The sequence below is a fragment of the Rhodococcus sp. TAF43 genome, from assembly GCF_052113525.1.
Lineage (GTDB): Bacteria > Actinomycetota > Actinomycetes > Mycobacteriales > Mycobacteriaceae > Prescottella.
In genome coordinates this window covers 1-55,463 of the sequence record NZ_JBFRDL010000031.1, presented here as the reverse complement: position 1 = coordinate 55,463, position 55,463 = coordinate 1, and the positions used below count along the sequence as shown (strand labels likewise).

The following is a 55,463-nucleotide window of genomic DNA, read 5'->3' as shown; positions in this document are numbered from 1 at the left end:
GCCGCGAGTAGGGCGTCGTCGGCGAGGACCCGCTCTATCCGGTCGTCGGCGACCACGCGCCCGTCGTCCAGTACGACGGCCCGCCCGCACAGCTGCGCCGCGTAGGGCAGGTCGTGCGTGACGAGCAGCAGCGTGGTGTCCAGCCCGCCCAGGACCTCGGCGAGCTCGCGTCGGGCCACGGGATCGAGGTTGCTCGACGGCTCGTCGAGCACCAGGACCTCCGGCCGGCACGCCAGCACCGTGGCGAGGGCGACCCGGCGGCGCTGCCCGGCGGAGAGGTGCCCGGCGCTGCGCTGCGCGTGCTCGGTCATCCCCACCTGTTCGAGGGCGTCGGCCACCCGGTGTTCGAGGTCGCTGCCGCGGACCCCGAAGTTGGCGGGGCCGAACGCGACGTCCTCGGCGACGGTGGGCATGAACAGTTGGTCGTCGGGATCCTGGAAGACGACACCCACCCGGCGTCGGATCTCGCGGACGGTATCGCGGCCCAGTTCGAGCCCGCCGATCCGCACGCTGCCGGCCGTGGGGGTGAGGACGCCGTTGAGCTGGAGCATCAGGGTGGTCTTGCCGGCGCCGTTCGGTCCCAGCACCGCGACCCGTTCGCCCTCGGTGACCGTGAGATCGATGCCGTCCAGCGCGCGGCGCCGGTCCGGATACTCGAAGGTGAGCTGCCGGACGTCTATCGCTGTCGGAGCAGCCATCTCACACCATCCATGCAGTCGTCGCGATCGCCACCGCGCATACGGTCGGCGCCAGGCCGACACACCAGTCCACCCGGCCGGCGGGCGCGCTCGACAGCGGCACCGTGCCGGTGAAACCCCGGGACGCCATCGCCAGGTGCACGCGTTCTCCTCGCTCGTAGGCGCGCAGGAAGACTCCGCCGACGCCACGGGCGGTGGCTCCCACCTGATGTAGCGTGCGGGGGTCGTCACCGCGGGCGATCCGCGCGGTCCGCATCCGATCGATCTCCCCGGCAAGGATATTGACGTAGCGCAGCATCAGCGTCACGACCGTGACGACGATGCCGGGCACGTGCAGCCGGGACAGCCCGGCCGGCAGTGCGCGGACGGGGGTCGTGGCCGCCAGCGTCAGCGACACCAGCACGCCGAGGGTGCCCTTGACCAGAATGTTCCACGCCGCGAGAAGCCCCGGGACCGACAGAGACAGCCCGACGACGGTGATCCGGTCACCGGACTCGGCGAACGGCAGGAGCACCGCGAGGACGACGAACGGCAGTTCGATGAGCATCCGGGGTGCCAGCCAACGCAATCCGATGCCCGCGATACACCAGACCACCACGAGGATCGCGAGGTACAGCGCGAACGCCCACACCGCCTCGGCTGGTGTGGCGACGATCGCGAACACCCCGACGAACGCGGCGAGAATCTTCACCTCGGCGGGCAGTCGGTGTACCGGGGATGCGCCCTCGAGATAGAGCGGGTGGGTGTGCGAACCCGACACGTCACGGCCCCCGGCGGCGGGCGAGGACGCGGAACAGCAATCCGGCCGCCACGAACACGGCCACCACCCCGAGTATCCCGGCCACGCCGGTGAGCGCGGAGTTGCCGCGGATCGAGTAGTCGGCCAGCAGCGACGAGGACAGGTGGTGATCGGTGGCGTTCTGCGCGATGCAGTCGCCCACCAACTGCTCGGCGCCATCGGTCTCGACCACCTCGCACCCGCGCTGCGTGGTGGCGTCCAGGCCGTCGGGGCTGGAACTCGCGAAGTACGAGAGCACGCCCGCGATCAGCAGTGCTGCGACCGCGAAGCCGACCAGGAACCACGAGCGGGTGCGCACGGTCCTGGTCATGTCGTCACCGCCGCCCGCACCGGCCGCGCGCGCAGCAGGTACACCAGGTCCGGGCGGGCGCGGGCGACCGCAACGACCGTGAACGCGGTGATGATGCCCTCGCCCACCCCGATCAGTGCGTGGGTGCCGAACATGTACGCGGCGACGGTGTGCAGCGACGTCACGGCGGCGCCGCCGATCGCGTACTCGACCACGAACATCGATGCTGCGAGAACCGTTGCACACCAGGCCGAGACGAACGCGAGGATGCCGATCCCGGCATCGCCGCGTCGAACCAGCAAGGGCCGCAACGCGACGGCCACGGCGTACCCGACCGCCGTCCCGACGAGCGCCATGTTCGTGATGTTCGCGCCGAGTGCGGTGAGACCGCCGTCGGCGAACAGGAGCGCCTGCACGGTCAGCACGATCGTGATGCACAGCGCGCCGGTGTACGGCCCCACCAGGATCGCCGCGAGACCGCCCCCCAGCAGGTGGCCGCTGACTCCTGGCAGGATCGGGAAATTGATCATCTGCACCGCGAAGATGAATGCCGCGACCAGTCCCGCCATCGGGGCGGTCCGCTCGTCCAATTCGGTTCGCGCGCGCCAGATCGCGATGCCGACACCCACCGCCGCGACAGCCCAGAACAGGGCCGACGTGGGAGCGTCGAGGATGCCGTCGCTCATGTGCATTGCGGAGTATTCGATGACCACGGTGCCCTCCTGGGGCCGGGGATCGGTACCCGCAGTCTATCGAGTCATCTGAACAGTTGAACAGGCTTTCCGGAATCGTCCGGTTCCGGTGTCTGCCAACGATCTATCGGGGACGCAGGAGGACGTATGCGCATCCCAACGTTGTCGCGGTCAGGACCAGGATTCTGAGGGACTCGGCCACTCTCACTCCGATGGCAAGGGCGAGGACGGTCGGGCCGATCGTGAAGAGGACCGCGCAGAGAATCAGCGGGATCCGCCTGGAGGGGCGGGCGGGCCGTCGAGTATCGGTTTCGTCGGACCGCGAATCGATCAGGTCGAGTTGCGGGTCGAGATGGTCGAGACTGTTCATTGGGGCTCTCGCACTACTTCGTCGTGTTCGATGGGATCGTGCTGGTTGGAAGGGGTTTTCTCGCGCTGCGCCGGATTCGATGCTAATGGAATTCGGGTGGCCCACCGACCCGCTTTCGTATTCGTTGACGACAGTGAATTCAACGAAAATGGTCTGTTCTTCTCAGGACTCGACGCGGCCGAGTCCATTGGGGTCTTTCGGCACTGGTACGCCTTGGCCGCTCGTGGCAGCGCCGGCGAAATCGGCCCGCAGATGGAGAGAATTGTCACTCCCGGCTCAGCGTGCAATTCGTGGGTCAGTCGATTTCCCGTAGGCCTGAATCGTCCAGTTCGAGCCGGCGCGTGATACCGATGTCGTCGAGGAACTGCCGATCGTGGCTGACGACGATCAGCGCCCCGCGGAACCCGTTGATCGCCTGCACCAGGTGGGCAAGGCTCGGCAGGTCCAGATTGTTGGTGGGTTCGTCGAGGATCAGCAACCGCGGCGGGGGATCGGCCGCGAGGAGCATCGCGAGCGCGGCGCGCAACCGCTCGCCGCCCGACAGCGTCGCGACCGCCGCGTCGGATTCGGCTCCCCGGAACAGGAATCGCGCCAGACTGCCGCGGACCTGTTCGGCCGACGCGTGTGGGGCGGCGACGGCAACATTCGCGGCCACCGACTTCTCGTCGTCGAAGATGTCGAGACGCTGGGGGAGTAGCGCGAACGGAACCTTCGTGCCGCTCCGCGCGATCTCCTGCAGCGCCGTGGTCTTGCCGATCCCGTTCGGTCCGGTCAACGCGATCCGCTCGGGACCGGTGACGGTGAGGTCGACTGACTGACCGGAACGCAGGCGCGTGCCGGTCAGCTCGATCACCTGCTGTCCCGGAAACACCTCGGTGTCGGGCAGATCGACGCGGATCTCGCGATCGTCCCGCACCCGGTCCTGCGCATCGGCGAGAACCCGTTTGGCGTCGTCGAGCTTCTCGATGTGATTGCCGCGCAGCTTGCCGGCCGACTCCTGCGCTGCGCGCTTGCGCAGGCCCATCACGATCTTCGGTTCCCTCTTGTTCTCGGACATCTTCTTGCCGTACCGCGCTCGACGGTCGAGCTTGATCTGCGCCTCGACGAGCTCGCGTCCCTGCTTCCGGACGTCGCTGCGGGCGTCGCGCAGTGCAGCGCGGGCGGCTTCCTGCTCGGCCTCGACGGCCGCCTGGTAGTCGCTGAAGTTGCCGCCGAACAAGCGAATTCGACCGTCCCGCAGTTCGGCGATCGAGTCCATCGTCTCGAGCAGGCCGCGGTCGTGGCTGACGGTCAGCACGGTGCCGGGGAACTGGAGGACCGCGGCGGTGAGGAGGTCGCGGCTGTCGGCGTCGAGGTTGTTGGTGGGCTCGTCCAGCAGCAGGACGTCCGGTTGGAGCAGTAGTTGCGCGGTGAGCCCGAGCAGTGTGGTCTCGCCGCCGGACAACTCGCCCACCGTGCGGTCGAGATCGCCGACGCCGGTGACGATGCGCTGCAGTCCGAGGCGGTGCAGCGTCGACACGGCGCGTTCCTCGATGTCCCACGAGTCGCCGACCGTGGCGAAATCGGATTCGGTGCCCGCCCCGGATTCGATGCGCGACAGCGCCTGTCGAATGTCGGCGATGCCGAGCACGACGTCCACCCGAACAGTCGGGTCGAGTGTCAGGTCCTGCGCCAGATACGCGACGGTGCCGTGCGCGGTGACGGAACCACGGTCCGGTCGCAACCGTCCGCCGATCAGTTTCAGGAGCGTCGACTTGCCGGAACCGTTGAGACCGACGAGGCCGGTTCGGCCCGAGCCGAACACGGCGTCGAGTCCGTCGAGGCCGGGGGTGCCGTCGGGCCACGAGAACGTGAGGTCGGACAGGGCGACGGACGAGGAAGGATGTGCCATGAATACTCCGAGAGGTTGCGTGCGGTGCGCAGGCGCGTGCCGCAGCACACGCCGCGCTCTGGCGCGGGGTCACCTCTACAGGAGCAAGGGCTCTCTCCGATCGAACGGGAACATCGACGTCGAACACGTTATGGGCGGTTCAACGCCCGCGCAACCCATTTATTCCGCTCGCGGGGAGCGGAAGGGTTCCGCAGACCGGTGACCACGACGATCATGGAACTCGTGTGCGGGTACTCGACCCCTGCGACCCCCAGGAACCCGGGAGACATCGATGACGGTCACCGACGAATACCTCGAGAACAACAGGCGCTACGCCGAGACCTTCTCCGGCCCGCTGCCGCTGCCGCCGAGCAGGCACGTCGCGGTGGTCGCCTGCATGGACGCGCGACTGGACGTGTACCGGATCCTCGGGCTCGGTGACGGCGAGGCGCACGTGATCCGCAATGCGGGCGGCGTCGTCACCGACGACGAGATCCGCTCGCTCGCGATCAGTCAGCGACTGCTCGGGACGCGGGAGATCATCCTGATCCACCACACCGACTGCGGCATGCTCACCTTCACCGACGACGCGTTCAAACGCGCCATTCAGGACGAGACCGGCATCAAGCCGAACTGGTCGGCCGAGGCGTTCCCGGACGTGGAGGAAGACGTCCGGCAGTCGTTGCGCCGCGTCGCGAGCAGCCCGTTCGTCACGCTCACCGAGTCGTTGCGCGGCTTCGTGTTCGACGTCGCCACCGGTCGGCTCACCGAGGTCGGGGACTGGCGCTAGCGGGAGCCGACCTGGAACAAACCAGCGGTCCGCCCCGGCCAGGGAGGTCGGGAGTCTCTACGCGTGCAGACTCCTTCCATGACAGTCGATTTCGACTTTTCCTGGTCGCAGTTCCTCTGGATGGTATTCATCTTCGTGGGTGTGCCCACCATGTTCGGTGCGAGCATCATCCGGTCCGCTTGGCGGTCGGAGCGGGCCGGCTTGGCGTACTCCCCGGGCAGAGGGGATCTGGTCGGAATGCAGACCGGCGGTAGCAGGCTGGGGCTGTGGGCGACCGGCCTGATGGCGTTTGCGCTGGGGTTCCTGTCGTGTGCGGGCTGGTTGAGTTGGTCCGCCGACTACCGAGGAGAGTTTCGTGGCCCCGGACTGCCCGCACCGAATCAGTTCCCCACCTGGCAAGTGGTTGCCTGCGGAGTGACGGTGGTGCTGCTGTGTCTCGTCTCGGCACACCTGTCCCGCTGGACGATGGCCGGCGGCCTGACCGCCGCGGCGGGCACGGCGGCCGGGTTCACGACCGCGTTCAGTGCGGTCGCCAGTACTGATGTCACCGGCCAGTCAGGAGTTGGCGTCGTGCTCTCGGAACTCGGATGGGGCATCGCTCTGGGCGTGCTGATGCTCGTCCGGGGAGCCTGGCTGACCGGCCGGCACAGCAGGCGGGCCGGTAGCCCCCAGCCCTAGCGGCTGCCCGGGCTCGACGAGACGTCACGAGCCCCACCCCGATCGCCTCGCCATGTTCAACGATCAGACCGCGTCACTTGCCACCGGGCGTCATACCGGATGGCTCCAATAGTGTTGTTCTGTTCGGCGATCGTCATACAGGGCACCATTCGGGCCTGCGATCGGTGGCGGTTGAAGCCCATACGATCCACGGAATCCGGTCTGAGCACACCGAAGATAGAAGATAGGTGCAGGTGCGCGATACCCTGCGTGGGTGGCCGACAACGCTAGCCTTCGCATCATGCGCCTGCGAGCTCTGATCGAGCACTCACGCACTGGAGACAGTGAACGGGCAGCAGCAGAACGAATGCTCGAGCGAGTTCTGAACAAGTCACGCACCCAGTGCGGCTACGGTGACCGTACATACGGTGCGCGCCACGATCGGGTGGGTCGGCATGCCAGTCTGTCGCGAATCGCAGACATGATCCGCGAAGACATTGCGCTTGCGCGAGTGACGTTCCCGGCGGCGGCTGCACCAGAACAGGTCGCCGTCATTGATCCAATCGGCGATGCCCCTCGGGGGATCAGCTTCACTGTGGAGACGCCGCATGATGCCAATATCGACATCACGATTCGTGGCGTCCCCCGGGATTGGGGATGGGACGGCGAAGGTGGTGTCGAGACCGTCAGCGCTGCGCTACGAGCCCTCGCCGGCGAGCTTGCGGAAATCATGAACGGCTACAACCGCAACGGGTCAGACATAGAGAAGCGGTTCTTCGGCCGTGTTCGAGTGGGCGGTGAGACGCTGGAGTGGTAACCACGTGTCTGATCGGTTGGCGCGCAACTGCGCCCGCGCGTTGTCGACCCGTCCGCGGTGATCACTTCCGCTGGCCGGCCAGGTGCGTTCGGGTCCTCGGGGAAGTCGGACGAGCAGGAATCCGGTGAGTCAGTCGATCGGCTGTCAGTTTCAGAAGTGGACTGCGCTGTCACCTGGCGTTTTACCGTCGTGTGCTGTCGACTTCTGACATTTGCGTGCCGGAAGTGTCGTGCACTGTTCGGCGATGGTCCGGCATGTGGGTGTTGATGTAGCCGTAGAGGGTGGCGCGACTGAAGCCGAGGGCTTTGGCGATGTGACCCGAGTCGACCGGCTGACCTGTTGGGGTGTTGCCGATGCCGATGCCGATGCCGATGTGGGCCGGGCGCAGGCTGTTTCTGGACGGATGTCCGTTATGTTCTTTCCCGGGTGGCTGTCGGACGGTGGCTGCCGCGTGCCCGGCACGGGGTGCGGACCACTCTGGAAGGGAACATCCTCTTATGGCCATCGTTGATCGGCTACGCCCACGTGGGCGACTGTCTCGTAGCGCGGCGGCACTTGCCGTCGGCGGGTTCGCTGTTGCCGCCGTCCTGACCACCGCGGTTGCCGGCCCGGCCGGCGCGGACACCGTCACCGACTCCATCGAGGTCGGCGTGAATCCGGTCGGGGTGGCGATCAGCGGCACCCGCGCCTACGTCACCAACCAGAGCGACGGCACGGTGTCGGTGATCGACACCGCCGCGACCCCGCCCGCGGTCATCGACATCATCGACGTCGGCGCGAATCCGGTCGGGGTGGCGATCAGCGGCACCCGCGCCTACATCACCAACCAGAGCGACGGCACGGTGTCGGTGATCGACACCGCCGCGACCCCGCCCGCGGTCGCCGACATCATCGAGGTCGGCGCGTCGCCGTCCGGGGTGGCGATCAGCGGCACCCGCGCCTACGTCACCAGCTGGGGTGCCGGCACCGTGTCGGTGATCGACACCGCCGCGACCCCGCCCGCGGTCGCCGACATCATCGAGGTCGGCGCGTCGCCGTCCGGGGTGGCGATCAGCGGCACCCGCGCCTACGTCACCAACTGGGGCGACGGCACCGTGACGGTGATCGACACCGCCGCGATCCCGCCCGCCGTCATCGGCGCACCCATCAAGGTCGGTGCCAATCCGTACGGGGTGGCGGTCAGCGGCACGCGCGCCTACGTCGCCAACCAGGGCAGTGGGACGGTGTCGGTGATCGACACCGCGGCGAGCCCGCCCGCCGTCATCGGCGCACCCATCAGGGTCGGCGCCAATCCGTACGGGGTGGCGGTCAACGGCAACCGCGCCTACGTCACTGACCGGAGCAGTGGGACGGTGTCGGTGATCGACACCGCCACGAGCCCGCCCGCCGTCACCGACACCATCGACGTCGGCACGAATCCGTCCGGGGTGGCGGTCGGCGGCAACCGCGCCTACGTCACCAACCAGGGCAGTGGCACGGTGTCCGTCATCGCGATCGACGAGTCCCCCACCCTCACCGGAACCCCGGCCACGGGAATCATCGGCCAGCCCTACAGCCACACCTTCACCGTCACCGGGCARCCCGCCCCCACCGTGAGCGTCCTCGCCGGCACTCTGCCCGACGGACTGACACTGTCGCAGGGCGGGGTGCTCTCCGGAACCCCCACCACCAGTGGACGATTCGAATTGACTCTCACCGCCACCAACGGCATCGGCGATGCTGCCGTGTTGCCGATCGTTCTCGACATCACCGACACCACCCCGCCCGCGGCCGGTTCGTTCGGTTCGTTCGGCAGTGTCGGTTCCTCGAGCTGGACATTCTGATCCGCCAGCACCATCACCGCTCACGTCCTGTGGCCGCCCACCTGACCGGGGGTGGGCGGCCACAGGCCTTCACGCCGACAGCACAGTGGGACGGCCCCCTGTCGTTGGCACTGCACGGGACGGTATTCGACCGGCGTCGCACGACCGACATCAGCGCTAGCGGGAGAACCGCTCGTAGCTTCCGTGCATCAGCGTTCGAAGATGCTGCCGCCCCGCTGATCCAGGTAGCTGGGCTCGTCGGTGTCGTCGCGGCACGACGACGGCCGTGGGGCGGCTTCGGGTCCCTGCGACCTGATCCATCTGTTCAAGCCGGCCACCTGTGGATCATCGGTGACCTCGGCGAGCGCCTGTCGCATCCGTGGTTGCAGGTCGGCGACCGCGCCCGCGAAGGTGCTGCGGATCAGCTCGGCGAGGCGATCGGCGCCGAGGTGCATCGTCTCGGGGGCGAGTTCGATTGCGGTGAGCCGATTTCCGGCATCGACCTCGATGGCCACCCCGTCCCGGCCGGCCCGGCCGCGGAGCCGCTCCACCACGTCTTGTGCGCGGCGCACCTTCGCGCCGAACTCCTCGAATCCACTGTCGATCATCGCGTCACGGATTGGTGATGTCGGCGGGCATCGATCCCCCGTCGCGGGTCCCGCCGGGAAAACACGGCGACGAGGCGGCGATCGTCAGAATGCCCTGACCGTTGTCGGTGACCGTGAACCCGTAACCGTCCGGTGTCCGGGCCCGGACACGCCGTTCGGGTCCGTCGCCGGCGTTCGCGAGGGGATTCCACCCCTGCTGCTGCCACGCCGCACGGAAGACGTCCAGATAGCGTCCGGTCTCGGACTCCGGAACCCCGATCACCCAGTAGGTGACGCTGAACGTCAGATCGGCATCGGGCCCGGCGGCCGCCTCGTCACACGGAACGCTGCCGCCGCCGGTGAACTTCGCGTGCGCGGCGAAGGGATTCTGCAGCGAGAACGAGATCTGTCGGGGCAGGGCCTCGAGGGTCCCGGAAAGATGGTCCTCGATCGCGGCTCGGGCCTCGCGCTCGGTCAGTGGTGAACTCATGGTGACCCTCTCCTGGGTGGTTGGCGGCGCGACAACGGCATCCCCGGGGTCGCTGGAGCAGGCCGCGAGGGTCGTCACGACAGCTGCCGCCACGACGGCAGCGCCGATCCTGATCCGCAGTGTCACCCGACCTCGTCTCCCTTCCCGGCGACGATCTGCCCCATCTTGCTCAACGCGGGGTTGTCGCGGTCCCAGTAGGTGCTGTGCAGGTCCAGATCGATCCCGAGCGCCCACCACGGGCCCTTCGAATCCTCGTCGGCGGTGAAGACACGAGCACCGAAATCGTTGTCGATCGGTTGCGTGAAATGCACCTGGTCGGGCGTGAACCGGATGGGATCGTGGGCATTGGTCGTCGCGAAGACGTGGTCACCGGTCGCGCTCGGATCGACGCCGGTGAGCGACAGCTCGCTCGCCTCGAAGACCCCGATCCCCGGGCTCGCGACGAGCAGGAGCTGATCGGCGTCCAGTGTGTGACCGTCGCTGGCCGCGTGCCCGATCACCGTCGTGCCGTAGCTGTGTCCGATCACGGTGTTGGACGACGCGGTGGCACCTTCGTGCGTGGCACGCAGCCCGTCCTGGAATCGGTCGAGCGGTTCCGCCGCGGCGTCCGCGTACCCCTCGAAGGGCGACTCGGTGAGTGCGTTCTGCGGCGCGTCGTATCCGTACCAGCTGATCACCGAGTGTTGCTTCGTGTAGTCGGCGGCCAGCGCGGCGTCGTACATCGCGCGCGACCGCTCGACACCGTTCGGCAGATCGCCCAGATTGGCGCCGGTTCCCGGGACGAACGTGGCCACGCTGTCGGCGGTGTCCGGGTTGTTGATCGCGACGGCGGCATGGCCGCGGTCGTCGATGAGCGCGAGGTAACGCGGCGGCTCGGTATCGGCGTCGACCTGTCCGGCGACAGTCTCGAGGCCGGACAGTTTCGAGCGGGCGTCGTCGACGGCCTGGTTCCACTGGTCCTCGTCGGGATACGCGTCGTGGGCGCTCAGGATCCGTTCGAGGTCCCGCTGTGCGGCCGCCTGCATCCCCCCGAGGTTCTGGCGATTGAAATGATCGCGATCGATGTGGGGGATGCCGTCCCGGTTGCCGATGAACCGGTCGTGATCGTAGAGCGCATCCTTCTCCGCCGGCGACAGCTGCTGCCAAAGATCCTGCAGCCGAGATGGATCCGTCGGAAGCGGGGACGCACCCGAGATGATGTCGGTCACGGCGCCGCCGATCGGCCCACCCTCCGGTGACCGGCGCAGCTGGGCGAGCCCGGCGACCGCGTCGCCGATCGCGGACGTGGCCTCGCCGTCCAGCGTGTCCACCTGTGTCAGCAGCTCGCGGATGCGGGAGCGGAACCACTGAGCGGCGTCGTCGAGCGCACTCTGCGCGATGCCGACCGCGACGGCATCCGCTCCGTACAGCGTCGGCGCGGTGACCGTCCCGTCGTCGGTCACGGCCATCCCGGCCGCCGGAGCCTCCCGATCGACGATGTCGAGGAGGCTCGCCTTCGTGTCCTCGAGCCGGAGCCCGAAATCGGCGAACGGACCCGCCAGATCCGCGACGGCCGTCTCGATGTGGGTGCCGACCATCCGTTCGGACAGGGCGCGCAGCGCTGCGGCGGTGGCGGCGTCGCCCTTCCAGTGGGACTCGGCCTCGTGGACCGAACGGTCGACGGCCGTCAGCGCGTCGACGAAGGTCATGTTGGCCCGCCCGAGCGCGTCCGCGAACGCAACCATGGATTCCGGGCGGGCCGACCGGACCTGGCTGATCAGCATCAGCGGCCCGCTTCGTAGCGGGTGAGCTGCTCACGGAAGGCGTGCTCGGCGGCTTCGTAACCGGTCGCGTCGACGTCGGCGGCTTCGGCCATGGAGTGGATGCTCTCGCCGAGACCGTGGTAGGCATCGAGAACTGCGGCCTGGGCGTCGCGTGCGACGGCCTCGATCCGGAAGCCCGGCATCTCGGTAGTTGCGGGCACACTGATCTCGCCGATGTCGGCGGAGATGTCGCGCAGGGACTTCGCCAGTCCCCGCAGCGCATCGACGTCGACCTGTAAAGGCTCGCTCATAATCCCCCCGGTTACGAATCAAGCGACACACTAACATCGACGAATCCGGCTCCGAGGGCCGCGAGAGCGCGCCTCGACTAGATCTTCGGCCCCTCCGATCTGAGGTCGTCGACCTTGCGCATCGCCTCGCGCAGCTCGGCGAGCCACTCCTCGCTGTGCTGGCCCGCGAGTTTCACGGTCCAGGCGAGCGCGTCGGAGCGGGAGCGCGCGACCCCCGCGTCGACGAGAGTGTCGAGGACCCTGCGTTCGGGCTGTCGCAGTCGTGTCATCACCGGAACGGCCAGGTGCGTGAACAGGATTCGTTGATCACCGATCGTGACACCCCACGCAACCTTTCGTCCGTAGCGGGCCTCCGCCTCGTCGGCGATCTGCATGCGTTCGGGTCGGGTGGATTCGCGGAACCGGGCGACCCGGCCCTCCGCCGTGGCCGCCGGATTCTCCGCACCCTCGGTTTCCTCGGGTGGTGGCAGTTCGCCGGTCACGACGATCTCCTCCCGGTCCACCTCGACGGTGGCGGGTCCGACGAACCAGTCGTCCGGGAGCCGTCCGGCAAACCAGTCGACGGCGTCCGAGGCGTCCGGGGCGTCGGCCTGCTGCCAGCCGCCGGGCCTTCCGAATCTGCGGCCACCGGGTCCGTATCCGCCGTGGCCGTGTGCTCTTCTCATGATCGTCCTCCTCGGGTCGATCCACTTGCTGCACTGATTACATGATTACTCCGTTCACGGCCGTGCGCCACCGTCCACGAGGTCGGTTTCTGGGGCATCATCAGGGCATGTCCGTATTGCCCTTGCGATTGCCGTTGCGCCCCCGAACGTCACTGACCGCGCTGGCGGCGGTGTCCGCCCTCGTGCTGGCGGGATGCGGTGGCGGCGATGCGCCGTCGCCGGAGCAGCAGTTCGCCGACGCGCTCGCGGGCGGCAACGTCCAGGCGGCCGCGGACCTCACGAGCGATCCCGCCGCCGCGTCCGCCGCGATCACCGCGATGTTCGACGGACTGGGCGCACAGGGGCACTCCTTCACCGTCTCGACGGGCGGGGACGCGTTCACGCTCGAGGCCGACTGGGATTTCGGTGACGGACGGGACTGGACCTACTCCACCAACGGAACGCTCGTGAATCTGGATGGGCAACAGAAACTCTCGTGGACTCCTGCGCTGCTCGTCCCGGAGTTGGGTGCCGATTCGACCGTCCGCTTCACCCCGACCACGGGCAGGCCGCCGGAGGTGCGCGCCGCCGACGGCCGGCCGATCATGGCCGAGCAGATGGTCACCCTGGTGAATCTACAGCCGGCGGCGGACCCGGCAGCGGTGGCGCCGTTGCTCACCCCGATCGTGCCGACGATCACCGCGGAGTCGCTGCGCGGCGAGCTCGCGAAGGCCGACGGCAAGCCGACCACCGCGATCACGTTGCGGGAATCCGACATTGCACCCATCCGAGACCGGCTGTCCGCGATCCCGGGCGTGGACCTGGCGCAGCAGACGCGTCTGCTCACCGTCGACCGGGCGCTGGCGTCGCCGGTGTTCGGTGACCTCGCGAACGTGTGGCAGGCGGGCCAGGACGCCTCCGCCGGGTGGGCGGTCCAGATGGTCGGCCCGGACGGGACGGCGCGTCGGCTCGCGGGCCGGGACGCGACACCGGCGCCGATGATCGACACGACGCTGGACCTGCGGCTGCAGACCGCGGCCGAGGACGCGCTCGCGGGCGTGGCGCAACCGGCCGCGATCGTGGCGCTGCAGCCGTCCACCGGGGCGGTGCTCGCGGTCGCGCAGAACGCCGCGGCCGACGCGCAGGGTGCGATCGCGCTGACCGGGCTGTACCCGCCCGGCTCGACGTTCAAGACCGTGACGACGTCGGCCGCGTTGCAGGCCGGGAAGGTCACGCCCGATACCGTGCTGCCCTGCCCGGGCACCGAGAACGTCGAGGGCCGCCAGATCCCCAACGACGACAACTTCGATCTGGGGTCGGTGCCGCTGCATTCGGCGTTCGCACACTCGTGCAACACGACGATGGCGCGGTTGGCCGTCTCGCTGCCACCGGATGCGCTGCAGCAGGCCGCGCTTCAGTTCGGTGTGGGCGTGGACTACACGACACCCGGGCTCACCACCGTCACCGGAACCGTGCCGTCCGCCGACACCCCGGCCGAGCGTGTCGAGTCGGCGATCGGCCAGGGCGAGGTGACGGCGTCACCGTTCGGGATGGCGCTGGTCGCCGCGTCCATCGCCCACGGTTCCACGCCGGCGCCGATGATCATTGCCGGGCAGCCCGGCACCGCCGACCGCACCGCGGCGCCGGTGCCGGCCACCGTCGGCGAGGACCTCCGGGCGATGATGCGCGAGACGGTCACGGACGGGACCGCGAGGGTTCTGGCCGATCTTCCGAACCTCGAGGGCAAGACGGGCACGGCAGAGTACGGTGTTGGCACAGGCTCACACGGATGGTTCGTGGGCATCGACAACGACCTGGCTTTCGCGGTTTTCGTTGCGGGAGCGGATAGTTCGGGCCCCGCGCTGGACGCTGCCGGACGTTTCCTGCGGTAGCTCCACCGGGGTCGGGTAGGTCTCGAGTCGGGCTCGCATGGTCACGGGGAGATATAGGCACTGGGCGACAGTGGCGCAATCGTGACTTCTTCGTAGGCGATCCGTGCTTGTTACGCATGTGACAAAAGGGAGGATTGTGGCCATGGGTTTCCGAGCCTCGCCCCGCCTACGGCGTAGCTGTGCGATCGCCCTGCCGCTCGGCCTCGTGGCCGTCCTGGCCGTCGCGCTCGTGTCCTGTGTGGGACAGAAGTCCGACGCGAGCGCGCAGTCGGTGGTGAACGGATTCGTACAGGCCCTGAACGATCGGGACGCCTCGGCCGCAGCGTCGTTGACGTCCTACCCGAACGCGGCCGAGGAATCCATCCAGCAGATGTTCGACGGACTCGACGCGAAGGAATCCACGTGGACCCTCGCGCAGTTCATGGAACTCAACGGCGATTCCGGATTCTTCACCGTCGACACCGCGTGGAACTTCGGCGAGGGCAAGGACTGGAGCTATTACGTCGACGGCGGCGTCCGGAAGCTCTCGGTGGGCTGGCGGGTCTCGTGGGATCCGACCCTGCTCGCGCCGGCGCTCGGACACGGGCGCACGGTCCGGTACGACCGTACCGATGCCGCGCCACCCCGCGTGCTCGACGGCGCGGGTAACCCCTTGATGGCGGAGCAGACGATCAACGCGATCACGCTCGATCCGTCCTCGATGCCAGACCCGGTCGCGACGACCGATCGGTTGGCGAAGGCGCTGGAGCCGGTCGCCCCGCTCGTGACCGCGGACCTGATGCGCAAGGATCTTGCGGAGAAGCCGGGGGAGAAGGTGGTCGCGGTGTTGTTGCGCGACCAGGACTTCCAATACCTCGAACGCGATCTCCAGGGCATCCCGGGCGTCGTCGTCGACAAGCAGCCCAAGCTCATCACCACCGACCGCCGGATCGTGACACCGCTGCTCGACCCGCTGCGGACGGTGTGGCAGGCGAACCGCGACGCCACCGCCGGTTGGGCGGTCAACGTCGTCGAGCCGGACGGGGCGATGCAGCAGCAGGTGGGCTACCAGGGCCCTCCCGGGCCGGACATCAAGGCCACCATCGACTCGCAGCTGCAGTTGGCGGCGGAGAATGCCGTCGTCAGCGTCGGGACCCCCTCCGCGATCGTCGCGATCCGGCCGTCGACCGGTGCGGTCGTCGTTGCCGCGCAGAACAATCAGGCGATCGAGCAGGGACCCATCGCGTTCTCGAGCCTCTACCCGGCGGGCAACTCGGTGGATCTGGTCCGCAAGGCCGCGGCGCTGCAGGCGGGTGTCGACCCGAAGGACGTGAGTGAGGACGACCTCGAGCGCGCCGGACGGCAGCTCGGCATCGGCCTGAACTACGAGATGCCCGGTCTCGACCCGGAGACGGCGGTGCTCACCGCGTCACAGTCGGGCGTCGACCAGGTGATGAAGTCGAAGAACGGTTCGGAGCCACAGGTGAGCCCCTTCGGTCTCGCGATGGTGGCGGCGTCCGTTGCCCGCGGCAGTGCCCCGATGCCGATGATCGTCGAGGGCCAGCAGGCCACCGCGAAGAACGTCGAGGACGCGCTTCCCGCGAACGTCAACGACCAGTTGCGGAACGCGATGCGCGACAACGTCCAGACCGGGCCGGCGTCCTTCCTCAAGCAGTACCCCGATCTGATCGGGATCGCGTCCGGCAACGACAGCGACCGGTGGTTCTTCGGTTCGCGCGGCGACCTCGCCTTCGCGGTGTTCGTCGCCGACGCCGACGGCGGCGATCGGGCACTGAAGATGACGGACCTGCTCATGAAGGAAATCGCCAAGCCCATCCAGAAGTGAGTGAAGTGAGCCGATAGGGATGGCTGCTCTGCTCTCTATACTCGCCCCATGCCATCCACACGCCGTTCCGAGACGCCGCCGCTCGCGGACAGACTCGGATACGGGTTCGTGAAGTCGGCACTGAAGGTGCGGCAGTTCTACGGCGCGAAGCTGTCCGAGGTGGGTCTGCTTCCCAACCAGCACGCGATTCTCAGCATCCTGAACGAACTGGGCCCGTGCCACCAGAAGGAACTTGCTTCACGGGTGGTGCTCGACCCGGGAGACATCGTCGCTTACCTGGACGGGCTGCAGAAGTCACAGGACATTGTCCGGGAGCGCGATCCTGAGGATCGTCGCCGCCAGATCGTCTCCATCACCGACCAGGGGCGTGCGACATTGGTTGACGCAGACCGGGCCCTGGACGAGGTCGAGGAGGCGGTGTTCGGCGGACTGTCCCCGAGCCACCGCGCTGTTCTCGGCGAGGCCGTCGACTGGATCTCGAACCTGGAGGAGCCTTCCGGCTGCCGCGACTGAGCCGTCGCGGCTCACGGAATCGCGGCGCTCGCGTCGGCTGGCGCCGGGGCCGGCCGGACGATTCCTGGGACGCGGGAACGGCTCGACGCGGGCCGCCGGTGTCCCCAGTAACTCGGTTGGTCGTATGTGCGGGCAATCCAACTCAGGTCGTCGACGACCAGGCCCCCGTGGCCGTATTCGATCTGCAGGCCCGACGGTGAACTGATGTAGATCGACGTCATGAGGTCGTTCGTGTGCCGGCCGAGTGTCTGCATCACCTCCGTTCCCGTCTCGTCGAGCAGGTCGATCGCGGTGCCGAGATCGTCGATGTTCTCGACCTCGAGCATGAGGTGGTTGAACCCGACATACCCCGGTAGTTCCGCGAGCGCGAGCGAATGATGGCGGCCGTTGACGTGGTAGAAGCGCACCGTGTACCGATCGGTGGCGATGCGGTCCGACAGGCGGAAACCGAGGACATCGACGTAGAACCGGTTGGCCTCGTCGAGATCCGGTACCTGGAACACGACGTGTCCGAGGCCCTGATCGCCGGTGACGAAGCCGCCGCGCATGGTGCGTCCCGGAGTGAACGACAGAGGGGTCGCGAGCTTGCCCCAGGACAGTTCGTGCCGGATCCCCCACGGATCCTCGAACCACGACAGCTCGGCGACTTGTCGCTCGGCGAGCAAAGTGGCGTCACCGGTGTGCACGTCGACGCCATGCGTCTCGAGCTTCTCGACGAAGCTTTGCAGATCGGTTTCGTTCGCCATTCCCCAACCGGCGTAGAGGAATTCGTCCTGCTCTCCGGGATGGACCGCGATCCGGTAGTTGACGTCGTCCACCGCGAGTCGGACCGCGCCGTCGGGTCCGTCGTCGGTCAGCATCGCGCCGAGTTGTCGTGTGCCGTAGGCGCGCCAGTCCTCCGATCGCGGTGACGCGATTCCGATGTACGACAGTTCCTGGATCATCGGCCGATCTCCTTCGGGGACGGTGGAAGTGGATTGGTCGCCGAAGTTACACGGGGCATCCAATCATTGGCAAGCCCAATTAATATTTGGGATGTCGGCGCCGGGCGGAGTCGCACACGGCACGGCGTCGTGAATACGGTGGGGGCATGACATCGGACGTGGCACCGGGATCGTGGCGGCTCTACGGGGACGCGGCGCTGCCCGGCCCGCTCGCGGCGGCGCTGGAACTGTTCGCCGAGCGCGGCTACGAGGGTTCGTCGATTCGGGAGATCGCCGCGCGGGCCGGGCTGTCGGTGCCGGGGCTGTACCACCACTACCCGTCGAAGCAGTCGATGCTGGTGGCGCTGACTCAGGTGATCATGACGGACCTGCTCGACCGCAGCCGGCGGGCGCTCGCCGAGGCGGGGCCGTTGCCGCGCGAGCAGTTCGACGCCGTCGTCGAATCGCTGTTGCGCTTCCACATGTTCCGGCGCGAGCAGGCGTTCGTCGCCTCCACCGAGATGCGCAGCATGGAGCCGGAAGGCCGCGCCGAGTACGTCGCGATGCGTGACGAACAGCAGCGGATGCTCGACGCCGTCATCCTGGCCGGGGTGCAGGCCGGTGACTTCGACACCCCCTACCCGGGCGACGCGAGCCGCGCCGTCGCCACGCTCTGTGTCGCGGTCGCCAGCTGGTACCGGCCCGACGGACCGCTCAGCCCCGACGAGGTGGTCGAGCGCTACAGCGCGATCGCCCGGGGCGCGGTCGGCGCCGATTGCTCGTCGGCGCCGGTCGCCGAGTAGGAGATGGTGTACGGGTCAGTCGCCGGAGCCTCTGCGCCAGTGTGAGAATCGTTCCTTGATGTCGGCCGCGACCTCGCCGACGCCGTGCCCGACGGCACCGACGGCGTCGCCGAGCCCGCTGCCGACGTCACGCAGGACGCGGATCAGCGGGTCGTCGGACTGATCGAAGTTCTGCTTGTAGGTCTTGGCGGCATTGCGGAACTCGTCGCCGATCCGGGCATCGTCGTCCGTCGATCGGTGCGGGTACTCGCCGCGCAGAACCCGCGCGTACTCGCCGTCGTCCACCCACCGCTTCAGCTCGGCCGCCCGGAGCACCGAGAACGGGTGGGACAGCAGTTCGATGTTCAGCAGCTTGAGCACCCCGTCGCGCAGGTCGCCGCTGGCGTCGTACTCGGCGGCCTGCGCGAGGAAGGCGTCGGGGTCGATCTCGCTGACCCGCGACCTGCCGGCCAGCTTCATCTGGACCCGCAGCGCGGTGTGCACGTCCTGGCTGCACAGCAGCCCGGCCCGGTCGCCCGACAGTTCCGACTTGCGCTGCCACTCCATCAGCCCCGCGATGATCGCTCGCAGGGCCCAACCGCCGACCGGGACCCAGCCGATGGTGCCGGCCAGCCGCATCAGGTGCAGCAGGATGGTGCGGTACACCGCGTGCCCGGACAGCGCGTGACCCAGTTCGTGGCCGATGACGAAGCGCTGTTCCTCGTAGTTCATGACATCGAGCAGCCCGGTGGTCACCACGATGAACGGCTTGTCCATGCCGATCGTGAACGAATTGACCGCCGGGGACTGCAGGATGAACAGCTCGGGCGTCTCCTCGGCCCCCAGTATCTCGACGCAGTCACGTAGTAGGTCGTGAAGATCCGGGAACTGCCGTTCGTCGACGCGGATCGAGGTGGCGAGGTACATCAGGCGGTGCTGCCGTTCCTGCAGCAACCCCGACAACGTGCGCACGATGGTGTCGAAACCCTTCAGGGTGCGCAGTGTGACAAGAGCTGCACGGTCCGCGGGGTGCTCCCACGCGCGCGAGCTGATGCCGGGGAACTCGATTCGCGTGCGATCCGGGCTGGTGGTCACATCGTCCTCCTCGTCGATGGTCGTCCACCACAGTAGCGACTGGTCGGTTTGTCTGGTATTCGGTACGGCGGTGGGTCGGGGCTTGACGGGGAGTTGTCGCTGTGCGACCGTAATCCAGACCGACCGAGCGATCGCTCGGTCGTAAGGTAGTAGCCGGTAGTCGGAGGTGTGGCGTGGCTGTTGATCTGTCGTACTCGCCCGAGGTGGATGCGCTCATCGAGCGCACCAGCGAGTTCGTGCGGGACGTGGTCCTGCCGATCGAGGATGCCCATAGTGGCGATATCACCGCGGCCGGAGGCGACGCGTTGCGCGTCGAACTCCAGGCCGAGGCGAAGGGGCGGGGGCTGCTGGCCCCGCACGCGCCCGTCGAATACGGCGGTCTCGGTCTCGACATGAGCGATCGCGCGCCGGTGTTCGAGGCCGCCGGGTACTCGCTGTTCGGGCCGACGGCCCTGAACATCGGGGCGCCCGACGAGGGCAACGTGCACCTGCTCGCACACGTCGCGGACGCGGCGCAGAAGGAGCAGTTTCTGGGGCCGCTCGCTCGCGGCGAGGTGCGCTCGGCATTCGCGATGACCGAACCCGCGCCGGGCGCGGGCTCCGACCCCGCGGCGCTGACGACGCGCGCCGAGAAGGCGCCGGGCGGATGGAAGATCAACGGCCACAAGTGGTTCATCACCGGTGCGGACGGTGCCGGCTTCTTCATCATCATGGCCCGCACGTCCGGAGCGCCCGGTGACCGCGGCGGCGCGACGATGTTCCTCGCGCCCGCGTCCGCGCCGGGAATCCGGGTGGGTCGGCACATCGACACGCTCGACCGCGCGATGATCGGCGGCCACTGCGAGGTGTTCTTCGAGGATCTGTTCGTGCCGGACGAGGCCGTCCTGGGTGCCGTCGACGAGGGCTTCGCCTACGCACAGGTCCGGCTCGGCCCCGCCCGCATGACGCACGTGATGCGGTGGCTCGGCGCGGCGCGCCGCGGGCACGACGTCGCGGTCGCGTACGTCGCGAAGCGTGAGGGCTTCGGGTCCCGGCTCGGCGATCTCGGCATGATCCAGAAGATGGTCGCCGACAACGAGATCGACATCGCCGCCACGCGCGCCCTGCTGGTCAGCGCATGCTGGGAACTCGACCGCGGGGAGACCGCGTCGGACTCGACCTCGATCGCGAAGGCGTTCGGATCCGAGGCGATCTTCCGGATCGTCGACCGCTCGATCCAGATGTGCGGCGGCATGGGTGTGTCCGGCGATCTGCCGCTGGCCCGGCTGTCCCGCGAGGTGCGTCCGTTCCGTGTCTACGACGGTCCGTCCGAGGTGCACCGCTGGGCACTGGCCAAGCGCGTCGTGGGCAAGGCGAAGCGTGCCGCCCGTGAGGAAGGCCGGTCGTGACCGCGGCGCGGCTGGATGGGCTGGACCTGGTTGCACTGCAACGGTTCTTCGCCGAGTCCGAGGTGTCCACCACCGGTGATCTTCGTGCCGAACTGATCTCCGGGGGCAAGTCGAACCTCACCTACCGGGTGTTCGACGACGCGTCGCAGTGGGTGCTGCGGCGGCCCCCGACCGCGGGCCTGACGCCGTCGGCGCACGACGTCGCGCGGGAGTACCGCGTGTGCGCCGCACTGCAGGACTCGCCGGTGCCGGTGGCGCCCACCGTGGTGCTGTGCGAGGACGAGTCGGTGATGGGCGCCCCGTTCGCGGTCACCGGATTCGTCGACAGCCGGGTGATCCGGACCGTCGACGATCTCGCGACCCTGAGCGACGTCGAGATCGCCTCGTGTACCGACGAACTGGTGCGAGTGCTCGCGGCGCTGCACGATGTGGACTACCGGGCGGTGGGTCTCGAGAAGTTCGGTCGGCCCGACGGGTATCTGACCCGGCAGGTCGCGCTGTGGGCGCGGCAGTGGGAGCGGGTCAAGACCCGCGAACTGCCGGACCTGGAACGGCTGCACGGACTGCTCGCGGACGCCATCCCGGCCACGTCGCAGTCCGCGATCGTGCACGGCGACTACCGGATCGACAACACCCTCGTCGCCACCGACGATCCCGGACGAGTTGTGGCGGTGGTGGACTGGGAGATGTCGACACTCGGCGACCCGCTCTCCGATCTGGCCCAGATGTGCGTCTACCGGCATCCCGCGCTCGACGTCATCCTCGGCGAACCCGCCGCGTGGACGAGCACCAGGCTGCCGTCCACCGACGACCTCGCGCAGAAGTACGCCACCACCACCGGCAGGGCCATCGACCACTGGTCGTTCTACCTGGGGCTCGCGAACTTCAAACTCGCGGTGATCGCCGAGGGCATCACGCATCGCCACCGTGAGGGCGCCACCACGGGTGAGGGATTCGCGCAGGCGCACGAGGCCGTACCGCCGCTGGTCGCGGCCGGTCTCGCTGCCCTGGGAGAGGGAACAAGATGACCAACAGTGCACTGATCACCGGAGCGTCACGCGGCATCGGGCTGGGCATCGCGCAGCGTCTCGCGGGCCAGGGCTACGCCCTCACCGTCACCGCCCGGGACCAGTCGCGCCTCGACGCGGTCGCCGCGGACCTGCGGGCGGCGGGGGCACCCGACGTCGTGGCCGTCGCCGCGGACATGGCCGATCCCGAGGCGGCCGCGTCGATCGCGGGGGCACACGAGGACCGGTTCGGGTCGATGCGCGCGCTCGTCCTCAACGCCGGCGTGGGCACCGCGGGGGCCGTCGCGGAGTTTCCGATGCGGCGGTTCGACAAGACCGTCGCCGTGAACTTCGCGGCTCCCTTCGCGTTGCTGCAACGGTCGGTGCCGCTGCTGCGCAAGGGCGCTGCCGACAATCCCGGCCGGGGCGCGAAAGTGGTTGCCATCTCGTCCATCACGGGCGTGTACGCGGAAGCGAACCTCGCGGTGTACGGGGCGACCAAGGCCGCGCTGATCTCGCTCGTCGAGACCCTCAACCTGGAGGAGTCCGGCAACGGGATCGCCGGGACCGCGATCGCCCCGGCCTACGTCGACACCGACATGTCGGAGTGGACCAAGGACCGCATCCCGGCCGAGACGATGCTGACGGTGAACGACGTCGTCGAACTGGCCGACGTCGTGCTGCGCCTGTCGGACCGGGCGGTGCTGTCGAAGCTGGTGCTGAGCCGGGCGGGCACATCGGGGTACGAGGCCTGACGGAAGTGGGTATCGTCGCCGGTAGGTGACCCCGCGCCCGATGGCGTCGACCGTCGGATCTTCCGAGTGCGCGGGGAGCGATGATGACAACCGACGCACGTCGGACCCTGTGGATGCTCGTCGACCTCGAACCCGGCTACGACGCACTGCGTGTCGGCGACGTGATCGAGGGCTCGGCCGTCTGGTTCGACGCCGGCACCGAGATCCAGGACAGCCCCCTTCCCGGCGAAATTCTCTCCACCGATGTCGCAGGCGTCGTCGGAGACGGCGACGGTCCGCATTGCGTCCTCGACCTGGGGGCACTGGGATCGGTGTTGGCGAGGGCCCGGGACGGGGCGGGGTCCACGGTCCTGCTGTCCGGGACCCCGATGTTCGACCGTTACGCCTGGGCGACGTCCCGGCTCCGATCGAAGGTTCGCGGCCGGATCGTCCGCACCGGTGTTCTGGTCCGGCCCTACCGGACCCCAGCCGACCCGGATGGTACGACGGCGCCAGTCTGCGATCCGGGTCGCTGCGGTTCCGGTCCGTGCCGCCGTGGGACCGGGTCCAGACCTTCGACGCCGGGCGGGGTGAGAGCGTCGACTGGTATTGCGTGGAGATCGAACCCGTAGACGGCACGTGTTGTGACTGACGGCGGTCAGTGCACGCCGCGCATCAGCTTCCGGATCCACGGCGACAGGATCGCCAGCAGGACACCGATGCCGATGGACGCCAGTCCGACCGTGGCGAAGTACGGCACCTCGTTGCTCTCGTCGTAGTAGCCCGAGAGGGTGCCGGCGAGGCTCGAGCCCAGGGCCACCGACAGGAAGAACAGCGCCACCATCTGCGTGTGGAACACCGCGGGGGCCAGCTTGGTGGACAGCGACAGTCCGACGGGGGACAGCAGCAGTTCGGCGAAGGTGAACAGCAGCAGGATGCCGGCGAGGCCCAACAGCGGTGCGCTGTTGGCGCCTCCGCCGGACATCGGGATGAAGCACAGGAACGCGACGCCCATGATGCCGGTGCCGAGCGCGAACTTGATCGGCGACGACGGCTGGCGGGAACCGAGTTTGGTCCACGTCGCCGCGAACACCCCGGCGAAGATGATGATGAACACGGGGTTGATCGACTGCACCCAGGTGGGCGGGAAGTCCCAACCGAACAGGTTGCGGTCCAGTCTCTTGTCGGCGTAGATCGCCACGGTCGTGAACTGCTGCTGGAACAGCGACCAGAACGCGGCGCTCGCAATGAACATCGGGATGAATGCGAACACCCGGCTGCGCTCGGTCCCGGTGATCCGACTGCTCGTGAGGATCACCGCGAAGTACGCGACGGCCGCGACGATGGTCAGCGCGACGACGATCTCCGAGAGGTTGCCGGTCGTGACCACGCCCGTCAAGGACAGGGCCGCGACGACGACTACGGCCACGATGGTGAGCACCATCACCCGGGGGCGGTCGGCTACGGGCAGGGGATTGGGCGCGCTGTCGCCGATCCCGCGTAGACGCTTGCGCCCCAACGTGTACTGGATCAGGCCGAGCGCCATACCCACCGCGGCGAGGGCGAAGCCGACGTGGAATCCCCAGTTCGTCTGCGCCCACCCGGTCAGCAGCGGACCGATCAGGCCACCCAGGTTGATGCCCATGTAGAAGATCGAGAAGCCCGCATCCCTACGCTCGTCGTCCGGGGCGTACAGATCGCCGACGAGGGAGGTCGCGTTCGCCTTGAGGCCGCCGCTGCCGAACGCGATCAACACGAGTCCGACGCCGACCCCGGCGAGCCCGGGAAGTACGGCCAGGCTGATGTGGCCCAACATGATCAGACACGCGCTGTAGAAGAGCGTCCGCTCGGATCCCAGTATTCGGTCCGCGATCCACGCCCCGACGATCGTGGACAGGTAGACCGTGCCGCCGTAGGCGCCGACGATGCTCGTGGCGGCGGCCTTGTCGAGGCCCAGGCCGCCCTGGTCCGCCTCGTAGTACAGGTAGTACAGCAGGATGCCCTGCATGCCGTAGAAGGAGAAGCGTTCCCACATCTCCACGCCGAACAGGTTGGCCAACGCGAACGGCTGTCCGAAGAACCCCCGATCGGAATCGGCTCTTCCGGAATGCGGTTCGACCTTCGAAGTCATCGGAGCCCCCGATTCATCCGTGCGTCACGCGGCCTCAGAGTCCGCTGAGGGTGCGACGCCGCCTGACTGTTTGGTAGATCGCCCGCCAGCCGATGAGGAACAGGCCAAGGAACGACGCGGCGACGAGGATGAACGAGAAGGCGGTGCCCTGATCGCTGACCACTCGCAACAGCATGCCGAGCACCAGCGTCGAGACCCACACGATGACGCCGGTCGGGAAGGCCAGCACGGCGTCGAACTTGTCGCGGTAGAGCAGGAACGTGATCAGCCATCCGACAGCCAGGCCGACCAGGAACGGCCACGCCGTGGTGAGCAACCCACTGAGAACGGCCTCCTCGTGACTGCTGCGGCCCGCCGCGGCGAACGCGAGGACCAGCACAATGTCGACTACGGCGGCGGGGACGTACTTCTTCACGACGACCAGCCTATGCCGACGCCGGATCCGTCACGACGGACCCGGCGGAAAGCGCGCCCCGGTTGCCCTCGCCGAGCAGGGCAACCGGGGCGGATCAGGCGTCGTGACCGCGGACGGCGCGGCCACGGTCGGCGTCAGTCGCGGACGAGCGGCATGATCGCGCGGACCCGCGCATCACGCAGGTACAGCCCGCCCCACACGAAGATTCCGACGTACACCGGGGACAGGATCGTCGAGAGCAGCGGCTGTTCGGTGAGGATGTTGCACGCGACCGCCCCGCCGAGATAACCGGTGAGCAGTACGGCGCCGAGAACCGACGTGACCGGCACCAGGTACAGCGCCAGGCACACGAGCATCACCACACCCATGATGTAGGGCGCGTAGTCGGGGAAGCCGTACTCCGCCATCGAGTCGCGGACCGGTTGGATGTTCGCCAGATGGATGCCGGCGTCGAACAGCAGGAACGCCACGACCAGCCCGGTGACGACGAGTCCGATGAGGCGGGCCCGCGACGACACGGCGGCGGTGCTGGGGACGGTGCGGGTGTGGGGGACTGCAGCGGTCATGGCGAGCTCCGTTCCTCGGGCCGCCCCGCGCCCGATGCGCGGAGCCTTTTGCCGTACAGACCGGGCGCCCGCTCGAAACTCATCGCGGATGCGGTGAATTCGGCTCCGGGCCGCTCACCGCTTCGATAACCTCCCCGCAACTGCGTCCGATTCGCCTGTTCAGGAGGTTCAGTGACGTTCGAGATGTCTCGCCGCCGGTTCATGAGAGTGGGTGCGGGTGCCGTCGGCGCCGCCGCGGCGGGATCGCTCCTGCCGCCGTCGTTGCAGGCGGCCCTCGCCTCGCCGGTCCCGCCGGGCGGCCTGGAGTCGATCGAACACGTCGTGCTCTTGATGCAGGAGAATCGCGCCTTCGACCACTACTTCGGCACCCTCCGGGGTGTGCGCGGCTTCGGTGATCCCAACGCGCTGACGCTGCGCACCGGGCGGACCGTGTACGAGCAGCCCGACCGGGACTCCGTGGTGGTGCCGTACCGGATCCGGGACGCGGCGGGCGCGCAGCGAATGGACACCCAGAACGTGGACGCGCTCGACCACGAGTGGGCAGGCGGGCAGGCGGCCGTCACGGGCGGCTGGCACGACGGCTGGATCCCCGCCAAGACCGCCGCCACGATGGCGCACTACGACCGGCTCGACATCCCGTTCCAGTTCGAACTCGCCGAGTCCTTCACGGTGTGCGACGCCTACCACTGCTCGGTGCCCACCTCGACCGCACCCAACCGCAACTACTGGATCAGCGGCTACACCGGATTCGAGGCCGACGGTTCCCGCGCGGTCACCAACGACTCGTACATGCCGTGGCACGGCGGCTACACGTGGACGACGGTGCCCGAACGGCTCGAGACGGCCGGCGTGAGCTGGCGGACCTACCAGGAGTGGGACAACTTCACCGACAACAACCTCGAGTACTTCGTTCGGTTCGAACAGATCGTGCACGCGCTGCTCGGGCATCCCGTCCTGGTGCCCTACCAGTTCCCGACGCTCGCGGCGCTCTACGTCGCGCTGCCACTGCTGCCGGTGGACGTGCAGAACCAGTTGCTCCGGTGCCTCGACGAGGGCGTGGCACGACTCGACGGACCGGACCGTCGCCTGTACGACCGCGCACTGCGCCGCGAGCGGCCCAGGCACGCTCGCGGACGTGTTCCGCGCCGACGTCGAGACCGCCGCGCTGCCGCAGGTGTCGTACCTGGTGCCGTCGGCGGTGGACTGCGAGCACCCGATGGTGTCGTCCCCGGCGTCCAGCGCGAGCCTGGTCTACAAGGTGCTCGACGCGATCGCCTCCGACCCCGACACCTGGTCGAAGACGGCGGTCCTGCTCAACTTCGACGAGAACGACGGCTACTACGACCACGTGCCGCCGCCGTTGCAGCCGCGGGACGTCACCGACGAGTACGTGGGCGACAAGCCACTGGGCCTCGGGCCGCGCGTGCCGATGACGGTGATCTCGCCGTGGACCGTCGGCGGCTACGTGTGCTCGCAGGTATTCGACCACACATCGGTCACCCAGTTCCTGGAGCGGCGGTTCGGGTTCACGCAGCCGGAGATCAGTGGGTGGCGGCGCACCGTCGCCGGCGACCTGACGTCGGCGTTCGACTTCGACAACCCGCGGGCCCGGCCGTCGCTCACGCCACCGCCGCCCGCTCCGCCGCTCACCCCGCGGTGGAAGCCCGCCCCGCCCGAGCAGCAGCGGATGCCGGTGCAGGAGAGCGGGACCCGGCCCGCTCGCGCATTGCCATATCAGCCGGACGCCGACGTCGCTCTCGATCCGGAGGTGCGGTCGCTGACCGTCCGGATGCGCAACACCGGAGCCGAGAGCGTCCACCTCGCGCTGTACCCGTACGCGGGTGAGTTCGAGCTGCCCCGGCACTTCGACGTGCTCGGCGACCACAGCGACACCGTCACGGTCAGCGGCGAGCGCTACGACCTGACGATGATCGGCCCCAACGGTTTCCGTCGCGAGTTCGGCGGATCGGCGACGGGCCCGCAGCGCGGTTGGACATGCGGACCACCGTCGACGCCGGCACCCGAACGCTGACGGTGACCGCGGTGAACCACGGCGACACGGACCTCACGGTGCGGCTCCCCGCGGGCGCCGACCGACTGGCGCCGGGGGAGCCGGGGTCGTGGAGCGTGCCGTCACGGCACGGCTGGTACGACGCGTCCCTCACCGTCGACGAGGATCCGTCGTTCCGGCGCCGCTGGATGGGACACCTCGAGAACGGTGCCGACAGTGTCAGTCAGGACCCCGTCGAGGTAGCCGCGACCGGCGACCTGACGCTGCTGCCGCAGCCGCCGGCACCCGTGACCGGGTCGAGCACGTTGCCGATCCCGTTCCCGGGGTCCTGAGGCAGGAGCGCACCCGCCACGGCCGCTTGGTCACGCCGTGTAATGCCCTACATTCCTTCGGCTTTCATCGGCTTTCATCGGCTTTCGGGCGGTGTAGCGCGCCAGGGCGCCGAGTTCCCATGTCGGCGGCGTAGGTGTGGCGGCCGCGTAGGGGGCGTCCTCGCCTCGTAAGCGGCGTGCATCAAACGTGATCCGGCCGCCTGCAGACTGAAGAAGAACTCCTCCCGATCGATAAGCGCGGCTTATCGATACACGAAAGAAAGTACCTGGACTTCTCCGCACGCCCAGTGCGACTGTTGTCTACATCACGTCAGAACCTATATGAGTCTCGAAACACGGGAGTTTCAAGAATGAAGGCAGCCCGCTACCACGGAGTTGGCGATATCCGTTTCGAAGATATCCCTGAGCCTATTGCAGGCCCTGGTCAGGTGAAAGTTCGGGTGCATTTCAATGGCCTGTGCGGCAGTGATCTGCACGAGTATTATCACGCGCCGATGATGGCGCCGATAACGCCGCATCCTCTCACTGGAGTGAGCGTCCCGGTGGTTCTCGGCCACGAGTTCTCCGGAGAGATCGTGGAGGTCGGGGCAGACGTCGACGAGCTCTCGGTCGGCGACGCCGTGGCGGTAGAACCCACCGTCAACTGTCGACGATGCGCGGCCTGTCTGGCCGGCTCGTACAACCTCTGCAGCAATATCGCCGCAGTCGGTTACAGCTGGGCCGGCGGGGGTGGACTCGGACAGTATGCAGTCGTCGACGCCGACCACGTCTATCGGCTTCCTGACGGGATGAGCACCCGCGAGGGAGCGTTGATCGAACCCCTCGCCGTGGCCCTGCACGCCGTGCGTCGTGGCGATGTCGCTCCGGGCAGCAGCGTCGCGGTCCATGGGGCCGGTCCCATCGGAATCGGAGTATTCCTGGCGCTGAGGGCCACAGGTATCGAGGACATCACCGTGATCGAGCCGTCGGCGGCGCGGCGCGCGGCGATCGAAGCTGTCGGAGCGACGAGGGTCATCGACCCAAGTGAAACGGATGTCGTCGCGGAACTGCGTGCGAACACCGATGGAGCCGGCGTCGCGCGATCGTTCGAGACGGCCGGCGTACCGGCCACTTTCCTGAATGCGGTCCGCTCGACAGCTGCGCACGGCCGAGTTGTGGTCGTCGCGGTGCACCAGCGGCCGGTCGAGTTCAACCCCACCGAGATCCTGTTCAACGAGTGCGAGATCGTCGGCTCCATCGCATACTGCCGCGACTATCCGGAGGCCATCGAGTTCATGGCTCGTGGGGCGTATCCGCTGGACAGTTGGGTGCAGACGATCGCATTCGAGGACCTCATCACCGATGGGTTCGGCCCACTCCGGGACCAAACAGCCATCAAGGTCCTGGTCGACATGGCCGCAGTCGGCTGACGGACCCGAAGCCTCCACGCACGTAATAGAAAAGGGAAACCCATGACCACTGGCTCGAACCTCGGACCGACATTCTGGATGACCAACCCCGGCGTCACGCCGAAGGGCGCAAGAAAGGAATTCGTCGACCCCGACGACATTCCGTGGACCGACTGGCTGATGCCCGGAACGCGATTCAAGCTTCTGTACTGCAATCTCGTGACCGGCGCGTTCACCCTCATCCTGAAAGTGGATCCCGGCACCGTTGCCACTCCGCATTGGCATATGGGAAATGTGCAGGCATATCTACTGGAAGGCGGATTCTATTACGAGGAGGACGATCCCGGCATGGCCGGCATGTACACCTGCGAGGTTGCCGGCGCCGTGCACACGCCGATCGCCCCGGACGGCTGTGTCATGCTCGCCATGGTCGAGGGCCCGATCGCCGGCTACCTGCCTGATGGCGGACTCGCGGTCGTCGCGGACGCCCGATTGCACTATTACATGGCGCGTGACAACGGCGCCGTCGAGAAGCTCCAGCTGGTCGACTACGCCACTGATCCGTCCCAGGAGATGCACGCGAAGGCGATCGGGTAGCCGCCGAATCGGCTAGCCTGACACCTGATTCTCCAACCGATGTCGTGCGAGGTGAAGCATGTATGTCTCGCCGCAGGCGCTTCGGTGTTTCCTAGCCGTGGCGGACGAGCTGCACTTCGGACGTGCCGCCACACTGCTACACATGACGGGACCGGCGCTCAGTCAGCAGGTGTCCCGGTTGGAGAAGGACCTGCGTTTCCTGCTCTTCGAACGCAACTCTCGACACGTCGAGCTGACCGAAGCCGGATGCGCGCTGATCCCGCAGGCACGCGCAGTCGTGGCCGCCAACGAGACCCTTCTGCGGTGGCGTGAATCGGTCCGTCTGGGCCGTCGCAGCATCGATATCGGGTTCATGGCAACCGGTGCCGGTCTGCTCACGACTGCCGTGCTGGATCGGCTCCGCTCCGCTGATCCGGATCTGCACGTGAAGTTGCACCACCTCGAGTGGAGCGAACAACTGGCTCCACTGCTGGCCGGCGACATCGATGCAGTGTTTGTCCGGGAACCGTTTCCTGCTGAGGGAGTCCGGCGCCGGCGAATTCTGTCCGAGCGACGGGTGGCCGTGCTTGCCCACGACCACCCGTTGGCCGCCCGGGAATCGATCCGGTTCGCCGAGATTGCCACAGAGCCGTTCATCAGCAGCAGCGGCGGGCCGCCGGAATGGACCGACTTCTGGATGGTGAACCCGCGGCCGGACGGCACCCGAGCCGAACCGAGTCTTGCAGTATCGACAGTAGAAGAACTACTCGAAGCGGTCGCCGCCGGCGCGGGTGTCACCACCACGCCTGAGTCGCTGCCTACGTACTACCGTCATCCGCTGGTCAGCTTCGTGCCCATCGACGACATCAGCCCGAGCGTGGTTACCCTGTGCACTTTGGAAGGCAACCGAAGGCCGGAGCTGACAACGCTCCAGGATGCGATCGGCCAGGCCTGTCACCAGGCAGCCGTGAAGCCGCCGATGAAGTGAAGCTTGGGCTCCAGCAAAGTCGTGACGGGGCGCTGCCCTCTGGATCAGCGGGTGCCGAGGACTGCGCTCAGCCCGAGCGCAACCGCAACGAAACGTTCGACGGCGCGGGGTGTATCCGAGGCGAGGAAAACGAGTTCGACGGTCGACAGTTCGGCGTCCACGATGGGTCGCGAGGTGGTGTCCGCTCGCAGGAACAGACTGGCCACGCCTGCACCTGTGATCGCAACCGCATCGGTGGTCGCGACGACCTGGACCATCTCCTCGATGCTGCTCACCATCGGGCCGTAGGTGGGGCGCGTGCCGTCCGGCCGTGGATCGATCGACCACCAGTTGCGCCAGTCTCGGGTCCCTTCTCGGGTATCCACCTGAACGACGTCGGCGAGGTCGACGATTCGTAGCTTCCGTCGGCGGGCCAGCGGGTGGTCGTGTGCCATCAGCAGGACACGAGGCTCCTCGAACAGAACGACCCGGCGTAGCCGAGGGTGCGACTCGAGAGGCGGGCGGGCGACGACCATATCGACCCGACCGGAGGTCAATGCCGAGAGTTCGTCTCCCCACACCAGTTGCGTCAGTTCCAGTTCCACTTGGGGTTCTCGTCGATGGAATTCGTCGATGATCGGACGGGTCAGCTCCCCGGCGCCACCGGCAAGGAACCCGAGGCGCACCCTCCCCGATGAGCTGCGCTTGTGGCGACGGGCCGCGCCCACCGCAGATTCGGCGGCGGCCAGCAGCATTCGGCTCTCGTCGAGGAAGTCGTGTCCGGCTTCGGTGAGGCGAGCCCCGCGGTGATCTCGCTCTAGCAGCGAGACGCCCAACGCCTCTTCGAGCTTACGCACCTGTTGGCTCAGCGACGGTGTCGCAATATGCAGTTGCTCAGCTGCTTTCGTGAAAGTCCCGGCATCGGCGACTGCCACGAAGTAACGCACGAGCCGTAGATTCAGATCCATCGTGCACGACCTTAGGTATTCGTCTAACGATCGGGCGAGAATACGTCATGGACGTGACGGCCGCCACATCGGAGCATTGGGGTGTCCCCGAATACAGGAGGAAATACGATGTCTGTCAACGTCACTCACCGAGCCGACGCCCATGTGGTCGACCCGATCCGCCCGCAACTGACCGGACCCGAGATCGACCCGCAGTCCAACGCCCCGGTCGCAGAGGTCTTCGCTCGCGCGAGCTCTCCGGTGACGGGACCGACCCTCAGTCTCGCGTCCCGGGTCAACAACTGTGACGATATCCCGTGGACCCCGTTCCCGATGCCGGGAACGTCCTTCAAGCTCTTGAACATCAACGAGACCACCGGTGCGGCCTCGATTCTGCTGTACGTGGCGGAGAATGCGCAGGCGCCGCTGCACATGCATTGCGGCGCCGCGGAGGCGTACAACATCTTCGGCCGCTGGGCGTATGAGGGTGAGGCCGAATCCATCGGCCCCAACCACTACATCTACGAACCGGCCGGCATCGTGCACCTGCCCAGGCAGGAGGTCGAGTCCCTGATGTTCGGCATCTTCCACGGCCCGATCGTCGGGTACAACGAGGACGGCACCGTTGCCGGAGTCATCACGCACGAACTGCTCTACGACCTCGCCGCAGCGAACAACGCGATCGCGCACCTGCCCGCTCGGACGGGCCGCTAGATGGCGGGCGCGGTCCTCGTCACGGGCGCCGGTGGCGGCCTCGGTCGCGGCGTGGCCGAACGGATGTCCGCAGACGGTCGGGGGCTGGCACTGATCGACATCGACAAGGAGCGGTTGGCGGAAACCGCTGCCGCAGTGGGGTCCCGCGGAGTGGCGGTGACCACTCACGTCGTCGACATCTGCGACGTGGGCGCGTTGCAGGCGGCCGTCGTGGAGGCCTTCGCCGCTCACGATGACCTCGACGGACTGGTCAACGTGGCCGGGCTCGGCGGATTCTGGCAGTACGACGCACTCGATGTGGAGACCTGGGACAAGACCTACGCGGTCAACGTCCGCGGGGTCTTCTTCGCTCTCCAGGCCTTCGCCGCGGAGCTGGCCACGCGTGGGCGTGAAGGGGCCGTGGTCAACTTCTCGTCGATCGCGGCCCGAAATGGGCACGAGCTGCTGACCGCATACGGTTCGTCGAAGGCGGCCGTGCTGGCGTTGACCCAATCATCGGCTCGCGCGCTCGCCCCTTCCGTTCGCGTCAATGCGGTTCTGCCCGGCCTGATCTGGACGGACATGTGGCGACAGTCCGCCGGCTGGCTCGCCGAGCACGAACCGGCCCTGGCCGGGGTGGCGCCCGAGCAGATCTTCGGCGCGATGGTGGACCAGCTCATCCCGATGAAGCGCCCGCAGACCGTCGAGGATGTCGCCGGTGCCGTCGCGTACCTGCTCTCGGCCGACGCGGTCAACGTCACCGGGCAGTCTCTGCACGTGGACGGCGGCGCGGTGCTCCCGTAGCACTCCGCCACGACTCGACCACTTCCCTTCGCACGATGTGCACGGAGGGGAGTGGTCGTTGTCGTGCCCGGTGAACCTCCCGATTTCACGGTCGGGCCACGGGGATTACCGAACCTTCGGTAGGCTGGTGCCGAGCCGCACGTTCTGCGGCGGGTGTCCACGTCCTGGAAGGAACGCGCGAGATGGCAGCGGCAGGTCCGGTCCGAAGAGCGGGATCGCCTGGGCGACCAGGATACGATCTCGACTCGTTGCTTGCCGTTTCGGTGAAGGTGTTCAACGACAAGGGGTACGACGGCACCAGCATGGAGGCGCTCGCTCAGCGGCTCGGCATCACGAAGTCGTCGATCTATCACCATGTGTCCGGCAAGTCGGAGCTCCTGGAGCTCGCGCTGGCCCGGGCTCTCAATGCGCTCTTCGCGGTCACGACCGAGGATCAGGTGACCAGCGGGCGGTCCATCGATCGACTCGAGTACCTCGTTCGGCGAAGTGTCGAGGTGCTGGTGACCGAGCTTCCCTACGTGACATTGCTTCTCAGGGTTCGCGGGAACACTCTCGTCGAGAGACGTGCGCTCGCACGCCGGCGTGAATTCGATGTCTTCGTCAGTGATCTGGTGGTGGCCGCCGCCGAAGAAGGCGACCTCAGGCCGGGTATCGACCCGGCGCTCACGAGCCGGCTGGTTTTCGGAATGGTGAACTCGGATCCGAGGCGCCCCACGTCTTCTCAGGATGGTCGATTGTCGATCAGGCGACGAGCTTTGCCGATCGATCGGTCCAGGCTCCCCGGGGCCAGGACTTCCACGGCGACGGTGACACCGATGCGGTTCTTCACCAACTGCCGCAGCCGGGCGGCCTGCTGATCGGCCTCGTGAGTCGAGCTGTTCGGCCGGGACTCGACGCGGACGGTGAGCTCGTCCATGCGGCCGGGGCGGTCGAGAACGCACTGGAACTGGGGTGCCAGTCCGGTCACCGCGAGAATGAGCTCCTCGATCTGGGTCGGAAAGAGATTGACCCCGCGCAGGATGATCATGTCGTCGGTTCGCCCGGTCACCTTCTGCATGCGGCGCATCGTGCGCGCAGTTCCCGGTAGCAGTCGTGTGAGATCCCGGGTGCGGTAGCGAATGATCGGCATCGCCTCCTTGGTGAGGGAGGTGAAGACGAGTTCGCCCTCCTCGCCATCGGGCAGCACCTCGCCGGTGACCGGGTCGATCACCTCCGGGTAGAAGTGGTCCTCCCAGATGTGAAGGCCGTCCTTGGTTTCCACGCACTCCATCGCGACACCAGGACCCATGACCTCGGAGAGGCCGTAGATGTCGACGGCATCCATGTCCAACTGCTGCTCGAGTTCGCCGCGCATCTCCTCGGTCCACGGTTCTGCTCCGAACACGCCCGTGCGCAGGGACGTTCGGGCCGGATCGATTCCCTTGGCGAGCATCGCATCGACGATCGTGAGCATGTACGACGGGGTGACCATGATCGCATCCGGACGGAAGTCCTCGATCAGCTGGATCTGACGCTCGGTCATGCCCCCCGATATCGGAATGACCGTGCAGCCCAGCCTTTCCGCTCCGTAGTGGGCGCCGAGTCCACCGGTGAACAGTCCGTAGCCGTACGCGACGTGGACCTTGTCGGAGGGCTTCACGCCACCGGCGCGAAGGCTCCGCGCGATCAGGTCGGCCCAGTTGTCGAGGTCCGTCGCGGTGTACCCGACCACGGTGGGACGTCCCGTCGTGCCCGACGACGCATGAATTCGCGACACTTGGTCCTGTGGCACCGCGAACATTCCGAACGGGTAGTTGTCTCGCAGATCTGCCTTCGCGGTGAACGGGAACTTCGCGAGATCGCCGAGATCCTTCAGATCGCCGGGGTGAACCCCGGCGTCGTCGAACGCCTTCCGGTAGTGCGTGACGTTCTCGTAGGCGTGGCGCAGCGTCCACTGCAGGCGTTCGAGCTGTAGGGACGAGATGCGGTCGCGCGTGGCGAATTCGATGTCCTGTGACGGGGTGACGGTGCTGGTCATAGTGGTCTCCGGGTGCCGCGGTCGGGTGCGACTGGGGTCGATGTGGTGAGGGGCGGGGCCGGGCGGTCAGGCGTCGAAGTCGACGGTCACGTCGTCGCTGTCCGGATAGCTCTGGCAGGTGAGGACGAAGCCGGCATCGACCTCGTAGTCCTCGAGCGCGTAGTTGCGCCGCATGTCGACGTCTCCGTGGGTGACCTTCGCGCGGCAGGTTCCGCATACTCCGCCCTTGCAGGCGAACGGCAGATCCGATCGGTACTTCTCTGCTGCGTCGAGGATCGTCTCGTCCCGGGGCAACGTCGCGGTGGTCGAGCGTCCGTCGAGGACGAGGGTGACCTCGCTGCTGGGGCCGGTGACCCCTTCGTCACGGTGGCGTGTCGGGGGAGGGGGCACGTCGTCGACGTAGAACAGTTCGTGGTGGACACGCTTCGGGTCGACGCCCAGCTCGCCGAGTACGACTTCGGCATCGGTGACCATGCCGTACGGCCCGCACAACCAGAAATGATCGACACCGGCGATCGGCACCACGGCGCCGAAGATCGCGCGGAGCCGGTCGGCGTCGAGACGGCCGGTGAAGAGTTCCACCTCACGGGGCTCCCGAGACAGGACGTGGACGACGTGGAAGCGCGCACCGTATCGATCCTTGAGGTCGGCAATCTCCTCGGCGAACATCACCGAGCGCGTGCGCCGATTCCCGTAGAGGAGAACCACTTCGGTTTCGGGATTGGCGAGCATGGTCGCGGCGATCGAGAGCATCGGGGTGATCCCGGAGCCCGCCGCGATCAGGACGTGCCGGCCACCGACGGTGGGATCGGCGACGAACGATCCGGACGGGGGCTGGACATCGATCTTGTCGCCCCGGCGTACCCGGTGGACCAACCAGTTCGAGAAGAGCCCGTCGGCGACTTCGCGGACCCCGATTCGGGGGCTGGAACCGATTGGGGCGCAGATGGAGTACGAGCGGCGGTGCTCGACGCCGTCCACCGTGCGGCGGAGCGTGAGGGATTGGCCGGCACCGAACGCGAACTCCCCGGAGAGGTCGGCAGGAATCTCGAAGGTGACGGCGGCGGCGTCGTCGCACAACGCCTCCACTTCTGCGACCGTGAGGGTGTGGAAGGTCCTGTTGCGCGTCGAGACAGCGGGTTTCGTGGTGTCCACAGTGTCCATGTTCAGATCTCTTTCACATGATCGAAGGGCTCCAGGCAATCGAGGCACCGGTAGAGGGCCTTGCACAGTGTCGCCCCGAATTCGGAGTCGAGGCGGGTCTCGGCGCCACCGCACCGCGGGCATTCGATCGTCCGAGGCGCGGCGGTGAGCGTCAACGGCACCGGGCCCGCGCCGCGGCGTGGTGCCGGACCGGGCACGGAGTAGCCGTTCTCGTGCAGTTTCCGACGCCCCTCGTCGCTGATCCAGTCGGTGCTCCACGGAGGCGAGAGCGTGGTCCTCACCTCGACCGACGGGAAGCCAGCGAGCTGTAGACGGTGCTGGATGTCGTCGCGCATCGTCGCCATGGCGGGGCAACCCGAATAGGTGGGGGTGACGGTCACGACCACGGCACCGTCTGCGTCTACCTCGACATCGCGCAGGACCCCGAGATCCGCGAGGGTCAGCATCGGCATCTCGGGGTCGAGAACCGACTCCGCGATGCGCCGCGCATCGCGGACGTGCGGCTCGGCGTGGGTGGAAGCGGACATGTCACCACACGCCTTCCGGATGTGCCCGGGCGACCACCTGCATCTCGGCCAGGAGTAATCCGAGCGCTTCGCTGTGCAGGCCCTGACGGCCCGCGCGTCCTCCTACCGTGCCGGCGACGCGGCCGGTCGGCGCGGACAGCTCGGCAGCGTGCAACACCTGATCGAGAACCGTGTCGAACTCCTCCCGTAGTTCGCCGGGATCGACCGCCACACCCACCGCAGCGAGCCCGCGCTCCTCGCTGGTGGGGACGAAGAGCTCGTCGACGAACGGCCAGACACGGCTGAGGGCAGACTCCATCCGCGCCTTCGATTCGGCTGTGCCGCAACCGAGTGTGACGGCCCAGCGGGCGGCGTAGTCGCGGTGGTAGGTGAGTTCCTTGACGCCTTTGACGGCCACGGCGGCAAGGACCGGATCACGTGACTTCCGTAGCCGGTCGAGGAGTGCGAGTCGCCACGTCGAGAACACCAGCAGACGCGTCACGGTCTGCGCGAAGTCGCGGTTGTCGATCTCGGCGAGTCGGACGTTGCGAAACTGGTTCTCGTCGCGGAAGAAGGCGAGCGCATCCTCGCCCGGAAGCTGTGCAGTGTCGGAGATCCGCGGCACGACGGCCGCATCGGCCGCGGCCGCCCGAGCCAGGAGAAGGCGCGCCTGGCCGAGCAGATCGAGCGCGACGTTGGCGAGAGCGACCTCCTCCTCGAGTTCCGGTGCGCGCGTGATCCACTCGGTCAGGCGCTGCGAACTGATCAGCGCATCGTCGCCGAGCATCAGACAATAGGTGGCGAGCGCCGAGAGATCGACGTCGTCGGGGACCGTGGTGTCGACGCCGGCCAGTGGGTCGTCGAAGCTGGTGCCGAAGGCCCACTGGCCGTGGCTGTCCTCGTCGACGAGGCCGTCGAAGGCATGGTCGTGGTCGGTCATCGTGCATCCTCGAAGATTGTGGACGGCCGCGCGAGCGAGCCGGCCGGATCACATGTGGGGAACGTTGTCGGGGATTTCGTAGAAGGTGGGGTGGCGGTAGACCTTGTCGCCGCTCGGCGCGAAGTACGGATCCTTCTCGGACGGACTGGATGCCGCGATCGAGTTCGCCTGCACCACCCAGATACTCACGCCTTCGTTGCGCCTGGTGTACACGTCGCGGGCGTGCCTGAGCGCCATCTCGTCGTCGGCGGCGTGCAGCGAACCGACGTGGACGTGATTGAGTCCGCGCTTGCCGCGGAGGAATACCTCGTACAACGGCCAGTCGGCGCTGGTGACTCGGTCGGCTGCATTCATCGTGTGTTCTCCTTCGTGCTCGCCCGGCGGGCGAAGGCGGTCGCGGCCTCGCGTACCCAGGCGCCGTTTTCGTGAGCGGCCCGGCGATTGGCGATGCGCTCGACGTTGGACGCACCGTTCCCGCCGATCACCTGCATGAATTCGCTCCAGTCGGGTTCGCCGAAGTCGTACGCACCGCGCTCGGCGTTCCATTTCAGGTCGGGGTCCGGGAATGTCACACCCAGTGCTTCGGCCTGCGGTATGGACATGTCGACGAACCGCTGACGCAGTTCGTCGTTCGTGTGTCGCTTGATGCGCCACTTCATCGACTGCTCCGAGTTCGGTGACCGGTCGTCGGGCGGCCCGAACATCATCAGGGCCGGCCACCACCAGCGGTCGACCGATTCCTGCACCATCTCGCGCTGGGCGTCGGTGCCGCGCATCATCGTCATGAGCAGTTCGAAGCCCTGCCGCTGGTGGAACGATTCCTCCTTGCACACGCGGATCATCGCCCGCGCGTACGGACCGAAAGAACTGCGACACAACGGAACCTGATTACAGATCGCGGCACCGTCGACGAGCCAACCGATCACGCCGACATCGGCGAAGGTCAGGGTCGGATAGTTGAAGATCGACGAGTACTTCTGTCGCCCGTCGAGCAGCTTCTCGGTGAGGTCGCCGCGGTCGGCGCCGAGGGTTTCCGCCGCGGAGTACAGATACAGGCCGTGGCCGGCCTCGTCCTGCACCTTCGCGGTCAGGATCGCCTTGCGGCGCAACGACGGCGCCCGGGTCAGCCATGCGCCCTCGGGCTGCATGCCGATGATCTCGGAGTGCGCGTGCTGCGCGATCTGCCGGATCAGCGTCTTGCGGTAGCCCTCGGGCATCCAGTCCCGCGGCTCGACTCGCAGGTCGGCCGAGATGGTCTCCTCGAAGTGGCTCTGGAGCTCATTTTCTGCGATAGACGAGGTCATATGTCCTGCTTCTAATACCGAATGATCGGTTGGTGTGAGTATGCATGGAAGTGACGCGTGGCACAAGCGTGCGCGGCGCGGTCAGCGGCCTTCGAAGGACGGTGCGCGTTTGGCGAGGAACGCGTCGACCGCGGCGCGATGATCCGCCGATCGTCCCAGATCCTCTTGTGCCGCACGCTCACGCTCGAGCGCCTCGACGAGACCCGTGGACGACGCCGATACGAGGCGCTTCACGTGCATGTGGGCCGCGGTCGGTCCTGACGCGAGTTCGCCCGCCAGCACCCGGGCGGCATCGACGAGGTCGCCGTCGGGCACGACGCGGTGGACCAGACCCCAGTCGAGGGCCTGGGCGGCCGAGAACCGGTCGCCGAGCATCAACAGGCCCGTCGCACGGCTCGGACCGAGCATCTCGACCAGTGTGTGGCTCAATCCGGAATCGCTCGCCAGCCCGATCCCGGTGAAGGCGGTGGCGAACCTGGCGCTCTCCCCGGCGATCCGGATGTCTCCTGCCAGTGCGATGCCCAGGCCTGCCCCCACGCACGCGCCGTTGATCGCGACGACGACTGGTACGCGCACCGCGGCGAGCGTAGTGAGCAACGGGTTGTAGTGTGCGCCGACGGTGTCCATCGCGCGTGCGGGATCCGCCGCGAGGCCGGCGGCATGCTCGGCGAGATCCTGGCCGACGCAGAAGTTCCTGCCCTCGGCCTCGAGGAGGAGCGCGCGCACCGTTCGGTCTCCGGCTACCGTCTCGACCGCCGCCGACAGCTGTTCCTTCGCTGCGCGATCGAGCGCGTTGGACGCGCCGGGTCGGCGCAGGGTGATCGTTGCCAGGCCCGCAGTCGTGGACAGCCCGATCCTGTCGATACCGCTCATGGAATGCATCTCCTGTCAGTGGGATTCGGGCCCGAGTGTCGCCTCAGGACCAGTTGAAGAAGCCTCGGCCCGCCTTGCGGCCGAGTTCGCCTCGCGCCACCTTCTCGCGAAGGAGGGCGGGAGGCCTGAAGCGTTCACCGAGCGTCTCCGTCAGGTGCTCGGCGATGGCGAGTCGAACGTCGAGGCCCACGAGATCGGTGGAACGTAGCGGACCCATGGGGTGCCTGTATCCCAACTCCATTGCACGATCGATGGACTCGGCATCGGCGACACCTTCCTCGAGCATCCGGATCGCCTCGAGCCCGAGACAGACCCCGAGCCGGCTCGTCGCGAAGCCCGGCGAGTCGTTGACCAGCACCTGGGACTTGCCGAGCTGGGAGACCCACGTGCACACCCGCGCCACGACGGCGGTGTCGGTCGACGGAGTCCGGATGATCTCGACGAGCGTGGACGCCGGTACCGGATTGAAGAAGTGCATGCCGACCAGTCGGCGGGGATCATCCAGCACCGCACCGAGTGCGGCGATCGAGATCGAACTGGTGTTGGTCGCGATCACCGTCGCCGGATCGACCGTCTTCTCCACGAGGGAGAGCACACCCAGCTTGAGCTGCACGGATTCCGGGACAGCCTCGACCACGAGATCGAGTCTGGTGGGCAGCTCGTCCGGTGCGTCGACGAGCGACACACGCCCGAGCACCGTTGCCGGATCGGATTCGCCGAGCCTTCCGCGTTCGTGGGCGCGGTCCAGTCCGTCCGAGACCCGGGTCAGTGCCGCCTGTCGGTCGCCGCTCTCGGCGATGGTGACCGTGGAACCGAGCGTCGCGAACACCTGCGCGATGCCGGCGCCCATTCGTCCGCCACCGACGACACCGACGTGGCCGGGGATTGTGTTCGTCATTTCTTCTTCTCCAGAAAGGCCGTCATGCGGTCGTGTTTGTCCCGACTCTCGAACAACACCGCCTGGGCGATGTCGTCGGCGAAGGAGTGGGTCCCGGGTGCATCGGCGATCAGCTTGGTGAGCCTGAGCGCCAGCGGTGCGGAGCGGTTGATGCGATCGACGATGTCGTGTGCGGCAGCGACGTGTTCGCCGGGGGCCACGACGCTGATCACGAGCCCGCAGCGCAGCGCCGCCGCTGCGTCGAGGTTGCGGCCGGCGAGGAGCACCTGCTTGGCGATCGATTTGCCGACCAGTTCCTGCAGGCGATAGCTGGCGCCGGCGGCGGCCATGATGCCGAGACCCGGCTCGGGGTTGCCGAACACCGCGGTTTCCGTCGCGACACGGATGTCGCAGGCGTACGACAGTTCCGCTCCGCCGCCGAGCGCGAATCCGCTCACTGCTGCAACGGTGGGCATCGGCAGCCTGGCGATGCGGTCGAAGAGAGTGCGATTGATACCCGCGAGCGCCTCGTCGCGTCCCCGGTCCCGCAGTTCCGCGATATCGGCACCGCCCGCGAAGTGATCGCCGGATCCGCTGATCAACAACGGCTTGGGTGCGTCCTCGAGGAGCGCGCACACCCGGTGCAGTTCCGAGATCATCTCGGCGTTGATCGCGTTGCGTTGCTGCGGGCGATGGAGGGTGACCACCATCCGGTCGGCACGATCGTCGATCGTCAGGGTATTCACGGCGCCTCACTCGACAGGGGGGCCCGGGCGAGGGCACGGCCCGCGCGCTCGTGTGGGATGCGGGCTCCGCACATCGGGATTACTTGCACCACTTTCGTCTCCTTCGCAGTGTGCTCGTCTCAATTAATAACCGAACCTTCGGTCGGGACGCAAGGGTTCCGACGAATCCGGTCGGACGCGTGACCGGTGCTGAATATTGCATTGAACCTTGACAATCGGACGCCGTACTGGCGATTCTGATTACCGACCGAACGTACGGTGGAAAGAGGTTTTCGTGAGCAGGTTAGTGCAAAGTTACGTTGCCGGGAGCTGGTACACGGCTCCCGATGCTGGAACGCCGCTCCTGAGCGCGGTGGACGGTTCCGAGGTGGCACGCATCTCGTCGACCGGGCTCGACATCGCCGGGATGGTGGCGCATGCTCGTGCGGTCGGCGGGCCCGCCCTGGCCGAACTGACCTTCCACGAGCGCGCCGCAGCGCTGAAGGCGTTGGCCCTGACGCTCATGGCCGGCAAGGAAGAGTTCTACGAGCTGTCCACTGCCACCGGCGCGACGCGACGCGACTCCGGTGTCGACATCGACGGTGGCTTCGGAACCCTGCTGAGCTACGCGAGCAAGGCGCGGCGCGAACTACCGAACGACACCGTCCACCTCGACGGGCCCCATGAGCAACTCGGCAAGGCGGGGACCTTCCTCGGCCAGCACGTCTACACCTCGCGTCGCGGTGTCGCCGTCCAGATCAATGCGTTCAACTTCCCGGTGTGGGGCTTCCTCGAGAAGCTCGCGCCGGCATTCATCGCCGGAGTCCCGTCGATCGTGAAGCCGGCCAGCCAGACGGCCTATCTCACCGAACTGGTGTTCCGCCGCATCATCGAGTCCGGACTGCTGCCGGAAGGGTCGGTCCAGCTGCTGTCGGGTAGCGCGCGTGATCTGCTCGACCACCTCGGTGGGCAGGACTCGGTCGCGTTCACCGGATCCGCGGACACCGCGGCGATGCTGCGGGTCCATCCGAGAGTCGTCGCCGAGGGTGTGCACTTCAACGCCGAAGCGGATTCGCTCAACGCCTCCATTCTCGGTGCGGACGTCGAACCCGGCAGCGAGGAGTTCGAGCTCTACGTCAAACAGCTCGTCACGGAGATGACCGTCAAGGCCGGCCAGAAGTGCACTGCGATCCGCCGTGCCCTCGTTCCCTCGGGCCTCGTCGACGACGTGGTCGAGGCCGTGCGGGGCCGCCTGTCGCGGGTCGTGGTCGGGGCCCCCGATGCCGAGGGTGTCACGATGGGCGCCCTGGCGAGCATCGAGCAGCGCGATGAGGTGCTGAAAGCGCTTCGTGGACTGACGAAGTCGGCACGGATCGTGGTGGGGGATCCGGAGAACTTCGAGGTCGTGGGAGCGGACAGGCTGACCGGCGCCTTCCTGCCTCCGATCCTGCTGCGCTGCGATGACAAGGCCGCCGACGAGCCACACGACATCGAGGCGTTCGGGCCGGTGAGCACGGTGATCGGATACGATGGTACTTCCGAGCTGATCGAATTCGCGGCCCGCGGCAAGGGCAGCCTCGTGGCCTCCGTCGTCACCCGCGACGCCGGGCTCGCCCGCGACATCGTGCTGGGGCTCGCGCCCTTCCACGGCCGCGTCCTGGTTCTCAACCGGGACGATGCGCGGGAATCGACCGGACACGGCTCGCCGCTTCCCGTGCTCGTCCACGGTGGTCCGGGCCGCGCTGGTGGCGGTGAGGAGCTCGGTGGCATCCGTGGAGTCCTGCATCACATGCAGCGCACCGCGGTCCAGGCGACCCCCGACATCCTGACTGCCGTCGGCAATCGTTGGGTTCCCGGGTCGCGGCGAACCGACGACGGTGTCCATCCGTTCCGGAAGAATTTGGCGGAGTTGCGGATCGGTGACACGGTCGTCGGAGGACCGCGGCAGGTCACACTGGCGGACATCGACCATTTCGCGGAGTTCACCGGCGACACCTTCTATGCGCACACCGATCCTGATGCCGCGGCGGCGAACCCCCTCTTCGGCGGCATCGTCGCCCACGGCTACCTCGTGGTCTCGCTCGCGGCCGGGCTGTTCGTCGAGCCGAACCCGGGACCGGTCCTCGCGAACTTCGGCGTCGACAATCTGCGTTTTCTGACCCCGGTGAAGGCGGGCGACAGCCTCACCGTGACGTTGACCGCGAAGCTGATCACACCGCGCAGCAGCGCYGACTACGGCGAGGTGCGGTGGGATGCCGTGGTCGCGAATCAGGACGGCGATGCTGTCGCGACCTACGACGTCCTCACCCTCGTTGCCAAGGGAGCGTCCAGCGGTGGAGGGCGCTGACATGGGCTGCAGGGTGGTGGTCTGTTACGGCCACCCCGAGGATTCAGGTGCTTTCGACGCCCACTACCGCACCACGCACATTCCGTTGGCGCGCAAGATCCCCGGCCTGTCCGGCTACACGTGGGGAAAGTGCAGCGCACTCGACGGCGCCGCCCCTGCCTACTATGCGATTGCGTCGCTGTGCTTCCCCGATGCCGAGACGATGCACGCCGGACTGGCGTCGAAGGAGATGCGGGACGCCGCCAGGGATGTCCGCAACTTCGCCACCGGAGGGGTGACGATGTACACGCTGGAAGAGGAATCGGTGCACGGCGGGGAGGGAGAAGTATGACAGTCGAATTCCCCTCGGCGCAAGAGATGTTCGAGGCCGATGTGGCGTCCCGGGCGTTGGGGATCGAGGTGCGCGAACTGTTCCCGGGCCGTGCGGTCGCGTCGATGACGGTCCGCGAGACCATGGTGAACGGGCACGGAATCACGCACGGCGGATTCGTGTTCACCCTTGCGGACACGGCATTTGCGCTCGCGTGCAACGGGTACGACGAGCCGGCGGTCGCCGCTCGGGCGGACATCCGGTTCCTGGCCCCCACGCGACTGGGCGACGAGCTGATTGCCGAGGCGGTCGAGCGGGAACGCTACGGCCGCAACGGTATCTACGATGTCACCGTCCGGGTTCGAGGCAAGTCCGTCGCTGAGTTCCGTGGCGACAGTCGGTCCGTCGCGCGCTCTCGGTGAGCCGGCTTCCGGCCCCGGATTCCGGGACAGGAGCGCGCCCGCCGCAGCAGACACGCCGTGTCGGGTGCGCAGCCTGTGGGGCCGGACCAGGCCTGGAGTCCGACGCTGATGGCCGAAGTCCTTGCGGTTGATGGTGGTGAAGGCCTCGATTGATGTGGCCGTCACGCTGCTCGTTTGCGGTTCGTCACCCTGCCGGGCGGGAATCCGCGTATTCGTGCGGGGGGCCGCACGAACGCCCTCGCCCGGAGACCGATCGGTCTCGATTCTTCCTAGTGTCCGGTGGGGCCGACTCGGGCCTCTGGCCGGCAACCGGGTTTGTCGGACAGATACTTTCGGTGAGGAGAGTTGATGGGTGTATCGATGGCGCGTCGGGGGGCAGGCCTGGTTCTGGCCGCCGCGGCGATTGCCGGTGCGGGAGCGATGACGGCGGCGCCGGCGGGCGCTGCGCCGATGGCAGCCCAGCCGGGTCAGTTGACCGTCAACGGTGGTGGCGATGACGGGATGACCGGGTGGATCCAGGCCCAACCTGTCAATTGGGTCAGGTACGGGTCCACCTCGAATTATCCGGCACCCAATCTTGTCAACAGTGCCGGGCAAGTCACGGGTACGTTCCCTGGCGGTATCAGTCTCTTCGCGGGTTCAGGCGGCTACAACAGCGGCCATCGTATGTGGCAGATGGTGGACACGACCCCCTCTGCGGCATCGATCGACGCGGGCGCCGCGACGGCAAACGTGTCCGCACTGCTCGGTGGGTACCTGACCGACAACGACAAGGTCGAGATCAACTACAAATTCCTCGATGTCGACGGCACGGAGATCAGCAGCATCACGCTGCCGCCGGTAACGCCCGCAGAGCGAGGCAACGCTACCGGATTCGTGCGCCGGCAACAGTCCGCCCCAGTTCCCGCGGGCACGCGCCAAATCGGCGTCGAAGCAAACTTCTCGCCCGGAACGGACCTGAACGATACCGACGCTGTCGTGGACAACATCTTGCTGTTTCTGGATGCGCCGCTGGGGAATCTGCAGGTGACGACGTCGTCGGATGCGTCGGGTGCGGTGTCGGACGGCCAGGTGGTGAACTACACGACCACGTTCACGAACACCGGTGGTCAGCCGGTGGCTGTGGACCAGGCGCTGGTGTTGTCGGGTCTGCTCGACGATGCGGATCTGGTGTCGGGGCCGACGAGCAGCGATGCGGCGCTGACGGTGTCGCCGAACGGTGGCAACTACGGTGTCGCGGGCACGGTGGCGCCGGGGCAGTCGGTGACGGTGACCTATGCGGTGGCGGTCAAGCCGTTCGCGTCGCAGGGTGACCACAATCTCGTTGCGGCGGTGACGGATCCGGCTGCTGCTCCGGCGCAGGCTCCGGCCAGCTGCACGGGTATCGCCGTGTGTGCGGAGGTGCCCACGGCCGACAGCGCGGCCGTGCCGATGGTGAACCCGGCTGTCGCGGGTGGCGCGGCTGCGGTCGTACTCGCCGGTGGCGGCGTGTTCTGGGCGGTCCGTCGTCGGGCGACCGCGTCCTGACGGGCTGACATGACAGCGCACCCGTCACGGCTTGCACTTCTGCCGTGACGGGTGCGCAGTCTGTGGGGCCTGGATCAGGCCTGGAGGCCGGCCTCGATCTCGAGGTTGATGGCGATCTTGTCGCCGACGACGGCGCCGCCACCCTCGAGCGGCATCTCGATGCTGATGCCGAAGTCCTTGCGGTTGATGGTGGTGGAGGCCTCGAAACCGGCAACCGGGCCGTTGCCCATGCCCGGGTTGACGCCGAGGAACTCGAGCGCCAGCTCGACCGGCTTGGTCACACCGTGCAGCGTGAACTCGCCCTCGACCACGAAGTTCGAGCCCACGGGGCGAACGCCCGTGGAGACGAACGTGGCCGTCGGGAACTGCTCGACGTCGAAGAAATCGGCCGACTTGATGTGGCCGTCACGCTGCTCGCTGTTGGTGTCGATGGACGCGACCTGGATCTCGGCCTGCACGGACGGCAGACCGTCCTCGCCGACCGTGATCGAACCGCTGAAGTCGTTGAACGTGCCACGGACCTTGCTGACCACCAGGTGGCGGACCATGAAGCCGACGGTCGAGTGGGACTGGTCGATGGCCCAGGTGCCGGCGGACAGATTGGGCAGGGTGACGGCAGTGGTCATGTGTGTGCTCCCGATGCAAGTAGTTGAAACTTCAAAGACTGTGGTTACAACGGTGGCACTGGTCCGGGCATTCCGCAACCGGAGGTGACCTCGCTCACGCTGCGCGATTTGCGCACTTATCGGTGTTCGCGGCAGGGCGCGGGTACCGCTACGTGCGCGAATCGGGGGAGGGGGTGCGGGCGGATGCGGCGAGAACGGCCTGCAGTGTGGACGCCGTCACCGACTGGTCGAAGCCGACACCCCAGTGCGCGGTCCCGTCACCGTTGCCGCACTGGGCGTAGGTGACCGCGCGGCTGTCGCTGCCCGAGCCCACCGACTGCTGCCCGAATGAGAGCACCTCCACGGTGTGGCCGTGCTCGGCCAGGATCCGGGTGAGCGCCTCGACCGGCCCGCTGCCCGAGGCCTCGCCGGCCAGGGTCGAGTCGTCGAACTCGGCCCGCACCCGCAGGTGATCGCCGCCCTCTCGATGCTCGATCGACCACTGGCCCAGTCGGCCGTCGAAGCCGTACTCGGCGTGCAGCAACTCCCACAACTGCTCGGCGGTGATCTCCGCGCCGCTGTCGTCGGTGGCCCGCTGGACGCGTTTCGCGAAGTCGATCTGCAGTGGCCGCGGCAGGTCGATGCCGTACCCGGTCTGCAGCAGATACGCGATCCCGCCCTTGCCCGACTGGCTGTTCACGCGGATCACCGCCTCGTAGTCGCGACCCACGTCGCGTGGGTCGATCGGCAGATACGGCACGTCCCACGGCGCCGTGCTCGGATCGATTCCCGCCGCCTCGGCCGACGCGTAGTGGTGCGCGAATCCCTTCTTGATCGCGTCCTGGTGGGTGCCCGAGAACGCGGTGTACACCAGATCGCCGCCGTACGGGTGCCTCTCGTGCACGTCGATTCGGTTGCAGTGCTCCACGGTTCGCTTGACGGCATCGATGTCCGAGAAGTCGATCATCGGGTCGACGCCCTGCGCGTGCAGGTTGAGGGCAAGCGTCACCAGGTCGACGTTGCCGGTGCGCTCGCCGTTGCCGAACAGACAACCCTCCACGCGCTGTGCGCCGGCCAGTACCGCCAGTTCGGCGCACGCCACCCCGGTGCCGCGGTCGTTGTGCGGGTGCACCGACAGGATCACCGAGTCACGCCGCGCCAGGTTCCGGTGCATGTACTCGATCTGGTCGGCGTACACGTTGGGCGTCGAGATCTCCACCGTCGCAGGGAGGTTGTGGATCACCGGGCGGTCGGGGGAGGCGTCCCACAGTTCGGTCAGGCTGTTGCACACCTCCAGTACGTAATCGGGTTCGGTCAGGTTGAACACCTCGGGCGAGAACTCGAACCGCACCCCGGGCTGCCGCTCGCCGCAGCGGGCCACGTCCTGTGCGGCGTCGAAGATCAAGCGGTGCAGCGCCTCCCGGTCGTGGCCCAGGACCACGTCGCGCCACGTCGGCGCCGTCGCGGTGTACATGTGCAGCACCACGTTCGGCAGCCCGCGTACCGACTCGAAGGTGCGCTCGATGAGATCCGTTCGCGCCGCGGTGAACACGACGATCGTGACGTCGTCGGGCACCAGGGACTGCTCGGCCAGGTCGCGGACGAAGTCGAAGTCCGTCTGGCTGGCCGACGGGTAGCCGACCTCGATCTCCTTGTAGCCCATGGCGACCATCAGGTCGAAGAAGCGTCGCTTGCGGGCCGGGTCCATCGGTTCGGCGAGGGCCTGGTTGCCGTCGCGCAGATCGACCGGCACCCACAGCGGTGCGACGGTGGTGCGGGCGGTGGGCCACCGACGTTCGGTCAGCGGCACCGGAACCCGTTCGGAGTACGGGCGGTAGCGGTGGCTGGGCATGGACGACGGGCGCTGGCGATTCCAGTTCATGGCGTGACTCCTGTGCGGGTCGGAAGGGTCGACCGGCACGACGGAACCCCGCGGCGGGGTGCCGGTCCGGTCAGACCCCGCCGCGGCAGCCGAGGAGCAGTCCGCGATAAGCCATGCAGGCTAAGCTAGAGCAAAACAACTTGTCTGACAACCTGAGGAGTTTGGGTGACCGCCCCACTGACCCGCAGCCTGCTGGCCGATCAGGCCGCCGAACAGTTGCGACGCCGGCTGCAGGCGGGGGAGTGGGCGATCGGTTCGAAACTTCCCGGCGAGACCACCCTCGCCGCCGAACTCGGCATCGGACGGTCCACGATCCGCGAGGCGCTGCGGATGCTCGCCGGGCAGGGGATGCTGCGGCCGAAGCAGGGATCCGGTGTGTTCGTCGAACGGCTCGAACCCGACGCCGACGGCTGGGAGGCGGTGCTGCGGACCGAGGCGATCGCCGCCGTCGTCGAGGTGCGCACCGCGATCGAGGTGGAGGCCGCCCGGCTCGCGGCCTCCCGCGCCACCGCCACCGACATCGCCGCGATGCGCCGGGCCCTGGACCTGCGCGCGGCCGCCGCCGACGCACCCGACCGGGAGTTCGTCGACGCCGACATCGAGGTCCACCGCGYGGTCGTCCTGGCCGCGCACAACCCGGTGCTGACGGAGCTGTTCGAGACGTTCACGCCGCGACTGGCGGAGGCGCTCGTCGACATGATCGCGCTGCTCGGGCTGCGCGATCGGCACGCCGAACCGAACGCCGACGAGCATCTCGCGCTCGTCGAGGCCATCGCCGCCGGCGACGTCGAGCAGGCCGTCCGGGTCAGCCGCGCGCACCTCGAGGCGATGGCAGCCGACCTCGGTTGACGGCCGAGGTCACTCGACGGGCGGCCGTGGCATCTCGACGTGCGGATCGGGAATCGACGACGTCGGATCCGACACGTCCCGCCGCTCCGGCAACGCCGTCAGGTCGCGCTGTTCGAGTTCGACGTCGAACCCCGGATCCTCGGGCTGTCGATCGCGGAAGAGGAACAGGAAGACGATCCAGCCGACGATCGCGACGAGGATGAAGCTCACGCCGCGGTAGACGAACGCGGCCGCCACCGCCTGCGACGCGCTGATGCTCGCCGCGGTGGTGAGGGCGGCGATCAGTGTCGCGTCCACGTAGACCAGGCCGCCCGGCGCGCCCGGAATCGTCGCGACCGCCTTGCCTGCCGCGAAGGCGATCAGCAGTCCCGCGAGCAACGGATCGGCGCCGATCGCGAAGCATGCCGCACCCAGGCACACCACGTCCGCGACCCGGTGGACCGCCGACCAGCCCAGTGTCAGCGCCGCGTCACGCTTGCCCAGCTGGACCGAGTCGAGCTGCTCGATCGTGGTGCGCACCGCGTCCATGCCGGTGTCGGCGGGCTTGCCGCGTAGCCGGTTCACCCGGATCAGCACCCATCGCGCGGCGGCCCCGATCGAATCGGGATGCGCCGAGACGTACCGGCCCGCGTACAGCAGCGCGATCAGCCCGGCCACCGAGAACAACAGCGTGAACGGGCTCACCGACCCGCCGACCAGCAGCGCACCCGACACACCGATCAGCGCGAGACCCGCGGCCGCGATCACGCCGGAGATCGCGAGCTGCCACGACGCCACCAGCGGACTGGCACCCCAGCGTCGGGTCTCCTTGTACGTGAACGCCGTCGAGAAGACCTGCCCCGCGGGCAGGGTCAACGCCATCGCCGTCGACCCGTAGATCACCGCGACGGACTTGCGCTGGCTCACCGCCACACCGCCGGCGCGCAGCAGTTGCTTCTGGACGCGGCCGTAGCCACTCAGCGACACCGCCTGCGCGACGACACACAGCGCCAACCAGCCCCAATGGATCTCCGACAGGGCCTGCCACGACTCGTGCAGCCGCGGCCACAGATAGATGCCCTCGCCGATCAGCAGCGCCAGCAGCAGGACACCGGCCACCCACTTGAGCCACCAGAAGCGACCGCGCGGCCGACTCGTGTCGCCGCCTCGGGGGTCGGGCTCCGGCTGTGCCACGAGCCCAGCGTAACCAAGCCTGCTCACATCACTCCGGATACAGCACCGGCCACGCCAGATGCGTGTTGCGGCGACGGCCCCGCAACTGCACCTGATCACCCAGCTCCCAGTGCGCCTGCTCCTCGTCGTCGGCGAAGTACAGGGCGCTGGTCGATGCCAGGACCCGGCTCGGACGCAGCTTCGCCAGCTCGGTGAGACGCGCCGCCTCGTTCACCGGGTCGCCGATCACCGTGTACTCGAACCGCTCGGCCGCGCCGATGTTGCCGGCGACCGCGAGGCCCGCCGACACGCCGATGCCGATGTCGAGGCCGGTGATCTCGTTGAGCGCGAACCGCAGCTCGCGCGCCGCCGCCAGCGCCGCGGTCGGCGCGTCCGGACGGTCCAGCGGGGCGCCGAAGATCGCGAGCGCCGCGTCGCCCATGAACTTGTTGACGAACCCGTGATGCCGGTCCACGACGTCCACGATCACGCGGAAGAACTCGTTGAGCAGCTCGACGACCTCGCCCGGCGGACGTTCGGCCGCCGCACCGGTGGAACCGACCATGTCGACGAACAGGACCGCGACGAAACGGGTCTCGCCGCCCAGCTCGGTACCGAACTGCAGCGCGCGCCGGGCGACGTCCTCGCCGACGTGCTGACCGAACAGCTCACGCAGCAGCTTCCGCTCGTCGCCCTCGCGCATCATCCGGTTGAAGCCGACCTGCAGGCGACCGATCTCGGAGCCGTCGAACACCTCCACCCGCACGTCCGTCTCGCCGCGCTGCACCCGTTCGATCGCGCGGCGCAGCTGCCGGATCGGATCGGAGATCTGACTGGCGGTGAGCATCGACAATGCGAACGCCTGGCCGATCGTCATGATCGACAGCAGCAGGATCGCCCACGCCAGTGCTCCCGGCGAGAACTCGAGATCGGTGGTCAGCTGGGTGACACACAGCAGGATGATGCCGATGACCGGCATCAGTGTGCCCAGCCCCCACGTCATCGCCAGCCGGGTGCCGACGCCGGGCGCCATCGTCCGGTCGAACTGGCCCTCGCTGAGCGCCTGCGCCGCGACGGGACGCAGGATCCGCTCGCCGAGCATGTACGTGAAGCCGAACGTCGTGGTCGCGGCCATGCAGACCGTGACGACGACGGCCACCGCGAGTTCCGGCATCTCCTCGACGGTCAGCAGTACGAAGATCACGCCGCCGAGGAACCACAACACCAGATGCACGATCGCCTGACGAAGCGGCGCGTGCAGCGCGGCCATCTGCTCACCACGCGTCGGCGGCCCGCCCCGCAGCTGCCAGCGGATCACCGACCGCAGCATCATCGCCGCGGCCGTCAGACTCACGACGCCGGCGAAGACGAGGTACGTGCTGAATACGGCGAAGTTCCGGACGTGGTCGTTGATGATGTCGGCCGACTCCGGAATCGGGATGCCGTACCGGACGAACGCGAACACCAACACCGCGCCGATCAGGTTCGCCCCGAGCATCGAGAGCATGTAGAGAGGCCAACGACTGCGAATCGTCAGCGCCACTGCTCGGTACGAAGCCCACACGACCTCATAATTTAGCGGGACATCCTTCGCGGCCCGGCAGCGCACACGGTTGCCGCGCCAGACGGTCGTTTCGCCGCCACCGACGGTCGTCCTCCCGATACGCTCGCGCGGTGAGCGACAAGGATCCGGAAGAGGCCGCCCCACCGGCGGAATCGGAGGCGTCCGCGGTGCCGACGACGGCGCCGGCCCGGCCGGTGTCGGACGCCGTCCACCCGCTCGTCCGAATCGGCGCAGCGTGGACGTGGCGCCTGCTGGTGCTGTTCGCCGGACTGCTCGCCCTCGGGTTCGTCGTCTCGAAGCTCGAGGCGGTCGTCATCCCGGTCGCGATCGCGCTGCTCGCGTCGGCGCTGTTGATGCCCGCCGTGGACTGGATGCACCGCCGCGGTGTGCCCCGCTCAGGCGCCGTGATCATCGCGGTCGTCGGCACGATGGGCGTCGTCGGCGCGATCCTGGCGTTCGTCGTGGAACAGTTCGTCGAGGGGCTGCCCGTCCTGAGCGACCAGTTCACCGCCAGCGTCACCACGGTGCAGGACTGGCTCACCGAGGGGCCGCTGCACTTCAGCGAGGACCAGATCCGGCACGCCGGCGACAACGTCGTCAAGGCCATCCAATCCAATCAGGAGGCGCTGACCAGCGGTGCGCTCACCACCGCGACCGTCGTCGGGGAGATCTTCGCCGGCGCGTTCCTCACCCTGTTCACGCTCATCTTCTTCCTGTACGGCGGCGACCAGGTGTGGGAGTTCGTCACCCGGCTGATCCCGAGGAGCCAGCGCGGACGCGTCCGCCTGGCCGGGCGGCAGGGATTCAACTCCCTGGTCGGCTACACCCGGGCGACGGTGGCCGTGGCCGCGGCCGACGCGATCGGCATCGGCGCAGGGCTCGCGATCCTCGGGGTGCCGCTCGCACTGCCCCTCGCCTCGCTCGTCTTCATCGGTGCGTTCATCCCGATCGTCGGCGCCTTCGTCACCGGCTTCCTCGCCGTCCTGGTCGCCCTGGTGACCAAGGGCCTGCTCACCGCCCTGATCGTGCTCGGCATCATCATCGGCATCATGCAGCTCGAAGGGCACGTGCTGCAGCCGCTGCTGCTCGGCCGCGCGGTGCGCCTGCATCCTCTCGCCGTGGTCCTCGCGATCACCACCGGCATCGTGCTCGCGGGCATCGTCGGCGGCCTGCTGGCCGTTCCGATCGTCGCGTTCCTGAACACGGCAGTTCGCTCGCTGTGCGCCGAGGACCAGGAGGAGGCCGAGGAGGCCTACGAGTCCCTCGCCAGCACCGACCCGTCGGTGCCGATGTTCCCCGCGACACCGGACGAACCCGATGACGGCGACCTCGGGCGACCCGCCGCACCACGCGACTGAGAACTATCCTTGCCGGAATGGAGGCAAGAGATCTGCGGGTATCGGACGCGGAACGCGAACACGTCGGTGAGTTGCTGCAACGCGCGGTGGGTCAGGGAATGCTGTCGCTCGGCGAGTTCACCGAACGGATGGACACCGCGCTGGCGGCGAAGACCCGCGGTGAGCTGAACGCGGTGCTCGTCGATCTGCCCGGAATGCAGATCGACCCGGCCTACTTCGCCGGCCAGCACCCGACGTCGGCGCCGGTCCCCGCGGCACCGGTTCCTCCGCCCGCGACGGTCCCGGTCGCGGGCCCGCCGACCGGGTACGCCACCGGACACCCGGCGCAGCAGCCCCTGGTCATCCGCAGTCGCATGTCGACGATCACCCGCAAGGGCCGCTGGAACGTCCCGCCGACCCTGTTCCTCGACTCCCGGATGGGCACCTCGACCCTCGACTTCACCGAGGCCGTCATGCAGACACAGGTGGTTCATCTGACCGTCGACGACTACTGCGGGTCGGTGACGCTGGTCGTTCCGACCGAGGCGACCGTCGACCTCAACGGGGTCGACGCCGTCGCGGGCTCGGTGTCGAACAAGGTCCGGACCGGCCCGCCCTACGGGCCGCTGCACCTCGTGGTGCGGGGTCGGATCCGGTTCGGGTCGATCACCGCGCGCCATCCGTACGGCACGGCGCTGCGCAAGATGCTCGGCAGCTGACGGTCAGTCGTCGTCGCGGTGGCGGGCGAGCAGCTCGCTGACGCTCACCGCGACACCGTCACCGCGACGATGGCGCCCGGTGTCGGTGTCGGACAGATCGTCGTTTGCGCCGTGCCGAGCCGCGGGCTCTGGTGCCGGGACCGGCTCTGGTGCCGGGACCGGCTCGGGTGCCGGCGCCGGCCGGGGCTCCGGGGCGGGTGCGGGTTCGGCGGCGGCAGGCTTCACGACCGGCATGACACCGGTGTTCGGTGCCCGCAGCGCGGCCAGCCACGCGACCTCTCCGTCGTCGTCCGAGGTGGACGGCCGCGGACGTCTCTCGGGCTTCGGGGCAGGGGCGGCCGCGACCGGTTCCGGGGTCGGCGGCGCGGTCGGTTGCTGCGGCTGCTCGGACGGTTCGGGTCGCGTAGCGCCGCGACGCGGCGTGGCCGCACGGGCCCGCGGGGTCGTCGGGATCCGGGGGATCGGCTGCGTCAGGGGGTCGGAGTCACGAGTCGCGCCGGCCGGAGCCACAGCGAGGACCTGCTCGGGGTTGGGCGCAGCGGCCGGTGCATCCGTCGCTGTCAGCTCGGGAACGTCACTCGGGAGTTCGCTGTCGAGGATCGGTTCGCCCAGCCCGACCTTCTCCTGGATGCGCCTCATCCAGGCAGGCGCCCACCAGCAGTCGTCGCCGAGCAGCTTCATCACCGCCGGCACCAGGAACATGCGGATCAGGGTCGCGTCGATGACGAGCGCCGAGATCATGCCGTACGCGATGTACTTCATCATCACCAGCTCGGAGAATCCGTCGGAGAATCCG

The 55,463-nt window shown here is 67.8% G+C and carries 55 protein-coding genes and 3 pseudogenes (1 of these 58 running past the window's edge); 28 read left to right on the top strand and 30 right to left on the bottom strand.

Features of this window, described 5'->3' with window-relative positions:
• The 5 genes from AB4Z09_RS18620 to AB4Z09_RS18600 form a co-directional block, all read right to left on the bottom strand.
• Positions 1–698 carry the 5' portion of an energy-coupling factor ABC transporter ATP-binding protein gene (locus AB4Z09_RS18620; RefSeq protein ID WP_114724328.1) on the bottom strand. 70 nt of this gene lie to the left of the window's left edge, so the window shows 698 of its 768 coding nt (coding positions 1–698); its start codon is at positions 696–698; the stop codon falls past the left edge of the window.
• 1 nt (position 699) lies between these two features.
• Complete coding sequence (gene cbiQ, locus AB4Z09_RS18615; protein ID WP_442240416.1) at positions 700–1,458, bottom strand: cobalt ECF transporter T component CbiQ; 759 nt, start codon at positions 1,456–1,458, stop codon at positions 700–702.
• A 1-nt stretch (position 1,459) separates the two neighbouring features.
• Complete coding sequence (locus AB4Z09_RS18610) at positions 1,460–1,807, bottom strand: PDGLE domain-containing protein (protein WP_442240415.1); 348 nt, start codon at positions 1,805–1,807, stop codon at positions 1,460–1,462.
• A complete protein-coding gene (locus tag AB4Z09_RS18605) occupies positions 1,804–2,478 on the bottom strand; it encodes an energy-coupling factor ABC transporter permease (RefSeq protein ID WP_442240434.1) in 675 nt (224 codons plus the stop codon). Before AB4Z09_RS18605 ends, AB4Z09_RS18610 begins: the two co-directional genes overlap by 4 nt.
• Before the next feature lie 665 nt (positions 2,479–3,143).
• Positions 3,144–4,739 (bottom strand): ATP-binding cassette domain-containing protein, encoded by a 1,596-nt coding sequence (locus AB4Z09_RS18600; RefSeq protein WP_442240414.1) that lies wholly within the window; start codon positions 4,737–4,739, stop codon positions 3,144–3,146.
• A gap of 271 nt (positions 4,740–5,010) precedes the next feature.
• On the opposite strand from AB4Z09_RS18600, the gene AB4Z09_RS18595 reads away from it, so the two are divergent.
• The 4 genes from AB4Z09_RS18595 (at position 5,011) to AB4Z09_RS18580 (ending at position 8,805) form a co-directional block, all read left to right on the top strand.
• A complete protein-coding gene (locus AB4Z09_RS18595) occupies positions 5,011–5,508 on the top strand; it encodes a beta-class carbonic anhydrase (RefSeq protein WP_442240413.1) in 498 nt (165 codons plus the stop codon).
• A 78-nt stretch (positions 5,509–5,586) separates the two neighbouring features.
• Positions 5,587–6,186 carry a hypothetical protein gene (locus AB4Z09_RS18590; protein ID WP_442240412.1) on the top strand — a complete coding sequence of 200 codons (600 nt, stop codon included), beginning with the start codon at positions 5,587–5,589 and terminating at the stop codon, positions 6,184–6,186.
• Positions 6,187–6,439: 253 nt separating this feature from the next.
• Positions 6,440–6,982: a hypothetical protein gene (locus AB4Z09_RS18585; protein WP_442240411.1), complete on the top strand. Its 543-nt coding sequence runs from the start codon at positions 6,440–6,442 to the stop codon at positions 6,980–6,982.
• Between the two features lie 497 nt (positions 6,983–7,479).
• Positions 7,480–8,805: a YncE family protein gene (locus AB4Z09_RS18580; RefSeq protein ID WP_442240410.1), complete on the top strand. Its 1,326-nt coding sequence runs from the start codon at positions 7,480–7,482 to the stop codon at positions 8,803–8,805.
• Positions 8,806–8,993: 188 nt separating this feature from the next.
• Here AB4Z09_RS18580 and AB4Z09_RS18575 read toward each other — a convergent pair whose 3' ends face one another.
• From AB4Z09_RS18575 to AB4Z09_RS18555, 5 genes are all read right to left on the bottom strand, one after another.
• A complete protein-coding gene (locus AB4Z09_RS18575) occupies positions 8,994–9,392 on the bottom strand; it encodes a hypothetical protein (RefSeq protein WP_442240409.1) in 399 nt (132 codons plus the stop codon).
• A 4-nt stretch (positions 9,393–9,396) separates the two neighbouring features.
• Positions 9,397–9,861, bottom strand: coding sequence for a hypothetical protein (locus tag AB4Z09_RS18570; protein WP_442240408.1), 465 nt, complete (start codon positions 9,859–9,861; stop codon positions 9,397–9,399).
• A 122-nt stretch (positions 9,862–9,983) separates the two neighbouring features.
• The gene (locus AB4Z09_RS18565) at positions 9,984–11,624 is read right to left on the bottom strand and encodes an alpha/beta hydrolase (RefSeq protein WP_442240407.1); all 1,641 of its coding nucleotides are present in this window, start codon (positions 11,622–11,624) and stop codon (positions 9,984–9,986) included.
• On the bottom strand, positions 11,624–11,914 hold the full coding sequence (locus tag AB4Z09_RS18560; RefSeq protein WP_442240406.1) for a hypothetical protein: 291 nt from the start codon (positions 11,912–11,914) through the stop codon (positions 11,624–11,626). Before AB4Z09_RS18560 ends, AB4Z09_RS18565 begins: the two co-directional genes overlap by 1 nt.
• A 77-nt stretch (positions 11,915–11,991) precedes the next feature.
• Complete coding sequence (locus AB4Z09_RS18555; RefSeq protein WP_114723268.1) at positions 11,992–12,579, bottom strand: hypothetical protein; 588 nt, start codon at positions 12,577–12,579, stop codon at positions 11,992–11,994.
• Positions 12,580–12,686: 107 nt separating this feature from the next.
• Here AB4Z09_RS18555 and AB4Z09_RS18550 point away from each other — a divergent pair, with 107 nt between their 5' ends.
• From AB4Z09_RS18550 to AB4Z09_RS18540, 3 genes are all read left to right on the top strand, one after another.
• On the top strand, positions 12,687–14,450 hold the full coding sequence (locus AB4Z09_RS18550; RefSeq protein WP_442240405.1) for a penicillin-binding transpeptidase domain-containing protein: 1,764 nt from the start codon (positions 12,687–12,689) through the stop codon (positions 14,448–14,450).
• Positions 14,451–14,592: 142 nt separating this feature from the next.
• The gene (locus tag AB4Z09_RS18545; RefSeq protein WP_442240404.1) at positions 14,593–16,275 is read left to right on the top strand and encodes an NTF2-like N-terminal transpeptidase domain-containing protein; all 1,683 of its coding nucleotides are present in this window, start codon (positions 14,593–14,595) and stop codon (positions 16,273–16,275) included.
• A gap of 48 nt (positions 16,276–16,323) precedes the next feature.
• The gene (locus AB4Z09_RS18540; protein ID WP_442240403.1) at positions 16,324–16,788 is read left to right on the top strand and encodes a MarR family winged helix-turn-helix transcriptional regulator; all 465 of its coding nucleotides are present in this window, start codon (positions 16,324–16,326) and stop codon (positions 16,786–16,788) included.
• Between the two features lie 11 nt (positions 16,789–16,799).
• Here AB4Z09_RS18540 and AB4Z09_RS18535 read toward each other — a convergent pair whose 3' ends face one another.
• Positions 16,800–17,732, bottom strand: coding sequence for a VOC family protein (locus AB4Z09_RS18535; protein ID WP_442240402.1), 933 nt, complete (start codon positions 17,730–17,732; stop codon positions 16,800–16,802).
• A 146-nt stretch (positions 17,733–17,878) separates the two neighbouring features.
• Between AB4Z09_RS18535 and AB4Z09_RS18530 the strand changes: the two genes are divergently transcribed.
• Positions 17,879–18,514: a TetR/AcrR family transcriptional regulator gene (locus tag AB4Z09_RS18530; RefSeq protein ID WP_174913325.1), complete on the top strand. Its 636-nt coding sequence runs from the start codon at positions 17,879–17,881 to the stop codon at positions 18,512–18,514.
• 15 nt (positions 18,515–18,529) lie between these two features.
• On the opposite strand, the gene AB4Z09_RS18525 is transcribed toward AB4Z09_RS18530, so the two are convergent.
• Positions 18,530–19,588: a M48 family metallopeptidase gene (locus tag AB4Z09_RS18525; RefSeq protein WP_442240401.1), complete on the bottom strand. Its 1,059-nt coding sequence runs from the start codon at positions 19,586–19,588 to the stop codon at positions 18,530–18,532.
• 173 nt (positions 19,589–19,761) lie between these two features.
• Between AB4Z09_RS18525 and AB4Z09_RS18520 the strand changes: the two genes are divergently transcribed.
• The 4 genes from AB4Z09_RS18520 (at position 19,762) to AB4Z09_RS18505 (ending at position 23,349) form a co-directional block, all read left to right on the top strand.
• Positions 19,762–20,976, top strand: coding sequence for an acyl-CoA dehydrogenase family protein (locus tag AB4Z09_RS18520; RefSeq protein WP_442240400.1), 1,215 nt, complete (start codon positions 19,762–19,764; stop codon positions 20,974–20,976).
• A complete protein-coding gene (locus AB4Z09_RS18515) occupies positions 20,973–22,004 on the top strand; it encodes a phosphotransferase family protein (protein WP_114723276.1) in 1,032 nt (343 codons plus the stop codon). The genes AB4Z09_RS18520 and AB4Z09_RS18515 overlap by 4 nt, the downstream gene beginning before the upstream one ends.
• Complete coding sequence (locus AB4Z09_RS18510; protein WP_114723277.1) at positions 22,001–22,738, top strand: SDR family NAD(P)-dependent oxidoreductase; 738 nt, start codon at positions 22,001–22,003, stop codon at positions 22,736–22,738. Before AB4Z09_RS18515 ends, AB4Z09_RS18510 begins: the two co-directional genes overlap by 4 nt.
• 83 nt (positions 22,739–22,821) lie before the next feature.
• A complete protein-coding gene (locus tag AB4Z09_RS18505; protein WP_442240399.1) occupies positions 22,822–23,349 on the top strand; it encodes a hypothetical protein in 528 nt (175 codons plus the stop codon).
• Between the two features lie 26 nt (positions 23,350–23,375).
• On the opposite strand, the gene AB4Z09_RS18500 is transcribed toward AB4Z09_RS18505, so the two are convergent.
• From AB4Z09_RS18500 to AB4Z09_RS18490, 3 genes are all read right to left on the bottom strand, one after another.
• Positions 23,376–24,848, bottom strand: coding sequence for a peptide MFS transporter (locus AB4Z09_RS18500; protein WP_442240398.1), 1,473 nt, complete (start codon positions 24,846–24,848; stop codon positions 23,376–23,378).
• 34 nt (positions 24,849–24,882) lie between these two features.
• Positions 24,883–25,263 carry a DUF3054 domain-containing protein gene (locus tag AB4Z09_RS18495; RefSeq protein WP_114723280.1) on the bottom strand — a complete coding sequence of 127 codons (381 nt, stop codon included), beginning with the start codon at positions 25,261–25,263 and terminating at the stop codon, positions 24,883–24,885.
• A gap of 134 nt (positions 25,264–25,397) precedes the next feature.
• Complete coding sequence (locus AB4Z09_RS18490; protein ID WP_442240397.1) at positions 25,398–25,829, bottom strand: DoxX family protein; 432 nt, start codon at positions 25,827–25,829, stop codon at positions 25,398–25,400.
• A gap of 183 nt (positions 25,830–26,012) precedes the next feature.
• Between AB4Z09_RS18490 and AB4Z09_RS18485 the strand changes: the two are divergent.
• The 6 genes and pseudogenes from AB4Z09_RS18485 to AB4Z09_RS18460 form a co-directional block, all read left to right on the top strand.
• A pseudogene (locus tag AB4Z09_RS18485) lies at positions 26,013–26,693 on the top strand (alkaline phosphatase family protein); the annotation flags it as partial.
• A 271-nt stretch (positions 26,694–26,964) separates the two neighbouring features.
• The gene (locus AB4Z09_RS18480; RefSeq protein WP_442240396.1) at positions 26,965–27,861 is read left to right on the top strand and encodes an alkaline phosphatase family protein; all 897 of its coding nucleotides are present in this window, start codon (positions 26,965–26,967) and stop codon (positions 27,859–27,861) included.
• Positions 27,825–28,172: a phospholipase domain-containing protein gene (locus AB4Z09_RS18475; protein WP_442240395.1), complete on the top strand. Its 348-nt coding sequence runs from the start codon at positions 27,825–27,827 to the stop codon at positions 28,170–28,172. Before AB4Z09_RS18480 ends, AB4Z09_RS18475 begins: the two co-directional genes overlap by 37 nt.
• A gap of 350 nt (positions 28,173–28,522) precedes the next feature.
• Positions 28,523–29,581 (top strand): 2,3-butanediol dehydrogenase, encoded by a 1,059-nt coding sequence (locus AB4Z09_RS18470; protein ID WP_114723282.1) that lies wholly within the window; start codon positions 28,523–28,525, stop codon positions 29,579–29,581.
• Positions 29,582–29,623: 42 nt separating this feature from the next.
• Complete coding sequence (locus tag AB4Z09_RS18465) at positions 29,624–30,157, top strand: 2,4'-dihydroxyacetophenone dioxygenase family protein (protein WP_114723283.1); 534 nt, start codon at positions 29,624–29,626, stop codon at positions 30,155–30,157.
• 58 nt (positions 30,158–30,215) lie between these two features.
• Complete coding sequence (locus tag AB4Z09_RS18460; RefSeq protein ID WP_174913313.1) at positions 30,216–31,124, top strand: LysR family transcriptional regulator; 909 nt, start codon at positions 30,216–30,218, stop codon at positions 31,122–31,124.
• Between the two features lie 44 nt (positions 31,125–31,168).
• Here the strand turns inward: AB4Z09_RS18460 and AB4Z09_RS18455 are convergent, their stop codons facing one another.
• Positions 31,169–32,071, bottom strand: a complete 903-nt coding sequence (locus AB4Z09_RS18455) for a LysR substrate-binding domain-containing protein (protein ID WP_442240394.1) — start codon at positions 32,069–32,071, stop codon at positions 31,169–31,171.
• A gap of 108 nt (positions 32,072–32,179) precedes the next feature.
• Here AB4Z09_RS18455 and AB4Z09_RS18450 point away from each other — a divergent pair, with 108 nt between their 5' ends.
• From AB4Z09_RS18450 to AB4Z09_RS18440, 3 genes and pseudogenes are all read left to right on the top strand, one after another.
• Positions 32,180–32,764 carry a cupin domain-containing protein gene (locus AB4Z09_RS18450; RefSeq protein ID WP_147283554.1) on the top strand — a complete coding sequence of 195 codons (585 nt, stop codon included), beginning with the start codon at positions 32,180–32,182 and terminating at the stop codon, positions 32,762–32,764.
• Positions 32,765–33,547: an SDR family NAD(P)-dependent oxidoreductase gene (locus AB4Z09_RS18445; protein WP_442240393.1), complete on the top strand. Its 783-nt coding sequence runs from the start codon at positions 32,765–32,767 to the stop codon at positions 33,545–33,547.
• 182 nt (positions 33,548–33,729) lie between these two features.
• Positions 33,730–34,245, top strand: a pseudogene (locus AB4Z09_RS18440) (TetR/AcrR family transcriptional regulator); the annotation flags it as partial.
• Positions 34,246–34,268: 23 nt separating this feature from the next.
• Here the strand turns inward: AB4Z09_RS18440 and paaK are convergent.
• The 9 genes from paaK to AB4Z09_RS18395 all read right to left on the bottom strand — a co-directional run bounded on the left by paaK (position 34,269) and on the right by AB4Z09_RS18395 (position 41,974).
• On the bottom strand, positions 34,269–35,564 hold the full coding sequence (gene paaK, locus AB4Z09_RS18435; RefSeq protein ID WP_114723289.1) for a phenylacetate--CoA ligase PaaK: 1,296 nt from the start codon (positions 35,562–35,564) through the stop codon (positions 34,269–34,271).
• A 66-nt stretch (positions 35,565–35,630) separates the two neighbouring features.
• Positions 35,631–36,728 (bottom strand): 1,2-phenylacetyl-CoA epoxidase subunit PaaE, encoded by a 1,098-nt coding sequence (gene paaE / locus AB4Z09_RS18430; RefSeq protein ID WP_442240392.1) that lies wholly within the window; start codon positions 36,726–36,728, stop codon positions 35,631–35,633.
• Between the two features lie 2 nt (positions 36,729–36,730).
• The gene (paaD, locus tag AB4Z09_RS18425; RefSeq protein WP_114723291.1) at positions 36,731–37,255 is read right to left on the bottom strand and encodes a 1,2-phenylacetyl-CoA epoxidase subunit PaaD; all 525 of its coding nucleotides are present in this window, start codon (positions 37,253–37,255) and stop codon (positions 36,731–36,733) included.
• A 1-nt stretch (position 37,256) separates the two neighbouring features.
• A complete protein-coding gene (gene paaC / locus AB4Z09_RS18420) occupies positions 37,257–38,174 on the bottom strand; it encodes a 1,2-phenylacetyl-CoA epoxidase subunit PaaC (RefSeq protein ID WP_442240391.1) in 918 nt (305 codons plus the stop codon).
• Between the two features lie 48 nt (positions 38,175–38,222).
• On the bottom strand, positions 38,223–38,528 hold the full coding sequence (gene paaB, locus AB4Z09_RS18415) for a 1,2-phenylacetyl-CoA epoxidase subunit PaaB (RefSeq protein WP_114723293.1): 306 nt from the start codon (positions 38,526–38,528) through the stop codon (positions 38,223–38,225).
• Positions 38,525–39,478, bottom strand: a complete 954-nt coding sequence (gene paaA, locus AB4Z09_RS18410) for a 1,2-phenylacetyl-CoA epoxidase subunit PaaA (protein ID WP_174913308.1) — start codon at positions 39,476–39,478, stop codon at positions 38,525–38,527. Before paaA ends, paaB begins: the two co-directional genes overlap by 4 nt.
• Before the next feature lie 81 nt (positions 39,479–39,559).
• Positions 39,560–40,351: an enoyl-CoA hydratase-related protein gene (locus AB4Z09_RS18405; protein ID WP_442240390.1), complete on the bottom strand. Its 792-nt coding sequence runs from the start codon at positions 40,349–40,351 to the stop codon at positions 39,560–39,562.
• Positions 40,352–40,394: 43 nt separating this feature from the next.
• On the bottom strand, positions 40,395–41,249 hold the full coding sequence (locus AB4Z09_RS18400) for a 3-hydroxyacyl-CoA dehydrogenase family protein (RefSeq protein ID WP_442240389.1): 855 nt from the start codon (positions 41,247–41,249) through the stop codon (positions 40,395–40,397).
• Positions 41,246–41,974, bottom strand: coding sequence for an enoyl-CoA hydratase/isomerase family protein (locus AB4Z09_RS18395; protein WP_114723297.1), 729 nt, complete (start codon positions 41,972–41,974; stop codon positions 41,246–41,248). Before AB4Z09_RS18395 ends, AB4Z09_RS18400 begins: the two co-directional genes overlap by 4 nt.
• Before the next feature lie 274 nt (positions 41,975–42,248).
• On the opposite strand from AB4Z09_RS18395, the gene paaZ reads away from it, so the two are divergent.
• The 4 genes from paaZ to AB4Z09_RS18375 all read left to right on the top strand — a co-directional run bounded on the left by paaZ (position 42,249) and on the right by AB4Z09_RS18375 (position 46,559).
• A complete protein-coding gene (paaZ, locus tag AB4Z09_RS18390; protein WP_442240388.1) occupies positions 42,249–44,300 on the top strand; it encodes a phenylacetic acid degradation bifunctional protein PaaZ in 2,052 nt (683 codons plus the stop codon).
• A 1-nt stretch (position 44,301) separates the two neighbouring features.
• The gene (locus AB4Z09_RS18385) at positions 44,302–44,631 is read left to right on the top strand and encodes an EthD family reductase (protein WP_114723364.1); all 330 of its coding nucleotides are present in this window, start codon (positions 44,302–44,304) and stop codon (positions 44,629–44,631) included.
• On the top strand, positions 44,628–45,032 hold the full coding sequence (gene paaI, locus AB4Z09_RS18380; protein ID WP_442240387.1) for a hydroxyphenylacetyl-CoA thioesterase PaaI: 405 nt from the start codon (positions 44,628–44,630) through the stop codon (positions 45,030–45,032). The genes AB4Z09_RS18385 and paaI overlap by 4 nt, the downstream gene beginning before the upstream one ends.
• A gap of 675 nt (positions 45,033–45,707) precedes the next feature.
• Entirely contained in the window at positions 45,708–46,559 is an 852-nt protein-coding gene (locus AB4Z09_RS18375) for a DUF7927 domain-containing protein (RefSeq protein WP_114723300.1), read from the top strand.
• A 74-nt stretch (positions 46,560–46,633) separates the two neighbouring features.
• Here AB4Z09_RS18375 and AB4Z09_RS18370 read toward each other — a convergent pair whose 3' ends face one another.
• On the bottom strand, positions 46,634–47,185 hold the full coding sequence (locus AB4Z09_RS18370) for a YceI family protein (protein ID WP_442240386.1): 552 nt from the start codon (positions 47,183–47,185) through the stop codon (positions 46,634–46,636).
• Between the two features lie 148 nt (positions 47,186–47,333).
• Positions 47,334–49,046: a 2-isopropylmalate synthase gene (locus AB4Z09_RS18365; RefSeq protein WP_442240385.1), complete on the bottom strand. Its 1,713-nt coding sequence runs from the start codon at positions 49,044–49,046 to the stop codon at positions 47,334–47,336.
• Between the two features lie 165 nt (positions 49,047–49,211).
• Here AB4Z09_RS18365 and AB4Z09_RS18360 point away from each other — a divergent pair, with 165 nt between their 5' ends.
• Positions 49,212–49,895, top strand: coding sequence for a FadR/GntR family transcriptional regulator (locus AB4Z09_RS18360; RefSeq protein WP_442240384.1), 684 nt, complete (start codon positions 49,212–49,214; stop codon positions 49,893–49,895).
• 9 nt (positions 49,896–49,904) lie between these two features.
• Here the strand turns inward: AB4Z09_RS18360 and AB4Z09_RS18355 are convergent, their stop codons facing one another.
• Together AB4Z09_RS18355 and AB4Z09_RS18350 are read right to left on the bottom strand one after the other, a co-directional pair.
• A complete protein-coding gene (locus AB4Z09_RS18355) occupies positions 49,905–51,068 on the bottom strand; it encodes a lysylphosphatidylglycerol synthase transmembrane domain-containing protein (RefSeq protein ID WP_442240383.1) in 1,164 nt (387 codons plus the stop codon).
• Positions 51,069–51,096: 28 nt separating this feature from the next.
• Complete coding sequence (locus tag AB4Z09_RS18350; protein ID WP_442240382.1) at positions 51,097–52,554, bottom strand: adenylate/guanylate cyclase domain-containing protein; 1,458 nt, start codon at positions 52,552–52,554, stop codon at positions 51,097–51,099.
• 224 nt (positions 52,555–52,778) lie between these two features.
• Here AB4Z09_RS18350 and AB4Z09_RS18345 point away from each other — a divergent pair, with 224 nt between their 5' ends.
• Positions 52,779–53,969, top strand: a complete 1,191-nt coding sequence (locus AB4Z09_RS18345) for an AI-2E family transporter (RefSeq protein WP_114723365.1) — start codon at positions 52,779–52,781, stop codon at positions 53,967–53,969.
• Between the two features lie 17 nt (positions 53,970–53,986).
• Complete coding sequence (locus AB4Z09_RS18340) at positions 53,987–54,667, top strand: DUF1707 SHOCT-like domain-containing protein (protein ID WP_114723306.1); 681 nt, start codon at positions 53,987–53,989, stop codon at positions 54,665–54,667.
• Positions 54,668–54,670: 3 nt separating this feature from the next.
• On the opposite strand, the pseudogene AB4Z09_RS18335 reads toward AB4Z09_RS18340, so the two are convergent.
• Positions 54,671–55,463, bottom strand: a pseudogene (locus tag AB4Z09_RS18335) (MMPL family transporter); the annotation flags it as partial.

Excerpts from the sequence above, each read along its gene's own strand:
- AB4Z09_RS18600 (WP_442240414.1), bottom strand. The coding sequence starts at position 4,739 with ATGGCACATCCTTCCTCGTCCGTCGCCCTGTCCGACCTCACGTTCTCG.
- paaC (WP_442240391.1), bottom strand. The coding sequence starts at position 38,174 with ATGACCGACCACGACCATGCCTTCGACGGCCTCGTCGACGAGGACAGC.
- AB4Z09_RS18340 (WP_114723306.1), top strand. The coding sequence starts at position 53,987 with ATGGAGGCAAGAGATCTGCGGGTATCGGACGCGGAACGCGAACACGTC.
- AB4Z09_RS18460 (WP_174913313.1), top strand. The coding sequence starts at position 30,216 with ATGTATGTCTCGCCGCAGGCGCTTCGGTGTTTCCTAGCCGTGGCGGAC.
- AB4Z09_RS18450 (WP_147283554.1), top strand. The coding sequence starts at position 32,180 with ATGTCTGTCAACGTCACTCACCGAGCCGACGCCCATGTGGTCGACCCG.
- AB4Z09_RS18405 (WP_442240390.1), bottom strand. The coding sequence starts at position 40,351 with ATGAGCGGTATCGACAGGATCGGGCTGTCCACGACTGCGGGCCTGGCA.
- AB4Z09_RS18445 (WP_442240393.1), top strand. The coding sequence starts at position 32,765 with ATGGCGGGCGCGGTCCTCGTCACGGGCGCCGGTGGCGGCCTCGGTCGC.
- AB4Z09_RS18470 (WP_114723282.1), top strand. The coding sequence starts at position 28,523 with ATGAAGGCAGCCCGCTACCACGGAGTTGGCGATATCCGTTTCGAAGAT.
- AB4Z09_RS18370 (WP_442240386.1), bottom strand. The coding sequence starts at position 47,185 with ATGACCACTGCCGTCACCCTGCCCAATCTGTCCGCCGGCACCTGGGCC.
- AB4Z09_RS18465 (WP_114723283.1), top strand. The coding sequence starts at position 29,624 with ATGACCACTGGCTCGAACCTCGGACCGACATTCTGGATGACCAACCCC.
- paaK (WP_114723289.1), bottom strand. The coding sequence starts at position 35,564 with ATGACCAGCACCGTCACCCCGTCACAGGACATCGAATTCGCCACGCGC.
- AB4Z09_RS18555 (WP_114723268.1), bottom strand. The coding sequence starts at position 12,579 with ATGAGAAGAGCACACGGCCACGGCGGATACGGACCCGGTGGCCGCAGA.
- AB4Z09_RS18595 (WP_442240413.1), top strand. The coding sequence starts at position 5,011 with ATGACGGTCACCGACGAATACCTCGAGAACAACAGGCGCTACGCCGAG.
- paaD (WP_114723291.1), bottom strand. The coding sequence starts at position 37,255 with ATGTCCGCTTCCACCCACGCCGAGCCGCACGTCCGCGATGCGCGGCGC.
- AB4Z09_RS18400 (WP_442240389.1), bottom strand. The coding sequence starts at position 41,249 with ATGACGAACACAATCCCCGGCCACGTCGGTGTCGTCGGTGGCGGACGA.
- AB4Z09_RS18505 (WP_442240399.1), top strand. The coding sequence starts at position 22,822 with ATGACAACCGACGCACGTCGGACCCTGTGGATGCTCGTCGACCTCGAA.
- AB4Z09_RS18365 (WP_442240385.1), bottom strand. The coding sequence starts at position 49,046 with ATGAACTGGAATCGCCAGCGCCCGTCGTCCATGCCCAGCCACCGCTAC.
- paaA (WP_174913308.1), bottom strand. The coding sequence starts at position 39,478 with ATGACCTCGTCTATCGCAGAAAATGAGCTCCAGAGCCACTTCGAGGAG.
- AB4Z09_RS18350 (WP_442240382.1), bottom strand. The coding sequence starts at position 52,554 with ATGCTCTCGATGCTCGGGGCGAACCTGATCGGCGCGGTGTTGGTGTTC.
- paaB (WP_114723293.1), bottom strand. The coding sequence starts at position 38,528 with ATGAATGCAGCCGACCGAGTCACCAGCGCCGACTGGCCGTTGTACGAG.
- AB4Z09_RS18575 (WP_442240409.1), bottom strand. The coding sequence starts at position 9,392 with ATGATCGACAGTGGATTCGAGGAGTTCGGCGCGAAGGTGCGCCGCGCA.
- AB4Z09_RS18610 (WP_442240415.1), bottom strand. The coding sequence starts at position 1,807 with ATGACCAGGACCGTGCGCACCCGCTCGTGGTTCCTGGTCGGCTTCGCG.
- AB4Z09_RS18385 (WP_114723364.1), top strand. The coding sequence starts at position 44,302 with ATGGGCTGCAGGGTGGTGGTCTGTTACGGCCACCCCGAGGATTCAGGT.
- AB4Z09_RS18500 (WP_442240398.1), bottom strand. The coding sequence starts at position 24,848 with ATGACTTCGAAGGTCGAACCGCATTCCGGAAGAGCCGATTCCGATCGG.
- AB4Z09_RS18540 (WP_442240403.1), top strand. The coding sequence starts at position 16,324 with ATGCCATCCACACGCCGTTCCGAGACGCCGCCGCTCGCGGACAGACTC.
- AB4Z09_RS18530 (WP_174913325.1), top strand. The coding sequence starts at position 17,879 with ATGACATCGGACGTGGCACCGGGATCGTGGCGGCTCTACGGGGACGCG.
- AB4Z09_RS18590 (WP_442240412.1), top strand. The coding sequence starts at position 5,587 with ATGACAGTCGATTTCGACTTTTCCTGGTCGCAGTTCCTCTGGATGGTA.
- paaI (WP_442240387.1), top strand. The coding sequence starts at position 44,628 with ATGACAGTCGAATTCCCCTCGGCGCAAGAGATGTTCGAGGCCGATGTG.
- AB4Z09_RS18565 (WP_442240407.1), bottom strand. The coding sequence starts at position 11,624 with ATGCTGATCAGCCAGGTCCGGTCGGCCCGCCCGGAATCCATGGTTGCG.
- AB4Z09_RS18545 (WP_442240404.1), top strand. The coding sequence starts at position 14,593 with ATGGGTTTCCGAGCCTCGCCCCGCCTACGGCGTAGCTGTGCGATCGCC.
- AB4Z09_RS18490 (WP_442240397.1), bottom strand. The coding sequence starts at position 25,829 with ATGACCGCTGCAGTCCCCCACACCCGCACCGTCCCCAGCACCGCCGCC.
- AB4Z09_RS18475 (WP_442240395.1), top strand. The coding sequence starts at position 27,825 with ATGCGGACCACCGTCGACGCCGGCACCCGAACGCTGACGGTGACCGCG.
- AB4Z09_RS18550 (WP_442240405.1), top strand. The coding sequence starts at position 12,687 with ATGTCCGTATTGCCCTTGCGATTGCCGTTGCGCCCCCGAACGTCACTG.
- AB4Z09_RS18605 (WP_442240434.1), bottom strand. The coding sequence starts at position 2,478 with ATGCACATGAGCGACGGCATCCTCGACGCTCCCACGTCGGCCCTGTTC.
- AB4Z09_RS18375 (WP_114723300.1), top strand. The coding sequence starts at position 45,708 with ATGGTGGACACGACCCCCTCTGCGGCATCGATCGACGCGGGCGCCGCG.
- AB4Z09_RS18510 (WP_114723277.1), top strand. The coding sequence starts at position 22,001 with ATGACCAACAGTGCACTGATCACCGGAGCGTCACGCGGCATCGGGCTG.
- AB4Z09_RS18455 (WP_442240394.1), bottom strand. The coding sequence starts at position 32,071 with ATGGATCTGAATCTACGGCTCGTGCGTTACTTCGTGGCAGTCGCCGAT.
- AB4Z09_RS18570 (WP_442240408.1), bottom strand. The coding sequence starts at position 9,861 with ATGAGTTCACCACTGACCGAGCGCGAGGCCCGAGCCGCGATCGAGGAC.
- AB4Z09_RS18535 (WP_442240402.1), bottom strand. The coding sequence starts at position 17,732 with ATGATCCAGGAACTGTCGTACATCGGAATCGCGTCACCGCGATCGGAG.
- paaE (WP_442240392.1), bottom strand. The coding sequence starts at position 36,728 with ATGGACACTGTGGACACCACGAAACCCGCTGTCTCGACGCGCAACAGG.
- AB4Z09_RS18560 (WP_442240406.1), bottom strand. The coding sequence starts at position 11,914 with ATGAGCGAGCCTTTACAGGTCGACGTCGATGCGCTGCGGGGACTGGCG.